Below are 56,445 nucleotides of genomic sequence, written 5' to 3' on the forward strand. Positions count from 1 at the left end.
TGAGCATGTGATCCGTCGCATGAAGATCTTCCGCGTGCTGAAGGGCGTGTACCGACATCGACGGCGTCGGTTTGCGCTCCGGGTTCAGCTCATCGCCGCGCTGTGCAACCTCACCCAAGCCTGCCCACCATGACTTTCGCAAGAGGTCTACTGATGCCCCGGTAGAGCTCAGGAGTTGCACCTCGCATAGTGGAGTGAATAGCCGTGCTGGGCGAGGAAATCTACGTTTTTGCCGAAGGTCTTGAGCAAACGGTTTAAGTAGACAAGCGGCATCACCATGATCACGGCCAGCGCAGCGCATGCTTCCAGGGTCATGCCGGCCTCTCGGTGGAGGATGGCCAGCGTCCAGGCCAGAAACACCAGCAACACCCAACGGTCCAGTCCCACTTCAGTTCGCAACGCGAACTGCGCCAACCCAAACTGGTGTTTGCCCTCCTTGAAAAAGGATTCCTCATTCCAGCGCGCCTTGCCTTCTGCAACGACCTCATCACCTTCCATCAGCTCCGAAGAGATGGCATGAAACGTCCGGTCCCCACGCTGGATGCGACCCAGGACCACCATGTCGTAGGGCCAGTTTTTCAGCTCGAGATAGCCCCCATGTGGACAGTCCGCCACGGTGACTTCACCGGGATGCATCGTCCGCCGGGTTGAGCGCACCCCCACCACGAATTCAAAGCCAAGTTGCCGGACCTCATCCAGAAAGACCGCGGCTTCAAATCCGCTGTCCGCGAGGACACGGATGCGGAATCGACGCCGGGTCGCCTTGGGGACTGTCTGGAGCAGGTGTCGTGCCAGGGTCACGGGCGTCGCCGTCCCTTTTCCCTTGTACACCCGGTAACCGACCGGGAACTTCACGGCGCCGTATTCGGCAAACAACACCACCAGGTGAATGCCGTGAACGTCGTTGTACACTCGGACAAAGGGCAGCGTGCTGCCCTTCTTTTCGATGCTGGTCAGATCGACACTCAGTCGCAAAAGTGGCCGATGTTTGCCCTTGGCGGCCAGGTGCAGCGCGTCCCACTGGGCTTGCTGCAGAATGGTCCAGGCCTGGCTGGTATCCCAGGTGTATTCGTTCAGCAGTCGGCTCAGCGCACTCTTGCTGACCAGCTCAGCCCGGTGCAACGCAGTTTTGGTCGCGGTGTCCAGAAACATGAACAGCGCAGCCTCCAGGCTGCGCTGTTGGTAAGACGTGCGGGGAACGGCCAGGAACTCGTCTGCCAGAATGCGGACGCGCTCTCTCAGAAGCTGTGACGTAGACACTCACAGATTTTCTCCGCTGGGAGCGCTTCGCCGTCCTTATACAGGTGCAACTCCTGAGTAGAAGTGCCAATTCAAACCCTGGCAGAAAGTAATGAAATTGAAAAGTTCGTAGCCTTATGATCTGTTCCAGATTGACATTCGTTCAACCAAGAACATCATAAGAGGGTCGGACATGAAACTATTCAACCAAGGAATTCTGTCTCTTGTTGCCATTGGTTCTCTCGCGGGCAGTTCCTCGGCACAGGACTTCTGGTCTCTCTATATCCAGACAGGTGCCGACGCTCTCCAGAAACAACTGGCACAGCCGCAGAGCCTGCCGAGACCAACTCAGTGGAGCGACCTGGGACTGGGGCGAGGGACGCTATCTGCCCCAATGGTGCTGTACTCCAAAAATCCAGACGTGCTCTATATCCGCGCCCCTGCTCCACTTGAGGTGACTTACACCACGCCGTTGCTCTGGCATGATCAAAAGGTTGCTGCCGTGGCTTTCGCGGGCGTTTTTCAGCATCGTCCAAAAGGAGATTTTTCTCCAGAAGCCAACCCATTCATCCTCTGTCCGGATGTCGTGGTGAATACCCAAACCGTCTACATGTCGCTGGATGTCTGGCTGAAGGCTGCTCAAGCGTTTGATCCCACTGTTCGGTATGAATTGAAGTCTGATCCTATGAGGCTTCGTATTTACTATACAGAGGATGGGGCATCGTATTTTCGAGATCTCAGTAGCAGCAGCGAACTAGGCTACGTCAGGCAGAATCCGGTCGAAGATTGTTACGCCAGCACAAGTGTGCAGGCCAATCGCGGAAGAGGAAGTTTCTCCCGGTCATCAAGCTTGCGGCAAACCGCAAAGCAGATCCTGGGGAGAACTCGAGAGCCTCTAGACGCAAACGATACGATTGCCGTGGATGGTTCACTTTTTATTCGCTATAACCCTGAAGGTTATTCAAATGACGAAAAATCCTTAAGGAAGACCCTCGAATTATTGGGCGATGAGCTCCCTCACGAGACGTACCAGATAGCTGGACAACGTGCAGTCAAGTGGGTCATCCAAGGCAACAAAATATATCTTAATATGATTTGGGCGGGGCAAGTACCTGTAAGTCCAGAAGTAAAGTTTATTGACGGCGCTTTCTACTATGAAGATGCACTAACGGACTTACCGAAAGACTGGAAAAGCGCTGGGTATGTCCTCCCAACTCCAGATCCAGACGACTCATTTCGGCTTTCGGATCTCGCCGCCCAGTGGGCATCTCGCGAAGATGCGTATACGAAGAACCTATGGCAGGAAGCGTTAAATGGCGCCATCATTGTGGACAGTGCGCTCTACTTCAGCGCCGAGGTCACAGTTCCGACCCTCCAGCTACGCTTTGAAGGGGAACAACTTGTTCTGAACGGGAAACCCATTGTCACTCGACCTCCTGAAATGCGAGTGATTGACGGTGCGCGCTACCTCTCCGCCAGCCTGCTGAATCGACTTGGCGGAGGCCTTGCCTACGATGAAGGCTCAACCACGCTCACCCTGAATCATTCTTCCGGAAGAGTGGTCGTTCGTCTGTCTGTGTCGGGCATGAAGCGGTATACAGCCGCCGCACTGGCGCAACGCGATCAGACTGCACAAGAGGCGGCTCAATTGGTCAAAAACCAAGCAGAAGTCAAAGCCAAACTTCTGGAGTACCTGACCACCATCAGCAACCGGCGGATGGACGGACAGGAACCGGCCGTCCTCGTTGACGGCAACCTGTACATCCTTGCTCCTCGCGCTTGGCCTTCCTCAACACGCTCCATCACCCCATTCACACCAGTACAAGGCGCCACGACGCAGCCGGTCAGTTGGAGAAACCAGACGTACATCAGTCTGGAACTTCTCAAGGCATACGGCCTCGAAGGAAAACTGGATGGCAGCACTTTGACTTTGTCACACCCAGCGACCCGGACCAGCATAGAAATCAAATTCGACAAACGCGGCCTCAGACCCCTGAGCTTGGCGCTGTTGCAGAAGCTCTGGCAAGCAGAAAGAAGCGCACCGATTGTCTTCGGTGTTGTTCCTAAGTACCTGCGCGACTTCTATTCCGCACTGCTGCTTGACCAAGTGGGTGTCAACACCTACACCATCCGCTCGCCCGGGGCCCCTGCGCGCGTCCTGGTCATGACCTCAAGCAGTGAAGACCGAAAGACACGAAAGTTCTGTTCTCTCAATGGGACCGGAAGCGCGGTGGTCAACGTGACCCGAACCAACTCGGGCCAGTATCTGAGGGTTGAAGGGGCGTCCAATACAGGTCCGTTCTATCTTCCGGTCAGTGACGTTCAGGGAGAGTGGAACCAAGCTATTCCCGATTGCCTTTCGAGCACATTTTGAACAGGAGGTCTCGCGGAATGACCAGGACGCGAGCCGACCGATCACTCGTCAAACGAGATGACTGACTTACCTGCTCGAACCACCCAGCGGTCCCGGCTCACCCTGGTGTTGGCGGAGCGGCTGCGCCGCGAGCGTGAACGGCAGGACGCAGCGTCTCAGCAGGCGCTCCACGAACAGGCACAGCGCAAACGACAGCGTGAGGCAGAGGAACGCGCCGGTGCCGTCGCACGCCGGGTGGCGGAGGTTCGCGGCGCACCCCGCGCGGCGGACGTGCTCTGGGCCCGGACGGACCCCTCGCCACATGTGCGCGCGGCGTTGGCCCAGCGGCCCGATGTGCCGCTCGCCGTTCTTGATCACTTTGCAACGCAGCGAAGTGACGTGGTGGTGCAAGCGGTCGCGGGTCATCCACACGTCCCGGCGTTGACACTGCGGAAGATCGTGGTGGGTTCCAGGGGTCTTCTGGCCTTGGCGAACCCGACGCTCAGCCGAGACCTGTTACTCATGCTGGAAGAGCGGTACGTCACTGCGCACGCTGCTGTGATCAGCCATCCCAGCCATCCCTGCCAGAGCGCCAATCCTGCAGAGCAATTCGAGGTGTTTACGCGCGACAACCGGGCGGCGTGGGCGCATCTCCTCGAACGACAACCGCCTGATTTGGCCACTCACCTGCAGGCACTTGCAACCGACAGGTATGAGCTGCGTCTCCTGCTGGCCAGGGTCAGCCCATTCGAAACCGTTCAACGCAAACTGGCGTCCCACCACCAAGCCTTTGACCTGGCTTTGGCCACCAACCCCAGGCTGGCCGACGGCATGTGGACGCGGCTGGCCGCCCGAGGTGCCGATGTCCAGTGCATCCTGGCGGAGCATCCCCGGCTGCCCGACTGGCTGGCCCTGTCCTTCGCCTATGACCCGGTGGTTCGGGTGCGTCTGCGCGTGGCCGCTCGGGCACATCTGCCACCCGACGTGAGCGAGGTGCTGATGCGTGACAGCCGGTTGTCGGTGCGTGTGACCTTGGCTCGATCCACGACTTCGCCGGCGGTGATTGACGACTTGACCCGCACGAGCACGACAGTCCGGGAAGCCTTAACGGACCGTGCCACGGTCACACAGGAGGTCATGGGTCACCTGGCCCGGCATGACCTGGATCTCCGCCGCCTCTATCCAAAGGTGATTGGCGAGGGCCCGTGGATTGACATCTGGTTGGACCGTCACCTCTCACCCGACGGCGCCGCGCTCACCAAAGAAAGCGCCCGTCTGCTGTGGGCGCTCCTGACGTACGCGCCCCTCACACCCAGGCAACTTCACCGCTGTGTGGCATCGTTCGTCGCCTGGCGCGGCCGCCATCCCATCTCGCCGTGGCCGACAGGCGCGCTGCCAAACGGCTACGACGGCCTGCGCAACCGTCCGCAGTGGTGGACCGCTGTCGACGACGGCCCACTGCGGTTGAAAGCCATGTTTCTGATGGGACTGGAGGATCACCTTCCAGACGAAGAAAGGGCCTTTTGCCAGAAGGTTCGTTTCCTCGGTCAGCGTGGGCATGCCTCCGTTCCCCTGTCCGTCTTCGGCGCAGATTTCATTGAGGACACTCAGCGGGCCATCGCCCGGGATGATGCCTGGACCGCCGGCTGGCTGGGCTGCCTGAACGACGAGGCTGCCGACCTGGTTCGCGGCCGAATGGATGACACTTGGGCCGATGCACTGGTTACGTTGTCCCCTTGGCCCATTGAGCAGGTCCCCGCAACGATTCAGACCCCGCTGTGCCAAGGTCACCGGGTCGCTGCCGCAGCGAATATGGAGACGATTCAAGCGATTCTCTCGGCGTACACAGTGCGGCGCGACATTCCGGAAGAAGTCGTCCTGGCCATCGGTGAGCGGGATGATCTGCCAGATCTGTTCCGGTGGCCATTCCGAGACGTCTGGTGGTTCGATTCGGTGGACGATATCGGCCGTCGCCTCAAAGCCCGTGCGCCAGAGGCGCTGATGACGGACATGGTCGCCTGGGGATATGACGGTCAGGCCATCGCTCAGACGCTGGCGGATCTCGCCGCATGGCCCGAGAAAACACCCTGACGGCGTGCGTAACGTGACCCCAGGGCGGCGCCTCATGCCTCCAGCCACACGTGCCGGCGACGAACGCGGCACAGGCGCGCTGCGTCTGCCTCCTCGCGCTGGTCTCGATTGCGCGCGGATCGTCGCACCTTATTCCTGACGAACGTCTGTCAAGCGCCCGTCGGAGGCCGGACGGCCACAGACCTGTGCTGATGGGGCAGCGCCAAGTCGGTAGACTCGCCGCATTGGTGTATCAACACGCTGACCTGATGGCCTCAGCGCCAGCTCGCCCACGCCGTGACACAGCCGACAGGTCCATGCGCCCGTCCTCAGGAGGTTTCCTTTGCGCGTCCTCACCTACCGTCACCTGGACGCCACCGGCGTCGAACCGTCATTCGAGAAAGTGCACGCCGCGCTGAGCCGCGGTGATTTCGCCAGTGCCGACGTCAAGAAGCTCGTCGGCGCGCCGTACTACCGCGCGAAACTGAACGACACGCACCGGCTTTTGCTGACCTTCGCGCAGGTTGAGGGTGAGACCGTCTGCCTGCTGCTCGAAGTGATTCCCTTCCACCGCTACGAGAAGTCCCGGTTTCTGCGCGGCGCCCGGTGGCACGAAGACGGCATCGTGGTCACCCCCCAGACGGCCGCCCCTGCGCAGACGCTGCGGTACGTGCACCCGACCCGCCCCGCCTTCCATGTGCTGGACAAACCGCTGTCGTTTGATGACGCGCAGGAGACCATCTATCGCGCGCCGCTGCCACTGATGCTGCTGGGCGCGGCGGGCAGCGGCAAGACCGCCCTCGCGCTGGAAAAAGTGCGCGTTCTGCCTGGCCGTGTCCTGTATGTCACCCTCAGCGCCCACCTGGCCCGTCAGGCCGAAGCGCTCTTTGCCCAGGGCGGCCCGGCAGCGGACCAGGACGTGACCTTCCACGCCCTGTCAGAGGTGCTGGACATCCTGCGCGTTCAGGAGGGCAGCCCCTTGACGTTCGCGGCGTTCCAGACGTGGTTCGCGCGGCTCAGGCCCCGCCCGGAGTTCACGGACGCCCACGCGCTGTACGAAGAGATTCGCGGGGTGATCACCAGCCGACCGGAAGGCCCATTGACGCTGGACGCGTACCGTGCACTGGGGGTTCGCCAGTCGCTCTATGCGCCGGACACCCGTGACGCAGCGTACGCGCTGTACGAGCGAGCGGCGGCCTGGATGGCAGCGCACAACCTGATGGACCCGAACCGCGCGGCGCAGGCCCGCTTGGCCCTGGCCGAGCCGACGTACGACGCGCTGGTGGTGGATGAAGTGCAGGACATGACGCCTGTTCAGCTTGAGCTGCTGCTGCGCCTGGTCAAGCATCCGGATGCGTTTTTGCTGTGCGGCGACGCGCACCAGGTGGTGCACCCGAATTTCTTCTCCTGGGCCGGTGTGCGGGAGTTGTTCTGGACGCGTGGCCTGCAGCACGTGACCCTGAACGTCCTGGACAGCAACTTTCGCAACGCGCGGGACATCACCCGCGTGGCCAACCGGATCCTCAGCCTGAAGCACGTCCGGTTCGGGAGTGTCGACCGGGAAAGCACGGCGCTGATCACTGCCGCCTCGACCACCGACGGTCAGGTTCGCGTGGTCCCGCACACGCCCCATGAGTTGCACTCCTTGAACGAGGCGGTGCGCCGCAACGCCCGGTTCGCTGTGATCGTGCTGCGCGACGAGGACAAAGCGGCCGCCCGGTGTCACCTGCACACCCCGCTGGTGTTCAGCGTGCAGGAGGTCAAAGGCCTGGAGTACGACGGCGTCATCCTGTACAACCTGATCGGCTCGCACCGCCGGCTGTACACCGACCTTGCCGGTGACGTGCGCCCGGCGGACCTTGAGCTGGACGCCTTGCCGTACCGCCGCGCGGGGGACAAGGGGGACAAGTCGCTGGATCAGGCGAAGTTCTACGTGAACGCGCTGTACGTGGCCTTGACCCGCGCGGTGCAGCAGGTGGTGCTGGTGGAGGACGATCCGGCGCACCCGTTGCTGCGCCTGCTGGACGTTCAGGCTGGGGCGGTTGAGGTGGAGACGCGGGTGTCCAGTGCGCAGGAGTGGGTGGCTGAGGCGCAGCGCCTGCAGGCGCAGGGGAAGGCGGAGCAGGCGCAGGCGATCTTGCAGGACGTGCTGCAGTACAAGCCCGTTCCGTGGAAGGTGATCACAGCCGCAACGCTGGATCATCTGGCGGCCTCGGTGCTGTACGACGAGCCTTCCACCCAACAGCAGCAACGCACCCTCTTCGAGGGGGCGCTCTGGCAGCACCACACCGGCGACGTCAAGCGGCTGTACAGCGCCGTGGCGTATGGTCCGGCGAAGAAGCCCGCGCAATCGGCGGACGGGCGCGTGAAGGCGTGGCTGGATCTGCTGGACCGGGAGACGGCCGAGCACCGCCGGAAGAACACGAAATGGGTGCACCACGCCTGCGACACGTATGGCCTGGAGCACCCGAACCGGTTTGGCGCGACGCCGCTGATGCTGGCCGGCCTGGCTGGCAACATCAGCCTGGTGCGGGAGCTGCTGGAGCGCGGGGCGGACCCGGCGGCCACGGATGACTGCGGGTTGACGCCGGTGATGCACGTGCTGCGCCGCGCGGCGCTGGACGGCACGTACCGCCGGGGCGCGTTCGCCGCGGTGTTCGACCTGCTCGCGCCGGCACACCTGGACGTGCAGGTGGAGGGGCGACTGCTGCGCCTCAGCCGGGCGCAGGGGGAGTATCACGTGCTGCTGCGCATGCTGTCGCGCGTGCGCAACTTGAATTTTGGGCGGGAGGACGAGGCGGAGGGATTCACAGCGGCGGACTTGATCTTCACGGATGTCCCGGATCATGCGGCGCAACTGGGGCAGACGCAGACGTATGTGTCCGGCGTGCTTGCACGGGCGGAGGTGGACAGCACGTACCGGCCAGCGCGGCGGTTGTGGCAGCGCATGATGCACGGCGCGTACCTGCCCAACCCGGAGTTGTTCCTGCGCACCCCATCGCCCAGCGGGCCGGTGTGGCGCTCCCTGTTTGACACGATGGGGTTGATTTACGCGGACCTCCCTGATGAGTACAGCGACGAGGTCCGCCTGCCGCAGGTGCGTGAACTGGCGGCCGCGCGCCCTCCCGGCGCACCCCTCATTCGGATTCAGCCGGAACCGGGCGACGAACAGACGAAAATGCCCAACGGTCTGATGGACCGGTACTACGTGGGCGGCACAGGCACCTGGGTCATGGCGACGCTGTTCCAGCAATTGGATGGCCTTGATCCGGCAGTGCTGCGCGAATCGTGGCGAAGGGGGGACGATGGCTTGTCCTTGCCCCGCATTCTGCGCCGCCTCGTCATGACGCGCCTGATCGTGCAGGATGACACGGGACGCCTGCATGCGCTGATGGATGAAGGCGCCTTCGTCTTCGTTTCGGGGGCGCTGCGGGTCCTGAGCGACGCGGCGCTGGACGTTCTGTTCGCGTGGCAGAACTGGCGGGTCGTGGACGCGCCGGAGGCCGCCCTCCAGGAGTTGAGGGATGCCGGGTTTGCCGCTGTGGTCGCGGAGGCGCGGCGCGGTGACCCACTCCCGGATTACCTGCGTGGTCCAGTCTTGTCGTATCGGCACCGGCGGAACATAGTGACTGGACCAGGCCGGGAGCGCGTCAGGGCGGATGTGCTGCGGGCGCTGCAGGACGCAGAAACAGTGGAGCCGTACGGTCAACCGGTCGTGGTGGCGTTTGAAGATGGAATCTTCTTCCAGTTCGCGCCAGGCGACGAGGCGGGCCTGCTTCTGGGTGAAATCGTTGGGGTGCACGCGCTGGGCGACGGGGGCGTGCCGAGTGAGGCGTATCAGCAGCGGCTGGCGGCGGCCAGCTGGACGGCCGAGTGGGACCGTGACGAGATGAATCACGCGCGGACATGGGCGCTGGCCGACGTGTCGCTGGAGGCCATCGTGGATGAGACCATGGAATTGGTCTTTGACTTGTATGGGTTCGGGGAGCAGATGGCGACCATTACCGTTGTGCCGTAACGCTGGAGCAACCAGTCTAGGGCCGCGACAACTGCAAAATACAAAAGTCGCGTTAGTAAGTAAAGTCACATTCCAGATTTAATTTACATGGGTTTTGTCTTAAATTTTAGTGAAGCCGTTGAGCGGCAGTTGAGGCCACATTCTGGGGGCAGGGAACTTAGGCTGTCTTCGAGTCACCTCCGACTCCTCGTCGTCCTCTTGCTTTAGGAGTGTGAAGATGAAACGTCTTGCTGGAACCGCATTCGCAAGTGTCAGCCTGGTGGCCTGCGGCCACCAGGCTTCAATGCCAGAAACGGCTGCCCCTACCTTCCAGTCCCCTCAAGTGCAGGCCCAATTGGCTCAAGCACAATCTGCTTTGGAACAAGCGCCGCATGTTCAGCAGATGCTGATGAAGCTCGGCGTTTCATCCCTCAGCGAGTTGGAAGACAATGTCATGTACTTCCCTACGCCTCAAGGCATGAAAACCCTTCGCTTGAATCCTGTTGATGATCAATTGACGCCTCAGCAACTGAGTGGCGGGATCGGACAGTCAACCGTTCAGGAAACGGTCAACGGCGTGGTTGGCAGCCGATTTGATGCCTACTCCAAATCTACTCTTTCATGTAACAGTTTCTTTCCTCTGCCCACAGGCGTTACCGCAACTGTGCTGCATTCGGTCGCAATGGTCTCGCCGAACAATAGAACCTTCGGACCGTTCACAAGTGGCACAGGTCGCTCGCGCTCAGGATATGCCGTCTCCCCACAAGTGTTTATGGGCGGCAACACCTCAGCCACTGGGACCTACGTCTTCTCTTATAGCATTGAAGGTTCCTGTGATGGCTACAGTGGATATGGCAAAACGGGAAGTGCCTGGTACTACAATGGCCGTACTGTCGAACGCATTAATACACCTGTTGTCTCGCCTCAATAACGCTCCAGTCCGACGCTAGAACAACCACTCGGATTGAAGTGCATCGGGATCGCGCAGGGGCCGTAAGGCCCCTGCTGCAATGTCGTCGGCCATCTCGAAGTGATAGCGCCCCAGCATATTAATATGTGCGTATTTCAGTGGCGATAGCCGTGCGACATCTTGTGGGTACACATCCTCCCCAATGGCTTCCAGCCACCCCAGCGCTGCGGTCAGATACCGGGTATTCCAGAAGGTCACCGCATTCACCACCAACCCGAGTGCCCCGAGTTGGTCCTCCATGCCTTCTCGGTAGCGTTGACGGAGTTCTCCCTTCTCGCCGTGGAAAATCTTGCGGGCCAACGTCCACACCGCTTCGCCCCGATTCAGCTGGGTTTGAATCCGCCGGCGGTACGGCTCACTCTGCACGTAGTTCAGCAGGTACAGGGTCTTGGCAATGCGCCCCAGTTCGGCGACAGCTTTGCCCAGCCCCGACAAGCTTCCCCCTTTGCCCAGCACCCGCATGATGTCTGGGGCCGGCACGGTCCCCTGTTTCAGAGACCCAGCCACCCGCAGCAGGTCGTCCCAGTGCGCGGCAATCAGGCCCGTGTTGATGTACGAGCGGGCGACCTCATTGAGGTCGCCATAGTCCGCCTGCCGGTTCAGCCGCCAGTAGCGGGTTTCTCCAATGTCGGTCAGGCGCGGGCTGAACTGATACCCCAGGAGATGGAACAGCCCAAAGACGACATCGCTGTATCCTGCCGTGTCGCTCATCACTTCAGTCGGTTTCAAATGGGTTTGCTGCTCCAGCAACCCGCCCAAAATGTACAAGCTATCGCGCAGAGTCCCCGGAATGACCCGGCCATGTAGGCCGGTGTACTGGTCGGAATTCAACACGTAGAAGGTGACGCCGCGTCCAGCACCGAAATATTTCCGGTTGGGGGCCGCCACCGTGTTGCGTAGAGGCGTGCTGAACCGCAGTCCATCCGCACTCGCGGTGTCGCCTGTCCCCCACACCTGAGCAAGCGGCATGGCCGCTTGCGCTGCCACCAAGCAGGCATTGGCACGCGTGAGCGTGTCAGCCCGCAGATACTGCTGCTTGACCCAATTCAATCGGGCGAGGGTCAGGGCCGGATGGGTGGGCTGCGCCACCGATTTCAGGTCAATGTTGCACGCCCCCGCCACGAGGACCGCACAGAGACTCACCGCAAAATCACTCATCCTGGCGGGGTTTTCTCCCGCATGGTCAAACTCGAACGCGAAACCTGTGCAGGCGTGGACTTCCAGGAGGAGTTCTGACAAATCGATATCGGGGAGCCGGGCATCCACCTGGGTCTGGAGGGTCAGCAGGCTTTCCGGGATGGGCACCGCGTCCAGCGGGGCCACGACGAGCGTGGCCCCCTTGTCACGTTTTTCCAGGCGAACCGCTGGATTGTCGGGCAGCCTTGCCGCTGCGCGGTGATACGCCTGGTCGAGTTGTTCGGTCAGGGCTGCGAGTTCCACCGCTGGGTCAGTGGACCAGCCGAGACTCCGCACAATCTCTGGCCGGAACTGTTCCCACACCTCGCCCTGAAGCAGCTGGGTGCGGGGGTCGCCGTACCGCAGACTCACGCGGACAAAGATTTCGCGGCGTTTGAGCAGCGTGTGGAGCAGATAAGCGGCGCACACCCGGTAAGCCTGGGGGTCAACGTCGCGGCCAGGCCGAACGACCCCTTCCCAGGATTTGGGAATAAACGCGGTGGGGGCCTGTTTCCAACTGCGCCGCTTGCCTGATTCCCCTTTCAAAAAGTTCAGGGCGGCCAGCGTGGGGGCCGCGACGGTGGTGCCTTCAAAGTGGAGACTGCCCAGCAGGCTGGGCAGAAAGCGGCTGATGGTGGCGGTGGTTTCCACCCAGGCTTCCGCGACGGTGTCGTCCTGTCCACTGGCGAGGTCGGAGACGGCCTGCACCGCACCGCTGAGCGGTGCGGTGCCCAGACGCGCGAAAATGACATCTCGGACGGTGGCGGCTGGAACTTCCGGGTCAAGCAGCACCTGCACCGCGTCTCGGAGGAGCAGGGCAGCGGCATCCAGGTCCTTGAGGCTCCGCAGACGGGTCTTTCGCCGCAGCCGTTCTCCGCTGAGAGACAGTTCCATCATGACGGCATCAAAGATGTCCAGCACATCATCGGTGGCGCTGCGTTCCAGGTGAAGCACCACCGCCAGGAGCGTGGCCTGGCGGCGGGACGCCGCCATCTGACTGAGGTGCCCAGTCCAGGCCGTGAGGCCATGTCGACTGAGCGCTTTGAGTCGTGCCCCTGGCACGAATGGCAGTGCCACGTCACTCACCCCAATCGCCCGGAGCTGGTCCAAACGGTGTAACGACTGGAGCAAGCCCACCGAGGTTTGCCGCGTCGGTGGGGTTCTCAGCACGTCCAGAGGACTGCGACGCTGTTTGGGGGGCACAATCAGCAGGGCGTCCAGAGCGTCAACCTGGGCGTCGGTCAGACAGCCGGCCAACTGGCGATGGAGATGGGTGGCGACCCGTTCCCGCACGCGGATGACGATACGGCCCAACACCGTTGGGCCGGGCAGCACCACTTTGCGTTCGACGAGGCGCTGGGTCAACCGATCAAACAGTTCGATGGGGCGTTCATCCGCCACCAAAAGGTGTCGGTACAGAAAGCGCATCAGATGAAGGACTTCGACCAGGTCGAAGTCCTTGTAGCCGAGCATTTGCCGGATGGTGACTTGATGGGTAAACCGGGTCGCGCGCCGTTCAAGATACCGGGGCAGGTCCACCGTTTTAGGGAGCTCCAGCTGAATGGCGAGGGTGCGAACAACGCTGTCAGGCACATTCAGCGGGTCAGTCAGAAAAGTCCCTAAAAACTGAACGGTGCAGAGCTGGATGGCAAAACCCAGTTTGGTGTGGGGAAAACGCAGCGTCGCAATGTGCTGAAGTTGCGCGGGGGTGAGTAGAAAATAGTCCTGAAGCTGCTGAACGGTCGGGTCGCCTTTGTACTGACCGTACTGGGCCAAGTGGTCATCCGTCAGGAAGTCAAAGGGCATTCCCTAGATTGTAACCTATCTTCCTAACGCGACTTTTGTATTTTGCAGTTGTCACGGCCCGCTATAAACCCCTCTATCGGGAAACCCGACAAGAGACCGAGGCCAAGCGCATATTCCCCTATGACACTGTGGACGCACTTCGACTGCGGGTGCTTCAGACCTGCCGGGATGTGGACCTTGACTTCATCCCGCCGGGCCTGATCAAACGCTGCGCGCTGCGCGACCATGCCCGCAGCGCCGCCCACCTGGGCTACCGGCTGGAAGGGCACTACCAGAAGGTCGTGGCCCTGGCGCAGGGCATGGTAGACGAGCACTGACCGGCCTGTTCGTCTTTAAACCCATCAGCGGGCGCTCAGGTCCTGCCTTTACGGTGAGGCATGGCCCTGCTCTCTCTCCTCGCCGTGTTGGCCACTGCGTCGCCCGCCCCGGTCACGCCACGGCCTCAAGTGATGTGCCCCGGCGTGCTGCGTCCAGCCCTGGACGTGATCGTCAAAAACGAACGGGGTCAGGTGCTCAGCCAGTTCGGCTGGCCCGTCACGGACGCCGGGTGGCTGCAGGTGAAGAAGACCGGTGAGCGCTACACCGTGACGATCAACCGCCGCTGGTATCAGCCGCAGACCATCCCGAACATCAAGGTGGTGCAAGACGACTGCGGGCCGGCGAAGCCCACGCGGGTCGTCGCGCGCCTTCAACCGGTGCCTGGCGCGCCCGTCATTCGGGAGTTCCGCATCGTCAACGTGAATTCGGACAACCTGATGGTCGTGGGGTATTGGCCATACTTCCAGCGGTACACGACCTTCCTGGACGCCCCGGGCAGCGTGAACCGCGAGGTGGTGTGGACGAGCAGCCGACCTGACGTCGCCACCATTGACCAGATCGGCCTGCTGCGCTCCGTCTGCAACCGTGAACCGGAGCGCACGACGATCACGGCCACACTCAAAGCGGACCCGACTCAGGTCTCCAGCACTGTCTTTGGCCGAGGTGGTGGGGGGATGGTATGCCCACGAGGTGCGGTTGATCGCTAAGCGTCCCAACTGATTTCCAGCGGTGTCAGATTATGACGTGCCTGGGGTCCCGCCCATCTGGTCTGAACCAGGGCGGCGCTACCCTGGAGCCGTGTCCATCGTCCTGCTGATCATCGGTGTCCTGGTGTTTTCCGTCCTGGTGGGCTGGCTGTCCGCCCAGGGGAAGTCATCTGGAGGCCGTGCCCGGTCCGTCCCAACCAGTCTGCCTGTCCAGGCCAAGCGTTACTTCTTCGCCCGCAGTGAACGGGCCCTGTACGACCTCCTGATCCAGACGCTTGCTGGCTCGCCCTATCAGGTCTTTCCCAACGTGCGCCTGAACGACCTCTTCCTGATCAAGGAAAAGGGCACAGCCCACCAGGCCACGCTGGGCCGGCTGCGGGACAAGCACGTGGATTTCGTGATCGTGGACGCTGGGCAGGATTTCCGCCCCATTGTGGCCATCGAACTGGATGGAGCCAGCCACGAAGCCGCCGCACAGAAGTACCGCGACCAGGTCAAGGACGTCATCTTCCGCAGCGGCGGCCTGCCTTTGCTGCGCCTCAAAACCAGCGATACACACTCAGTGGCCAGTTTGAAGGTGCTGCTTGCGCCCTACGTAGGGCAGCAAAGGCCCGCTCGAGCACGCTGACCAACCCCAGCCGAGCATGCGTGTAAGGACAGCTCAAGCCAGCACCGCGTCCGTCAGGCTGGATACTGGGCGGGACCAACTCTATTCGGTCCATTGGCCTGCGCCCGGCCACGCTCAAGGCCTATGCATCCTGCAGAGATTCAAGCCAGAAGGCAAGAGCGAGTGGGATGTAGGTCAGGGCCGTCTGACCAAACATCATCCGGCTCGCGGGGAACAGGTAAAGATCAGGTGCGATGGTGGGGCACAGGTCATGTACGTCACAGAGGGTGGGTTTCCGTCTTGCCCGTGCCCGGAATGCCTCCAGTGCCGCCGGAGGCAGCACCGACCGGCGGCTGTGTGGACTTCAGGCACAGTGCCAGCGAAAAGCCATATACATAGGCATGAATCCCGCACACGGCACTGCCGGTACGTTAGAACCTAGGAACGATCAACGACGACCTGCTCAACAGCCGATGTCTGAATGTTGGCTTTGATTTCTAACGCCGGAATGCACAATCCCATTTTAGTTGAGGTTAAAAATGGAAACTTACAAAGAATTAACATTGACTGACATCTTGCAGTTTGGGGAAAGCACGTCTGGCACAGCACTTTGGCCTCAAAATGAGGTGTGAACCCAAAGAATGCACGTGCCAGACGACTCTATTCTGACATTCTCTCCTGCTTCACGCGCAGACAGCATCGGGAGTCGTTTGAGGTCTTCCTTGACCTCCTCCTTGACGGTTCTGGCCGACCACTCCCCGCACGCGCGACGGTCAAGTCTCCCGCAGCCATCAGCCGTTTTCTCAATCACGCCCACTGGGATCTTCGATCACTCTGTCGGTTTATGCGCCAGGCCGCGCTTGAGCTCTTCAATGACACCTGGAAGCACGCCCCGCACCATCGTCCTCGGGTTGAATTCCTGGTCGACCTCACCAGTCTCGAAAAAGCAGGGAAGTTCACCGACCTCTCCGACTGGATGCACGTTCTGAACGCCGTTCACGGCGTTCACTTGGTCGTCCTGTACATCTGCTGTGGAGATCTGAAGCTTCCCTGGGCTTTTCAGATTTGGCGAGGGAAGGGGACGCCCTCTGCGGCCTCACTGGCGCTCAAACTGCTCCGGACGATTCCCCCCGTCATGCTGCAGGGCAAGCGCCGCCCCCGTCTGCATGCAGACGGGGGCTTTGAAAGCGCAGCGTTCATCGAAGGGGTCCTAAAACGACAAATAGACATTGTGATCGGTGTGCGCTGCACGAGAAAGCTGGTGGATGGCACGTCCATCCACCAGCTGATGACACGCGGATGCAAGGCACAGCTCAAGGATCTGGTGCCCACCATGTACATCTCGTGGGTCTGGTTGTATCGCAACAAGGAACCAGAGCAGCGCTTTGTGATGTCTAACGTCGATCTGGGCGGCACGTACCTGGCCAGAGTGGGAAAACGACGCTGGCGTATCGAGGCCTTCTTCAAAACGATCAAGGGGCGATTCGGATTGGCGCGGTTCGCCCAGCACAGCAAAACCGGCGTGATGAGGTGGTGGTGCCTCTCAGGCCTGGCTTACCTGTTGTGCCACCTTGCAGATCAGGAGGTGCCATCCAGGCCACCGGAAACATGGCCGGATTGGGGAGAGTTGGCGAGAACCATTCGGTTCTCGTTCGTCCCCGAAGTGCGTCGCAGAGCGCTTCAATTGGAACTCGATGCGCTTGATGCCTTCCAGCACGCACTTTCTGCCACATCCCCCTGAACTGCAAGATGTCAGTCAAGCCCAAGTTGAGCCCATCGGCCAGGATGACAGTGAGTAGATGGTCGTGATGCTCCACTTCTTTGCCGGTGTGCAGGTTCAGGAAGGCGCCCGTGAAGCGGGTCCAGGCATTCACCTCCAGCAGCAGATCGGTAATCTTCACGCGCGGGAGCCGCGCACTCAACTGCCTCTCCAGCGGCTCCACCTCGTCGGGCACGGCTTTGGCGACCTTCCCAATTCTGAGCTTGCCGCGCTGTAAGGCGGCGGACGACAACGCGCCTTCGGCAAGCAGATCCTCAACCTCACGCGACTGTCCGGTCAACCTCGATTCGGTCTCGGCCCAGAAGGCGTCAAAGCTCTCGGGGAGGTTCGGCGACAGCTCAGGGAGGCGCTTTTGCCAGGTGCCCTGTGGCAGGAGGTAGTCATTGAGGTCCTTGTACTTGCGGCTGCCCACCGCCCACACGTCCCCGGCTCGCAGCGCGAGCCGCAACTCGTCCAGCACACACAACTCGTAGGCCCGGCGGTCAATGGTGCCGTCTCGGAACACCTGTCCGGCCCACTTCTGCCGCACGAAACTGATGGGAACATGTTCGGGCAGTGTGCGCCTGTTCGCCGCGTACATCTCGCACAGAAGTCTCAGTGCCTCGACCAGTGGAGCGGCTTTACCCTCCGCCTGGAAGGTGAACGCCGCGAGCAACCGGGGGCGTAGCTTCGCACCTTCGCGTAGCCCTTCACGGCGTGGTGCAGGGGGTCAAGCTGTTCAGGGCGGAACGTTTCCTTCTCCCGCACCGTCTGGACGAGCTGTTGCCAATTCACGACCGCCTCGATGGCCTGGTAGGGGTTGGTGCCCTGCTCCCGCGCGGCGATCACCGCCGCGCAGACCGACTTAAAGGTCCCTAACCGCTCGACCAGTGGGGGCCCTTTCTGCCCGAACGCCTTGGCGGCTTCCCGCTCGCCTTCCCTGACCAGCGCCACCATCACGCGGTCGTGCATGTCGAGCACCGCATCGGTCAAGGTCTCGGACAGGTCGAAGAGGTAGGCCATCAAGGTTGCGCGGCGCCGTCCCGGCTCAAAATCTGCTAGGTGCGAGGCGCTAAGCCGCCTCGCCTCCTCTGCCAAGTGTTCCAGGCGGCTCTGGGGCAGAAAGGCGCGCAAGTTGCTCTGCACGGGGAAGGTCCCCACGAAGGCCAACCGGTCAAGCAGGGCTAGAACGTGCTTGGCTTTCGGAGCGCCAATGGGTCGCCCTAGCCAGGCGAAACGCGAAATGGACTCATCCCCCTGCGGGGAGAGCAAGGCATCCACCTTCACGGCGAAATCGCCTTTCAGCGGCAGGTTCAGGAGGCCGTAGGCGTGCTGGTCGGCACGGAGCCGTGCGGAGTGGACCAAGCGTTCGAGGACTGTGAAGCGCGGCACCAGAATACGCCGCCGCCGCAACTCGTCCATCAGGGCGCTCATCAGCCCGAAGGGCGGGTCGGTCACGACCGCCAGTGGTATCAGCCAGTCCCGCACCTCGTGGTTCAGGTGCCGCGACAGCTCGACGTACCCGAGCCGCTGGCAAAGGTCGGAGAAGTGCTCAAAGCGTGTCGGCTCACGAACAGCGTACTGTGCATAGCACGCAGGGTCCACCCGCAGTTGCTCGGCGAGGGAAGCCAGAACCTCTTCCGGTGGCGTCTCTCCCGGGCGCAAGGCGCGCCCGAGGTGCCGCAGCACGGTGAGCTGGACCGCGTACCCCAGCTTGTTGAAGTCCCGTCTCCGCCCCCGTACCAGGCGCAGGTCCTCTTCATTCAGCAGGTAGTACCGGGAGAGCATCCGCTCGTCAAGGAGGGGAAAACGGGTGAACTGCTCACGCTGGGCCTGGGTCAGCAAAGGTGAGAAAGGAGGGCCCATCGTGGCTCAGGCCCTTCAATACACGCCGGGGAGAAATCGGCGAACGCGCTGCCGGTAGGCCGGATACTCCGGGAAGTGCCGCGTCAGGCGGCGTTCCTCGTCCAGGGCCTTAAGGTCAAACAGGAACGCGAGCCCGCCGCTCAGCCCCAACGCGCCCCGGTGCCCGTGAGCGAGCGCCCAACCCAGCGAGGCCAGGAGCAGGCCGCTGTAGATCGGGTGGCGGACCAAGGTGTAGGGGCCAGTCTGCACGAGTTGCCCATCCACCTGTGGTTCAGGGAGGGGCGTGAGATTGGGGCCCAGGCGCAACCCACTCCAGCCCGTCAGGGTGCCTCCGGCCAGTATCAGGGCGGTGCCTGCGACCCGCAGCCCTCGTGGTGTTCCCTGGCGAGGCCGCAGCAGCGGCAGAACCAAGATTCCGGCGAGCACGAGCACCTGTGCCGCCACGTACCCTTCTCCACGCGCGTTCCAGCGGTGTTCGGATGAGGTCATGTGTTCCCTCCTCAGTGCGGGAGCTTGTCTTTCAGGACGCCATACAGATAGGTCCCCAACAACGCGAAGGCCAGCACGACCAGGATGGGCCACACTCCGGCCCCCAACAGGACGAAGATCGGTCCCGGGCACACCCCGGCCAGGCCCCAACCCATCCCAAAGGTGAGGCCCCCGAACACGTACCGCCGCCATCCCTTCTCCTTGTCCGTGACCCGGATGGTCTGGCCATCCCGGCTTTTCAGGCCACTGCGGCGCAGCAGCATGGTGGTGACCATCCCAGTGAAGACCGCCGAACCCATCAGCCCGAACATGTGGAAAGACTCGAAGCGGAACATCTCTTGAATGCGGTACCAGCTGGCCGCTTCCGATTTCACGAGGACGACACCGAAATACAACCCCGCGAGGAGGTAGAGCAGCAGGCCGGTCGCGGCGCGGGTCGTGGAAGAAGGCTCGGTGTGGACGCCTGGAATGGAGGATGTACCTGTCATCGGATGACCGCCATGAAGAGGGGAAGGAGAAGGTTCGCGCTGAGGATGCCACCCACAAAGAACGAGACGGTGGCGATCAAGGAAGGGCCTTGCAGGGTGGAGAGACCAGTGATCGCGTGGCCGGAGGTGCAGCCACCGCCATACCGGGTGCCGAAGCCTACGAGTAGGCCTGAGAAGGCCAGCAGCAGCCACACGCCGGGGTTGGACAGGTCGGTCAGCTCGGCGGGCACCAGGCCGGGACGCACCTGCATACCCAGTTCCTGTACCGACTGGACGCCCGCTGCACTCAGTCGTGCGGGGTCCGGGTTGGCGAAAATCAGACCCGTCAGCAACCCGCCCAACACCAACCCACCAGCGAACATCAGGTTCCAGCGTTCCTTGCGCCAGTCATAGCGGAAAAAGCTGGGCTTGGCGGAATCGGGCAGCAGGATGGCGCACGCGTGCCGCAGATTGGCGGAGATGCCGAAGCCCTTGTTGCCCAGCCAGAGCAGCAGTGGGACGGTCAGGCCGATCAGGGGGCCCCCCACATACCAGGGCCAGGGAGAACGGAGAAGGTCGAGCAGTTCAGTCATAGGAGAAAGACCTCGGAGAAGGAAGAGCCGCGCCGGAAGGTCGCGGCTTGAGCAGGAGGTTTGCCGGGAACCTTCAGTGCTGCACTTGCACTTCGGCGGCGGGCGGTGGGTTCAGCACCTTGGGCACGTTGGTGGCCAGAACGTAGACGCCCATCACGACCAGGAATCCAGCGAAGCCCTTTTTAAGGCTGTCGTTGGAGAGGTTCTTGCCCAGGCGCGCCCCGAGAAAGCTCCCCAGAATGCCGATGACGGTGAACATCAGGATGAGGGTCCAGTTCATCGACACGTTCTGCTCAGCCAGCACGTTCACGTACTTGGCAAAACCCACGAAACTCTTGGCGGCAATGATGAGGAGGCTGGTGCCCACCGCGAGGCCCATGGGCAGGCCGCCCAGCAGCACCAGTGCGGGGATGATCAGGAACCCGCCGCCCACGCCCACCAATCCGGTCAACACGCCGACGCCCAGACCCTCCGCGCCGATCTTGAGGAGCGAGCGGTGGTGGGTCAACTGGCCCTCCGGCTGGGCGTTCGCGGGCCGGAACATCATGATGGCGGCCAGCAGCATCACCACGGCGAAGAGCAGCAGTTGCACCACGCCACTGAGGGAGACGCTCAGCGCCGCGCCCAGAAAGGTGCCCACCACGCCGGGAAGACCAAACCACAGCACCGAGCGCCAGTCGATCTGCCGCTTCAGGGCGTAGGGAATCGCCCCGATCAGGCTGATCCCGCCCACGATGGCGAGCGATTCGGCAATGGCCAGTTTCTCCGGCTCGCCTACAAGGTAGACCAGGACCGGCACGGTCAGGATGGATCCGCCTGAGCCCAACAAGCCGAGGCTCAGCCCAATGAGGGCCGCGCCGATCCAGGCAAAGATCATGGCTGCTCGGCCGGGTTGAGGTCGCGGCCCTCACGCCTCCAGGCCGCCGTGCCGCCCGAGAGGTTCATCAGCCCGGTCTTGCCCAGCGAGGCGAGGTAGGCCGCCGCCTGTGAGGAACGATTCCCGCTGGCGCAGATCAGGATGGTGGTCGGCTCTATCTCGTCCCCACGGCCAATCAGTTCGCTGAGCGGGAGGTTGGTGGCGCCGGGAATGTGTCCGGCCATGTACTCCTCATGCTCGCGCACGTCGACCAGGCGGGCGCCTTCGCGCTTCTTCCTTTGAAGTTTGGTGATAAAGATGTCTTGGTAGGTCATGGAAAGCTCCTTTCAGCCAAAACGGAGGCGGCCCAAGGGGCGCCTCCTCCGCCGGGTGAGGGTCAGGTGTTCTGGCTCTTCGCCCAGGCGTCGTAGCCCCCGGCGAGTTCCAGCACGGCGAAGCCTTCGGTCCGCAGCAGGCTGGCGGCAGCGGCGCTTCTGGCCCCCCCCTGGCAATGCACGACGATCTCGCGGTCACGCGGCAGGGTGTCCAACGTCCAGGGCAGGCGTCCGGCGTGCAGTTGCCGTGCGCCGGGGATATGGCCTTCCTCGTACTCGGCCTTCGCTCGAACGTCCAAAATCAGGGCGTCCGGGTGTTGTGACAGCTCGGTCGCTGGGATGGGTTGTGCAGGTGCTGTGTCCAGTTCCTCTGGGCTGGGGAGGAAGCCGACCACATGGTCCAGACCAACCATCCACAGCTTTCGGCGCAGAGCTTCAGCGCGTTCCCCAGGTGCCAGCAGGATGAATTCGCGGTCCGGCTTCAGCAGCCAGCCCGCCCACGTCTCGAGCGTGCCGCCGTCGGGGATGTTGACGCTGCCTACGGGCGCGGCCGCCTGGTGCTGTTCTTTCTTGCGGGTGTCGATCAATCGGGCACCGGCGGCCAGCTTCGCCTTGACCTCATCCGCGCTCAGCTCTGCGAGCGGCTTCACCTGATCCAGCAGGGCGGGGCCGTCCCGGTTTTCCGTCTTCATACGCCCGTAGTACAGCGGCGCATCGGGCTGGCCCGAGAGCAATTCATGGGTGAACGCGTCCTCGTCCCCCTGCTCCACCAGCTTGCCCCACCAGCTCAGTGCCCGCTCGTAGCCCACCGTGGTTGTCGGGACCGCGCCCAACGCCTTGCCACACGCGCTGCCTGAGCCGTGACCAGGCCAGACCTGCACGTAGTCGGGCAGCGTTAGGAATGTATCGCGTAGTGAGGCGAACATCTGCTTGGCGCCGATAAAGCGGGTGTCCTGCCCGCCCGCCGCCTCGTCGAGCAGGTCCGGGCGTCCCAGGTCGCCGACAAAGACGAAGTCGCCGGTCAGGATCATGCTGGGCGTATCGCCACGAGAGGTATCAGTCACCAGAAAGCTCAAGTGTTCTGGCGTATGGCCAGGCGTGTGGACGGCCTGGATGCGGACGTTACCCACCATGAAGGTGTCACCGTCATGGAGTTTGACCTGGTTGCCGTCGTCGTAGGTGTACTGCCAGCTCTCGCCGCCCTCGTCGGAGAGCAGCAGCTTTGCGCCTGTGGCCTTGGCGAGTTCGCGGCTGCCGGACAGGTAATCGGCGTGGATGTGCGTCTCGGTCACGTGGGTGACGCGTAGCTTTTGGCTCTTCGCCTCGTCGACGTATTGGGCAATGTCGCGGACTGGGTCCACCACCAAGCATTCGCCGGTCTTCTGGCAGCCGACCATGTAGGACGCCTGGGCCAGGTCCGTATCGTAGAAGCGTTTGAAGTACATGCCCGGAGCGTATACCCCCCCCCCTATTTTGTCAAATAGGGGGGGGGGTATACTTGAGGCATGACTGCAACCGTGCCTGTGAGTGACCGTGAAGCCGAAAAGACCAAGATTCTCAACCGTCTGCGCCGCCTGGAGGGGCAGATTCGAGGACTCCAGAAGATGGTGGAGGAGGAAAAGGGTTGCGTGGAGGTGATGACCCTGTACGCCAGCGTAAAGAGTGCCTTCGAGTCGACTGGGGATGTCATCCTCGAAACCTACGTGGAGCAGTGCCAAGCGCGTGGGGAAAAACCCGCTGACCTGGTGCGGCTGCTCAAGCTCGCCCGGTGAGGGCCACTCTCAGCGTTCCAGAACTTCGTGCTTTGACCATACCCCGAAAAGTTCAGGGGTACGCTGGAGCATGTCACAGCCAGAACGACTGGGAGAAGGGGCCGAACTTCGCGGTCAAATCGTTGAAGCGAACTCCTTGCGCGAGGTCGTGCGGGAGACCGTCAAGCTCTGGCGTAGGCACCACCTGACCTACGACCAGACCAAGCACGTCGTTGAGGACGTGCGGCGAGCCCTTGGGCTCACCGCCCCCAAAGAACGACGGCGCACGGTGGACCGACTCGACCATGAGGAAATCGAGCGGCTGATCGAGGCGGCCTACCGCCGGGCCAGCGGGTACGGGTTGATGGTCAAGACGCTGTTTTACACGGGCGCCCGGGTGTCCGAGTTCGTGAACCTGCGCGTGACGGACCTGCACCTGGCCCTCGACCCGCCCCAGGTCCACATCGTTCACGCCAAGGGTGGGAGCGACGGGTACGTGCCGATCCTGCCCGTCCTGGCTCAGGAGTTGCGGACCCATCTCGCGGGACGACGCACGGGCTACCTGTTCGAAAGCAACCGGCACGATCAGTACTCGGCACGGGCCATCCAGCTCATCGTGAAGGACACCGCGCGCCGGGCGGGCATCGAGAAGACGGTGACGCCGCACCGCCTGCGCGCGAGCGTGGCGACGATCCTGCTGGATGCGGGGATGCCGTTGGATCAGGTGCAGAAGTTCCTGCGCCACAAGCGCATTGCCACCACTCAGATTTACGCCCAGACCAGCGCGCGGGGCATGGGCGAGAGCTATCTCAAGGCCCTAGGGGGACGCCTTTAGCCCCAAAGGGCGGCTGGGCCGCCCTATTGTCCTTAGTGTAGTAGAGTTTTCGGATCTTGTCGTAGCCCCATCGTGGCGGTCCCGGATTTTCTGGCACCGCCACGTTTTCCCGGCCTGATGGTCGTCCCGTTCACGTCCCAGGTGGAGAAATTCAGGGACCTGAGTGAGGCGCTCTATCCAATGTATGCGAGTGGCTCTGGGGGCCTCACACGCGACAGTATCGCCCTGATTGATCAGCTGCGCTACGTGGATCAGGCCCGGATCACTGGACGATTGGGCCGCTTCACGGAAACAGAATATGAACCGGTACGGCGAGCGCTCAAGGTCATGTTCGCGTTCTGATCCAGGGCTGTGATGGCCTGTAGGGCCAAGGTCTAACCCGTTGACAGCAGGTCCAGAGGGAATCCCCCCTGGACCTGCCGCTTTTTATCTGGGTCAAGGCCGCAATCGCTGGCGCCTATCCGTGGGCAGGCGTCGGCGTAACCGACAGGCTGGCCGTCACCGCCAGAATCAGGCTCAGCAGGGCCAGTTCCAACCCCAGCCAGGCGTCCACACGACCCTGACGCGCCAGGCTCCGCCGAAGCAGACCCGCCACCACCAGCGCCGCGCCAACGAACGCCAGTTTGAGCAGAAGGACCCGCCCGTACCGGCTGCCTATGGTCGGCATCCCGCCGGCGTGTTCCCAGGAGGCGACCACCCCCGTCACACCCAGTACCAGGACACAGACGGTCGCCACCGGCCCAAAGCGGGCCAGTGCGGGCAGGCGCTCGTCTGGGCCGCTCACCAGGGTCAGCACGCCGCCCAGCCACACCGCCATCGCGCCGGCGTGGGCGGCGTGCAGGAGCCGGACACTAGGAGCATGGGTGGCCCCATGGCCCAGCCCACCCAGGCCCCAGAGCAACGTTCCAGCCGCCATTAGACAGAGCCAGGTCGGCCAGCGGGCCAGGGCACCGGCCAGCAGCAGGGCGGTGCCCAGCAGCAGGGTCAGCACGGCCCGTCCGGCAGGGTCAGGTACCCCAGGGCGTGCAAGGTCAGCAGCACCTGCGCGGCGCTGCCCACCAGCAACAGGCCCGCGCCTAGGGCCAGCGGACGCATACCGGGCTGGCCGTCGGGCCGCCATGACCGCGCGGCCACGCCGCCCACCGGCAGCGCGGCCCCCAGGTAGATCAGCCATTTGGCCAGGAGCAGAAGAGTCACTGGCTGGCCCTACCGGACCGTGAACGTGCGAAAACCGGTCACTGGATGGCTGTCATCCGACAGGATCTTCCAGGCCACCACGTAGAGGCCCTTGGGCAGGGCCGCTTTCAGAGGCAACTTGATGATGGCTGCAGTGGCAGGAAGGGTGACGGCCCTCGTGGCCAGGGCCGGTGCGTTCGTCTCCAGAGCCAGGGCTTTGTCTGCGGCCTTCTGCGGGGACATCCCGCCTGGCACCTTCATTACGCGGAAGGTCGAAAACCGGGTGGTCAGGGGCTCACTGAACTGTAGGGTGATGGCCGCTGGGGCCGTGACGGTACTGCCGGGGGCCGGGGTGACGCGGGTCAGGTCCGCATGGGCCAGGGCCGCGCCCGGCACCAGCAGGGCCAGGAGTGTTCTTTCTGGGTCTCCCCTGGCAACGGACGCGCGGATCAGCACTGCTGGGCGGTGTTGGGCAGGATGCCCAACGTCTGGTGCAGGGTCACGTCCGCCGTCAGCTTGCCATTCCTGCGCGCATCTGAACATGAGCCAGGAAAAAGAGAACCATCAGGGCTGAACCAAGCCAGAGATGACGATCAAGCACACCACTAGGCCCTCCCGTGAAACTTTAGTGGAAGTCCCCATGATCATTCTCTTCAGGTGATCTGGCCGCTGTCCACCAGTCTTGGTTCACGCCGCCTGAGCCACCAAGCCGCCAAAGCGGTACTCAAAGGCACAGCCAGCAACATGGTGATGAGCGCAATCAAAAGGCCAGCCAGTTCCGAGAACATGGCCTCCCCACTGAGCGTCACCCACAAGGGCGTGGTCTGGTTGGCACGGAGCAGCAGCAGCAGTGGAAGGGCACTGGCCGCGTAGCCGAGGACCAGAACGGTCACCATGCTGCCCACATGATCGCCGCCCACCTGCATGCCCAGGGCGTACAGCCGCCGGAACGGCAACGCAGGCTGGCTGTCTGCCACCGTCTCCACCACCGATGCCTGCGTGACCGTGACGTCATTCATGGCCCCTAAAGCGGACAGCACCACACCCACCACGTACAGGCTCACGGCATCCAGGCCGTACGAATTTTGAGCCACTACCGCCGCCTTATCTGCGCCGCCACTCAACTGCGTCAGGTGCGCGACCCAAAGAGTGATGAAATACCCGGCTGTCGTGGCCATTGTCAGGGCGGCCAGGGCGGCGTGACTTTTCCAATTCCAACCATGAACGAGGTACACGCAGACGGCCAACACCAGGGTCAGTGCCGGAATCGTGAGGAGTGGACTGCGGTCACCCGAGAGCAGCGTTGGGAGAATGAACACCCACAACGCACCCAGCGTCATGGCGCTGCCCAGGATGGCCCGCAGTCCTTTGCCACGAGCCACCGTGACGGCGATCACCATGACGGCCGTGAGTAATCCCGCGAGATACGGAAACCGGACCGGATCGTACAGGACGTAATTCTTCCCAGATTTCCAGACAATGACTGGCTGACCACGCTGGTAAGTAGGGCCGTCCGCGTACGAGACAGCATTGACCAGCTCACCACTGGCCAGCGTGATCATGGCCTGGTCCTCGCTGTAGCGCTGCTCATACGTGCCGCGCAGATAGTCCCCAATGGGTTGTGGAGAGGACGGCCCGGCGGCACATCCCGCCAGCAAAAGGGACAGAGCGACCACAATTGTCAGCCCCCAAGGCGCACGCCACATGGGGAAGAAGGAAACAGGGGACACCACAGTCATGGCGGCGTGCCACCCATCTGTACAGAGAAGAACACACACCGGCGGCCATCACCGTCCACTGGTTTCTCCAGTGCCCTGGGCACTGACCCCTGTGACGAGCGCCTCCCGGATACCCAGCGCAATCCCTAGCGCCACCCGATCGAGGTAGTTCGTGTTCTGAAGATTCAGGCCGTCGACCGGATGACTGGTGAAGCCAATCTCAACCAGGGCGGCTGGAATACGGGAGGCCCGCAGGACGGCCAGGGAGGTGCTGTTCTTCAACCCCCGTGAGTAGGCCCCTGTTATCGCGGTCACGTTCTTCTGAATCAGGCCAGCGAAGGCGCTCGACAACGCATGATTGGGATTCCACCATGTTTCTACTCCGTACCCACGCAGGGCCGTGGCTGGAGACAGAGCATTGACATGAATACTCAGGAACAGCTGTGTCCCGGTCGTTCCCATGGCGGCCCGCATGTTCAAGTCAGCGGCTTTGTTCGGCAACAAGGCCTGGTCGGCCTCTCGCGTCAGAATCACATCCACACCGGCCGGCTGCAAGAGATCACGGACCCGCAAGGCCACGTCCAGTGCCACCTGCTTCTCGGTGACGGCCCCGACGCCGCCTGGATCAGCGCCACCGTGACCGGGATCAAGCACCACCCGGGGTTTAACCAGTGCGGTCCCCAACACCAGCATGGCCGTGCCCTGGGTAACCAGGCGCGGCGGCACCCCGGCCACCACCCGCTCACTCCGTGGCAACGGCGTCAGGTCTGCCAGAGCCGGCGAGAGATCAATGGCCAGCCGCGAACGGTCTGACCCGGGCACGGGCGCGACAAGTTGGGCACGCCAGCCACTGCGGTCCGTCAGGGGAAGGCCCGTGAGCAACGTGACGGTCACGCCGTCCGCAGCTGGCTCATAGCGCCAGGCCCGCAGTTCAGGAGTAAGGTCCTGCGCGTCGAGTGGGAGTGCGCCCACACCCATGAATTCCACTCTCAGTCCAAGACTGGTCGGCACCATGCGGTACCGAGTCCCTGGAGGCAGATCAAGCACCACGCGCGTCAGGCCGGGATTCTTCCCGATCCGCGGCGCCAGCAGAAGGGCACCCGGTTGAACTCGGCCCTGAGCTTGGCCGGTTAGTGAACTGGGGTGCCCAAGCGCCTGACCGGGCAGGGGCGGCGGCGGCGCAGGCGGCGTCACGCCGGAGGCTGCAGACAGCACGTCACTGGGGGTCACGCCAGCACGTGTTCTGGGGACTGAAGGAACGGGCCGGGGCGCTGCCGGCCCGGCAGCGCCCACCGGAGGCGTGCCTAGCAGACTTGTCACCAGCCCGCGCAGACCGGGAACAGCGCCTCCGACCACGCCAACACCGAAATCCAGGATGAGGACGCGGGTCCCGGTGGCCAAGGTTGCTTCACTGGCCTGCCAGTTTGCCGCTGTGGTCAATGCAAACGGCGTGACCAGCCAGACCTGGGCGCCGGACACGCGGTAATCCGTCACGCTGGAGCCCAGTGCTGTTCGTGTGGGCTTTAGCAACGGCGCGCCAGCCACATTGATACGCAGGCCGCCGGCGGTAGGCGTCAGCGCGTAGGTCGTGCCCGGCGGCAGGTCAAACACCACGCGTGTGCGGCCGCCCTCGCTGCTTGATCTGGGGTGACCAAACCCTGGGGTCATGGACGTTGAAACAGGCGTGCCCGGCAGAGCCTGAGCAGGCAGAAGACGAACAGAGCTTTGCGCCGAGGCGTGAGGGACGCCGAGGAAACAGGATAAAACCGCAGTCAGAAGCAACCTGGGAGCGGTAACCACCGGACAGCTCAGAACAGGGATCACAGGCATGGGGAACCTCAATACAGGCCGCCTGCTGACTTCAGCAGGCGGGACAGGGGAATCGGTGAACCGCGGAGAGAACATAAACCTCATGGCGCCTCAGAAAATCGGCGCCCCGCATCCCTTCACGAAAGGACCCAAACGGGGAGAGGCGCAGACATAGGCTCATGGGATATGTTAAGTATACCTGTACAGACTTACAGGTAATGCGGTCCTGAGGGAGAGAGGGATCCCAGGCCTGCGAACGGTCCAGCGGCGCACCCAGAGCCAATCCAGCCTGCTCCAAGGGCGACCAGCCGTTGGTCAGGGTCTGTGCGTGCTGTTTTAGAAGGGGAACCATGAAACGAATGTTGCTTTTGACCACGAGTGTCCTGCTCGCGTCGTGCGCCAACAGAGGCGGTGACATTGACGGCGTGCAGTCGTTCCAACACGAGGGCGGCGATCACCAAGAAGGCCGGATCGCGTACGCAGCCCGTCCCCCAGCGGGCGGCGCACACCATCCCACCTGGCAAAACTGCGGCGTCTATGACCAGCCCATCTATGACGAGTATGCGGTGCACAGTCTGGAGCATGGCGCCGTGTGGGTCTCGTACCAGCGGAATCTCCCCGCCGCGCAGTTGGAGACGCTCAAGCAACTGGTGGACGGCCGCACGTCCACGCTGCTTTCCCCACACGACGCCCAGACCGCTCCAGTCATCATCACGGCGTGGAACAAGCAACTCGCCGTGCAGGATGCGGCTGACCAGCGCCTGAAGCGATTTCTCGAGATGTACGAGCAGAGCAAAGAGGCGCCGGAACGAGGCGCCTCCTGCAGTGGGGCCTACAGCGGCACCGTTTGAACCGAGTGAAGGGGCACCACGACACGCCTTGGCCGCAATGATCATGGGCCGCCGGTGAGTGATGCGGTCGAGCCCCTCCTGCGCGCCGTGATTCACAGTGTGCTCCAGCCATGACAGCCCGTTCGGGTTCACACAGGTTCACGCCGCCTTTCTCCTCCTGGAGGTTGTTCATGACCCCTGACTCCACCCTGGTCCCCGCCCCTCTCTGGAAGCGCCTGCTGCCTCCGGTCCTCGCAGCTGCCCTCGCGCTCGGGCTGGCCGCCGCGCTGCTCAGCCCCTCCCGAAATGCCACCACCGGCGGACCCCTGATTGGACAACCGGCCCCCCCGTTCACGCTGATCAGCCTTGACAACACCCCTCTGAGCCTCACATCGTTAAAGGGCCGTCCAGTCGTGCTGAACTTCTGGGCGTCTTGGTGCGTGCCGTGCCGCGAGGAAGCTCCCCTCTTCCGGGAATTGACCGATCGTCAAACAGGTGCCTCGAGGCTTGCGGTCATCGGCATTCTCTTTCAGGAACCTGTGGAGCAAAACGCCCGTGACTTCATCCGGGAATTCGCGCTGGCGTATCCCAACCTCCGGGACCCTCAGGCTAGAACCGCCATTGATTACGGTGTGGCTGGAATTCCAGAAACGGTCTTTATCGACCGGCAGGGCGTTATTCAGTTCATTGACCGTGGCGGTCTGTCCCGTGAACGTCTGAACAACGGTCTGGAGAAAATCGGAGTGCCCAGGCTGTGACTCAAGGCGCACGTGGGGTAAACGCCCGCCAGATCAGGGAGAAGCCCATGCCATTCAGTCCAGACGGCGGGCACCGATGTGGTGCTTGATGACTCCAGAACGCCGCTAGAGGAACGAGAAACTGTGTTTAACCTGTCCGGGCGTGCCGTCTCTGTGCTGCCAACCACGGGCCAGGCGCGCCTGCCAGCTCATGGGTCACCGAAGGGAAACTCATCAACGGCAGTGACTGGGGATCAGCGCCTGGAGTCCGCCACGCCGCTCAACGCGCCTGAAGAGAGTGGGCCGGGGACGTGGCAGGAGCGTAGCTCCGCCGGGAGGGACAGGTGACCACATTCTGCGGCGTAGGCTTCGCTGCGTGCTCTGACCCTATTGCCTGATCGTCCTGAAGTCCTCTGGGTCTCGCCGGACGGGCCCCCACCGCGGCGCGATCCTGAACGCCTGATCCCCCGAGGCTGGGCGGACCGGTGCCCCAGCCCATCCCCTGCGCCCAGAGCAGGGAACCAGGCCAAGGACAACCTTATGATCCCGACTTTTACGCTCGCCTTTCTTGCCGGACTCCTGTCATGCCTTTCGCCCTGTGTGCTGCCCCTGCTCCCCTCCTATGTGGGGATCCTGGGTGGCTCGCGTTCACCGCTGTGGCGCGCGCTGGGATTCATCACTGGCTTTACCCTGGTATTTCTCGCGCTGGGCGCGTCCGCCAGTTACCTGGGCGCCTGGCTCGCGCCGCACAAAATTCTGCTGGGCCGACTGGGCGGCGTGATGATGGTCATCTTCGGGCTCTTTATGCTCGGTCTGATCCGTCCCCAGTTCCTGATGCGTGATTACCGCCGTGGGCTGGGGCCAGGCCGGGCGTCTGGTCCCCTGGCCCTGGGCGTGGCGTTCGGCTTTGGATGGAGCCCGTGCATTGGGCCCGTTCTTGGGAGTGTGCTGGCACTCGCGGCGAGTAGCACCAGCCTACCCACTGGCGTCGCGCTTCTGGGCGCCTACAGTCTCGGCCTGGCGGTGCCTTTTATGCTGATCGCCCTGTTGTGGCAGCGGGTGAATCTGCGCGCCCTGAATCGTCACAGCGTCGCCATGGAACGCCTCGGCGGCGTGGTGCTGGTGATGATGGGCGTTCTGATGGTGACCGGGCAATTTACCCGCCTGGCCAGTTTTGCTCTTCAAGTGATGCCCACATGGTTGCAAGGTCGCCTCTGAGGTCGATGCCAGACCTGATCCATGCAAGCTCTCGGGCAGAGTGCCGGCACGCCTGAACACGGGGTTGGTGGCGGACGAGGGCGTGCGTAAGGGATCTGGCCATCACCCTCGCCCCTGTGCCCCGCAGCGAATGGACGGTGACCCACGAGATGAAGCCTGCTTACGGATGTTTGTCCTGACCCGACCAATGACCGCCCAGCGCACCAACCACCAGGGAAGCCGCAAAGGTCAACATCAGCGTGCCGGTCAGGACGTCTAGTACCTGCCAAGCGCGAGGCGAGCGGAAGAGCGGCGCGAGTCGGCTACCGCCTAGACCGAGGAGCGCGTACCACATGGTGGACGCCGCGATGGCACCCAGGGCGAAGAACGTTCGGTTTTCGGGCGAAAACGGCGCGGCGACAGCCCCGAACAACACCGCGCTATCCAGGTACGGATGGGGGTTGAACAGGGTCAGGCCCAGGGCGGTCACGACCACCTGCCGTACAGGACGGGCGCCTTGAGGGGAGGTCGAGGCATCGAGCACCTTCGGGTGCCGGGCTTGACACAGCGCCTTCCAACCATGCCAGAAAAGGAAGGCGGCCCCACCCCAGGTCGCCAGCAGCGTCAGCGGGGGGAAAACCGGAAGCAGAGCGCCGAGACCAAGGGTTCCAAGGACGATGAAGAGCACGTCGCTCAAGACACCTACCGACCCTGCAATCAGCGGATGGTGCCGCTGCAAGGCTTGCTGCAGCACAAACACATTCAGCGCGCTTACGCCCATCAGGTGCGCGGCGCTGACCCCAAAGCCTTGCATCAAGGGTGAAAGGAGTTCAATCATGCCCCGGCTCTCTACATTGTTGAGAAAGGACAATCATTTGCAGATCATACCCGTCGGTGCTGGTGGTGGGAGCCGGATCCTCTGCGCAATGCGCAGAATGGTGTCCCTCATCGGTTGCCCGGTCGCTTGCCCTACGGAATGCTCTGGACCAGCACGTACCCGCAGAGCAGGTCAAGGCCCAACGCGTCAATGCTTGAGGGGGAGTGAACTGTTGCCGAGCAGCTTCCCCAACATGATGCAGTGGACCCGACCAAGGAAGACCCTTTGACCGCAACCTTCCTGATCACCTTTCTCGCTTTCCGTGCTGATGCTGCCCGCATCATTTGTGGACATCCGTGACCCGCCGCAGTTCTCTGACATACTGCCCACACGCATGAACACGGTGCTGGTGGTCGACGACGAACCAAGCGTGCGCAAAGTGGCTACCGCGTACCTGGAACGAGAAGGCTTCCAGGTGCAGACCGCTGCAGACGGACTTGACGGCCTACGGCAAGCGGAAGCTGGTGGACTGGCCCTGGTGGTGCTGGACGTGATGCTGCCCCTCATGAATGGCCTGGAAGTCTGCAAGCAAATCCGCGCGTCCTCCAACGTGCCCATCATCTTGCTCACGGCCAGGGGCGAAGAGTTTGACCGGGTCCTCGGTCTGGAACTCGGCGCGGACGATTATGTGGTCAAGCCGTTCAGCCCCCGTGAGCTGGTGGCCAGGGTCAAGGCCATCCTTCGACGAACCTCCGGAGAGGCGGCACCACTCCCAGTGGTGTATCAGGACTTGCGGGTTGATCCAGTGACCCGCACCGTTAGCCTGGCCGGGCAAACCCTGGACATGAGTGCGCTGGAATTTGATCTGCTGCATGAACTCGCCAAATCGCCTGGGCGGGTCTTTACGCGCAACGAGCTGATCACTCGCGTGTGGGGCGAGGATTTCCCTGGCGTGGACCGCGTGGTGGACGTGCACATGGTCAGCCTGCGCCGGCACCTGGGGGAATCTGGGCAATCGCCCCGGTTCATCCAGGCGGTTCGGGGGGTGGGGTACCGTTTTGGTCACGCAGAATAAAGCCGGGCCGGGTGCCCGTTGGGGACTCCGCGCCAAACTGCTGGCGTCCTATCTCGCCGTGATCGCTTTGGCCGCCACCACCATGATCGTCATTGCTGAGTGGACCGCGCCGCTGTTTTACAAAGGACACATTGACGAAATGGTGCAGATGTTTGGCATCACCGATATCCCTGAGATGCGCCGTCAACTCTCCCAGGGCTTTACCGGGGCATTCGGCAGCGCCTTGATCGTCGCGGGCACCGTCACGCTCGTGGTCGCGCTGATCGTCAGTGCCTTCGTGAGCCGGCAGATCCTGCGCTCCGTCCAGCGGGTCAGTCATGCCAGCACCCGGATCGCCGCCGGGCATTACACCGAGCGCCTGCCAGAAATGGGCCGGGATGAATTGGGGGAACTGACCCACAGCTTTAACCGCATGGCGGAAGCGCTCGAAGCCACAGAGGTGCGCCGGCGGGAACTGATCGGTACCGTCGCGCATGAGCTGCGCACGCCGCTCACCGGGATGCGGGGTCTCACCGAAGGCCTGCTGGACGGGGTATTCCGCATTGAGGAGGCCGGACCAGACATCATCCGCGAGATCCGGCGCTTGGAGCGGCTCACGCAGGACCTCTCGCTCGTTACCCAGGCTGAGGCCGGCGTGATTCCCGTGGTGCCGATCCCTCTATCGCTCGCCTCCCAGGCCCGGATTGCCTGCGCTCAGTTTGAGCGGCCATTCGCCAACAAAGGCCTCACGCTCAAGCTGGTTGTGAATCATGACGTCCAGGTGATTGCTGACCCTGACCGATTCACCCAGGTGCTGGTGAATCTCCTCGCTAACGCACTGCGTCACACGCAGAGCGGGGGCGCCACAGTATGGGTCGGCCATCACGGAAAGTGGGGACGGGCCGAGGTGCGGGATACCGGTGACGGAATCGCGTCGGAAGACCTGCCACACGTGTTCGAACGCTTTTACCGCTCTGACCAGTCACGTGCCCGTGACGCCGACGAACGTGTGGGCGCCGGTGTGGGCTTGACAGTGTCCCAGCACCTGATCGAAGCCATGGGCGGCGCCATACACCTGGCCAGTGCTGAGGGGAAAGGCACGGCGGTGAGCATCGATCTCCCGATGGCCCGTCAGAACGAACTGGAAGCGGCCCCGACCCGCCCGGCGTAGTGTCCGCGCTTGCACCACCTCTCAAAACTTGGGGGGCCAGGGCAGCGGTTGGTAGCCCAACGCTTGGACTGCCAATGCAATCTCACCGGCGGTGACCTGCGTCCTGTCGTATTCAACCGTCAGGCGCTGACGCCGGTAATCCGCGGTCGCCCGCCGGACACCAGGCAGGTCATCTTCAAGGGCTTCGAGGGTCATCACGCAGGCGGTACAGCTCATGTCAGGAACAGCGAATTCAATGCGGTCCATGGATGCTCCTTGCTCTACTGGAACTGAATCTGGCCTCTGTACATGCCCATCGAGCAGGCGAAGGATAAGGTGCCAGGGTGCTGAGGAGGCAAGTGCACCACAACGCGCCCTGTTTCTGGCAAAACCTCTCGCACGCCCAGTCGGGGAATAGTGAATGCCCGCGCGCATCCGGAAGGACTCTGGGTCACGAGGGTCAGGGTCACTGGCACGCCTGCTTTGGCGTACAGCACCGTCGGAACATACCCCCGGTCTGCCGCCTGAAGTTCAAGGGTATCTGTGGCCGGCAGAAGGTGAGTCGGAGTTGAAGTCACCGCGCCAGCCTGAAGCGAACCCAGAGTGCCAAGGAGCGCGAGCGCGCCCTTCAGGGCGTACGCACCGAGGACCAGCGACACGCCCGCCACCACTTGCAAGAACAGGCGCTCCAACCCCTGCCCAAGCCGCGTGGCGAGGTAGGCCAGGGTGAAAAACAGAGGCGAAGCCCCAAGCGTAAAGGCAAACATGACGGCCGCGCCGCTCCACGCGTCTCCAGTGGTGATGGCCAGTGCCATCATCGTCTGCGTCACGCCACACGGAATCAGTACTGTGAGCGCCCCGAGAAACGCCGGCGTGACTGCGTCTCCTCGCCGCTTCGAGCGCTGACGAATGAAGCGCGTCACTGCTTTGGGAGGCTCCACCGCGAAGACCCGGAAAACAGGGTGGACGTCCAGCAGCCGCAGGGCGTTGCCGATCATGAACACGCCCACCGCAAGTTGCAGGGCGCCCTGCATCGTGGGCGTCAGCGCCAGAAACGAAGCCAGGGCGCCCAGCAAGGCGCCGAGCAGCGTGTAAGCAACCAGTTTGGCCAGCAGGAACAACACGATAGGTTCGGCCGTTACCCCGCGGCGGGTTGACTCCCGCTGGTCCTGCTCTACACGCTGCGCCATGGACGTGGTGAGCAGGCCACCCTGCACGGCCAGACAACTCAGGCCACCAGCAGTGAGTCCTGTGATGAAAGGCACAACGACATCAATCACTTGAACTCCTGAATACGAATGAAGCGGAAGGGCAGCGGCCGAACAGCCAGACACAGGCGGCAGGAACGGCCATCACGATTACTGGGGGTAGAGCAACGCAGGCTGGCTCTCTGTTCCGCATCAGTCACCTTATGGGGCTGGCACGGCGAACAGGGAGGTGTGCCGTCACCTGGGTGCAACTTTCTGTTCGCCATCGCCTGTCATGGTGATGAGTTCAGCGGCGTGCTCATGGGAGAGGGGCGGGCCGGTCGGCTGTGGGCTGAGGCTCACTCCCGGCCGCGACCGGTTGAGGAGTCAGCCAGAGGGCTAGAGGGAGAGCAGTGACCATGCCCAGCAGCATGCCGATCTGCATCTGCGCGGTGAACACGACGTCCGTGATGGGCTGCATCAGGCTGTTGCCATGCAGGTACAGCATCCATCCCACCATGCCAACATCAAAGGCCAGCACCGTGAAGAAAGCCCCCAGGAACAACTTCACGAGCCCATGTGCACGCTCGCCCGAGGCTGCAGCCACCTCAAACATGAAGAGCATCAGTGTTGCGAGCACCAGAATGAACAGTGCCACTGCCCAGAGTGTTTCGCCGGCAATCGTCCAGCCGGCACCGAAGACAACCGGCACGCCGATCAGGTGCGCGACTGTTGAGGCAGCGGCTCCGGGCAAGAGGGCCAACAGGAGCCAGGTCACTCTGTTTCGTTGGGAACTGCCACCCTGAGCGCGCACGCGGCCCCAGCGGGCGTACAACACCAGCGCGAGCGGCCCCAGGAAGAGTGCGCTGACAGGCCACACTGGCTTGAGTGCACGCACTTGCTGGGGGTGGCGCCGGCCATAGATCCCGTAGGCAAGAAGTCCCGCAGAGATCAAGCTGGTAACCAGGTACATCCAGGCTGCAGGAGTCCACCACGCCGGCATCATGCTCATCATGTCCATATCCATGTTGTGTTCCTCACCTTTCGTTTCTGAGTTGGCGTCAGTGCCGTTGACTGACGGGGAGACACGCCTAAGGTGTGCCTACCCGGGAAGACACTCACCTTGATGAGTCGCCACGCGCTTCTTGAAATGAACAGTACTGGCCACGTGTTCAACTTCGATAAAGGCAGCAGACTGCCCGTCGATGCTGTGGTGTACACGGGTCCTGCCCAGTGTGCGCCGCCAGGGTGGGCGCCTGTACACCTTGAGTCCGGCCGGACTCAAGGCAGAATCAGGTCGCTTCCGATGACCCAGTGAAGAGCCAAGTCTGGCCAACCCGAATTGAATTCGCTCGGGGATACTGTGAGGCATGAATGCTCTGCTCCCCCCATGTCCTCTCAATGGAAAGTCGGGGAAGGTCGTCAAACTGATTACCCTTAAAGCACTGCTGACGCCGCAGGCCCTGACCCGACTCACGCCAGTGGAGACGTACCACTTTTGCTCAGATCCAGAATGCCCGGTGGTCTATTACAGCGTGTTGCACAGCTTTCGCATAGATGACATCAAAGTGCCGGTTTTCCAAAAAGACTCGGATTCTGAGGTGCCTGTTTGCTATTGTTTTGCGTATTCGCGCCGCGCCTTGGCGAGCAGTGTCAAGGAAGATGCAGGGCAGATTCCCAACGTGATCCGTGAACATATTCAGGCGAATCGGTGTGGCTGTGAGGTCAATAATCCACAAGGTTCTTGCTGCTTGGGCAACGTGACACGATTGATCAACGCTGCTTGCGAAGTACAACACACGTGAGTTCTGCTTTTTCTCCTGCAACGTCACCTTCATGATCAAAACCTGCGAACGCCTGCCGCGAAGATCGTTGACCCCACAGGCAAGCTGGCCAAATACAGGCCCTTCCCAAGGGAAGCCCTGGTGAGCCAGAGCAGCGGAACACGGGAGATGGGTCCACTCCCTCCAAAGACAGCGTGACCCCTCAAGAGCGGAAAGGAGCGGCAACTCGTGATCGAATCACGAGTTGCCGCTTCTTGGGCCCACTGCGAATTAAGGAATGACGGGGAGAGACCGGTGGGCGGACGACCTTTCATGGTGCAGATGCTGCCGGTCTTCCCGCTGATCCCAGACGGTGACACCAGCCAGAATCAAGAGGGCTGTCATGAGCCCAAGGATGGCCCGTTGGTCGCGGGACTGGGTGTCGTGGCGCATGTGAGTCGGCGGCCCGCCACGCCAGACCCTGGTTTCACGCCGAATTGGCATTTGACCGTTCACCTGCCTCCGCCGCTTCCGCCAGGATTTCGCGGCCACCGTTGGCTGCAATGCCCGCCACGATGACGCCCAGAATCAAGTCCGGCAGATTCGAGTCCAGCCACAGCACCAGTGCGCCGGACAACACAATCGCCAGATTCACGATGGAGTCATTGTTGGTAAAGATCGCTGACGCCTTGAAATTAACATCCTCGCCCTGGTGCCGCTTCAGCAGGTGCAGACAGACCAGATTGAGCGCCGCGTTCACCGCTGCCATCGCCATCATCGCGGGGCCAATCGCGGCCTCACCCCCAAAGAACCGCCGCAGCACTTCGACAAGCAGAAGAACCGATAGACCAATCAGCAACCATCCGGACAACCGGGCTGCACGCACCTTGATGGCCGGAGTCCGGCCCACGGCGTACAAGCTGACGCCGTACACCGACGCGTCGGCCAGATTATCGAGGGCCGCCCCAATCACGGCGGTGGATGACGCCCAGACGCCCACCGTCACGCCCGCCAAGGACTGTCCAAGATTGATCAACAGCACCAGCCACAGGATCCGGCGGTCTGCGGCCTGACTCGCGTCGAGGTTGTGGCCTTCATCGTCTCGGTCTTCACTCATGCGTGGTCACCTCGTTCTGAAGCCGAGGCTGATGGGCTGCGCTTGGTCCGGAAGCTCAGCAACACGATCAGCAATACCCCCGACACCACCCACACGTCCGCGAGGTTGAAGATCGGGAAGTTGCCCTGTCCCATCAGGCGCGTGACGAACGAGAAGGTGTGGGACGACAGGGTGTCCACCACTTTTCCCAGACGCCAGCCGTCTAGGGCGTTGCTCAGGGCGCCGCTGGCCACGAGCGTCAGAGCCACGCCCATGAGTGGAGGCACGGGACGGCGCACGAGATACACGAGCAGCCCGGCCCCCACCACGAGGCGCAAGGCGGCCAGTGGCAGGGCCGCGCCAGAGAATAGGCTCCACGCAGCGCCCGTGTTGTACACCAGGCCCAGGCTCAGCACCCCTGGAATGAAATTCCGGAACTCACCCTCTGCAAAGGTCTGCACGGTCCAGAGCTTCAGTGCCTGATCCAGCAGGATGCACACCACTGCCCCGATCAGATACGCGGGCCAGTACGACCGGCGACCAACTAACCTTACCGCCACAGCGCCCACCCCAGAATGGCGGTCCCCGCCAAAATGCGGTACACCGCAAAGCCCCGGAAGTCATGGCGCGAGACATAGCGCAGCAGCCAGCCGATGGCCAGCAGCGCTGTCACAAACGACACCCCCAGTCCCACCAGCAGCGGAGCCACTTGTGTGCCGCCGAACGCGTCCCGTCCTTTCATCAGGGCGTACAGAGTCGCCAGGCCGAGTGTCGGAATCGAGAGATAGAAGGAAAAGGCGGTCGCCGTGGGCCGGTCAAGTCCAGTCAGCAGACCGCCGATGATGCTCGATGCACTCCGGGACACGCCCGGCACCAGCGCGAGGCACTGAGCGCATCCCACCAGCAGCGCCTGACGGGGGCTCACCTGCGTCAAGGCGGTGGTCTGGGCGGGAAAGGTCCGGCCCTCTATCACCCACAGGACGGCGCCGCCCACGATCAGCGAGATGGCCACTGTGATGGGAGAGAACAGATACCGCGTGATCACGTCACTGAACAGAAAGCCCAGCAGGGCCGCAGGGAGAAAAGCCAGGGCAATCCCCAACCAGAGCCGGCGCACGTCGGGACGCTGCGGCAACGCTCTCGCCTGACCCAGCAGGTCCCGGGCGTAATACACGATCACGGCGAGCACAGCCCCCAGCTGAATGACAATCTCGAAGGTGCCGCCTGTATCACGGACGTTCAGGAGATCAGCGGCGACGATGAGGTGGCCGGTGGAGGACACCGGCAGAAACTCGGTGATGCCCTCGACGAGACCCAGGACAGCAGCATTGACAGTGTTGTTCAAGAGAAAAGGTCCTTAGAGAGGGGGAATGAGGAAGGCGGCGTCACGGGGACTTACATGGCCTGAGCGTGCTCCGTCACGTCCGCGATCAGTCGCGTGACGTGGGGGCTCGCCAGTCGGTAGTAGGCGATGCGGCCCACCTTCTTGAAGGTCACCAGCCTCAAAGCGCGCAGGTGACGCAACTGGTGGCTCATGGTGGATTCGTTGATGTCCGCGATGATCGCCAGATCACACACGCACAACTCCTCCAGCGCGAGGGCCGAGAGGATGCGCAGGCGCGTGGGGTCTGAGATGACCTTCGTCAGGCTCGTGATCCGCTCAATCAGCGCGTCGTTCGGCAGTTGCGCTTCCACCCGCGCCACCGCGTCCGGGTGAACGCAGTGAATTTCGCAGTCGGCGGCGCGGTCGGCTTTCACGTCAGGCGTGGTCGTCATGCGTCATTGTCTCGCAGGGCGGTCTCCAGCAACGGGCGCTGATCGTCAAAGGTACCGAAAAAGGCCTGATCACCGATCAAGGTGACTGGGGCAATACGGACGTTCGCTCTCGCCTGCATCTCCGCGAGGGCCGCCGAATCTTCACGGACGTTTTTCTCGGTATAGGGCACCTGACGTGCCGCCAGAAAGCGTTTAATCGCTTCACAGGACGCACACCCCGGTACCGTGTAGACGGTGACGGTTTTCAGAGAGGTCATGACCTCTCCTTTCTCTCGTGCAGGCGCACGCGCAGGCCCCCCTTGGGGCGCAGGGTCAGGGAGGGGTCCGCCATCACCTGCTGCGGTTCAGACACCTCCACGTGAAAGCGCTGGGCGATAGTAGCCATCACCAGCGCCGCTTCCATCAGGGCGAAGTTGTTCCCAATGCACAGGCGCGGCCCGCCACCAAACGGGAAGTACGCATACCGGGGGAGCTGCGCCTCGAATTCAGGCGTCCAGCGCTCAGGCTGGAAGGCCAGCGGCTCCGGGTAGAACCCCGCATCTCGGTGCATGACCCACGGGCTGATCCCGACTTCTGCTCCCGCCGGGACCAGGACGTCATCGCAGCGCCAGTCAGCCTGCGGCTCGCGGGACAGCCACCAGACTGGTGGGTAAAGCCGCAGCACTTCTTTGACGATCTGGCCCGTGTAGGGGAGGCGCGGCAGGTCCTGGACCGTGGGGAGTCGGTTGCCCAGCACGCCGCGCACTTCCGCGTGCAACTTCGCTTCCACCTCAGGGTGCTGACTCAGGAGAAAGAAGCTCCAGGTGAGCGCATTGGCTGTGGTTTCATGGCCCGCCAGGAACAGCGTGACCAGTTCGTCGCGCAGTTGCGCGTCGGTCATCCCGGAGCCATCCTCGTCGCGGGCGTCCAGGAACATCGAGAGCAGATCACCGTGATCGCGACCTTCAGCGCGCCGCTCGGCCACCAGCGCGAGGATGAGTGTGTCGAGTTCCTGCACAGCCTTGCGCAGGCGCCCCTCACCCGGCACAGGCAGGTGAATGGGCAAGCGCTCCATGAGGGCCCGTACGGCACTCGTCATCTGATGGGAGTATTCGTCGAGCACCGTGTTCACCGCTCGGCTGACGTTCTGCGCGCGCGGATCACCATGCAGATCGACATCAAACACCGTCTGCGTGATGATCTCCATGGTGAGGTGCATCATCGCCTCACTCAGGTTCAGATCCTGTCCGTCCTGCCAGCCCTGCAACTGACGGTCGGCGAAGCGCACCATGGTCTCGCCGTACGACGCGATGCGGGCACGGTGAAAAGCCGGCTGGGCCAGCCGGCGCTGACGCAACCAGAACTCCCCTTCACTTGTCACCAGCCCATTCCCCAGGACCAGGCGCATGAGGGGGTGGCGCTGGTACCCCTTTTGGAAGGTGCGACCCGTGTTCACCAGTACCTCCTCGACCTGGGCCGGATCGGTGACGATATAGGTGTCACGTGCCGACTCGATACGGATTTTCACGCCGCAGCCGTACTGCTGAGTGACGCGGTCGAGGAAACCCAGGGGATCACGGCCGAAGTCGAGGAGGTTGCCGAGCACAGGCAAGGGCGGAGGACCGGCAAGTGTGGGCATAGGATCTCCTTTCAGCTGGGACGGAAGCGCAGCAGGCGCAGGGCGTTGGCAGTCACGAGGACGGTTGCACCGGTGTCGCTGAGGATGGCGGGCCACAGTCCCGTGATGCCGAGCAGGGTGGTCACCAAGAAGATGGCCTTGAGGCCTAAGGCGAACGTGACGTTCTGGCGGATGTTGGTCATGACCGCACGGGAGAGCTGCACGAGGTCACTCACGCCCATGACACTGTGGCGCAGCAGGGCAGCATCCGCTGTTTCTAGTGCCACGTCGGTTCCGCCGCCCATGGCGATGCCCACATCGCTCTGAGCGAGGGCAGGTGCGTCGTTGATGCCGTCCCCGACCATGGCGACCTTGCCGCTTCTCTTGAGTTCCGCGATGCGCCGGAGTTTGTCTTCCGGCATCAGTTCTGCTTCGACGTCCAGTCCAAGGTCACCCGCGATCGCGTGGCCCGTGCGGGCGTTGTCGCCGGTCAGCATGACCGAGCGCACGCCCAGAGCGGTGAGTTTCGCGATGGCGGCCTTGGCATGCGCACGGGGCTCGTCACGAATCGCCAGGAGACCCAGGGGCGCCGCACCGTCGAGCAGCACCACGACCGTTTTGCCCTGATGTTCCAACACTTCGATGCGCCCGAGCACGTCCGGCGCCACCGGCGCCAACTCCTGCGCGTACCGGGGAGAGCCGACGGCCAGCGTGCGGCCACCCACCGTCGCCGTCACGGCTTTGCCGGGAATGGCGCGGGCATTCTCGGCGGTGAGGATGGTCTGCCCTTTTGCCCGGTCCAGGATGGCTTTGGCCAGGGGGTGGGCGCTGCCGGTTTCCACGGCGGCGGCCAGGGTGACCACGTCCTGTTCTGAAGCACTCAGGGGAATGACGTCCGTGACCTGAGGCTTGTTCTCGGTGAGGGTGCCAGTCTTATCAAACGCAATGGTGTTCACGCTGCCGATGGTTTCGAGCGCGGCGCCGCCCTTGATCAGTAGGCCCTGCCGGGCGCCGGCACTGATGCCGCTCGTGACGGCGGCGGGCACGCTGAGCACCAGGGCGCAGGGGCAGGCGATCAGGAGAAGTGCCACACCTTTGTAGATCCATTCATTCCAGTCCTGTCCGAACAACAGGGGCGGAATGACAGCGAACAGGAAGGCCACGGCCATGGCTGCCGGGGTGTACCAGCGGGAAAAGCGGTCGAGGAAGCGGGCGGTGGGTGCTTTGCTGCTTTCAGCTTCCTCGACCAGATGGATGATGCGGGCGATCGTGTTGTCCGACGCGCCCCTGTCCACCCGCACGGTGAGCACCCCGTCCGTGTTGATGCTGCCGGCGTAGACCTGGTCTCCCGTGCTCTTGTGGACGGGGACGCTTTCACCAGTCACAGGGCTGTCGTCCAGGTTGGAGTTGCCTTCCGTGATGGTGCCGTCAGCGGGGACGCGGCCCCCGGGCTGCACCCGGACGAGTTGACCCACCTGCAGTGATTCGACGGGGACTTCCTGGGTCTGGGTGCCGCTCAGAAGCAGGGCGGTTTTGGGGGCCAGCGCGGCCAGGGCCTGAATGCCGGCCCGGGCGCGGCCGGCGGCGACGTTCTCCAGCAGTTCGCCAATCGCGAACAGGAAGACCACGAGCGCGCCTTCAGCGGCTTCCCCAATGGCGACGGCACCGATGGCGGCCACGCTGATCAGGGTATTGATGGTGAAGGGCTCGCCGAGACGGGTACTGGCGACGGCTTTGAGCAGCAGGGGCCAGACGCCGATCAGGGTGGCGGCCGCGTACGCGTAGAAAGCAAAGGATGGCGCGACCAGACTCAGCACGAAGGCCAGGGCGAAGAGGGCGCCCGTGAGCAGGACATTGCGGCCCTTGCTCGTCTGGTGCCAGGGGAGTTCGACGCGGGCGGGTCGGGGAGCGGAGGGCGTGCCAGGGGTGGCCTGAGCATCCTCCTGGAGGTCTGGTGGGTACCCGATGGAGCGTAGGGTCTGTTCGAGTTGGGCGCGGGACGTCTTGGTCTCGTCGAGCGTGAGACTCAGCGTCTGCGTGGTGAAACTGACTTTGGGCTCTCCGGCACCGGGCAGGCGGCTAACCACGCCCTGCACTTTGTTGGCGCAGTCGGCACAGTCCATGTTATTGACGAAGTAACGAAGCGTCTGGGCAGCGGGAGCTGCGGGAGCGTTCTCCAGGACGGGTGGGTAGCCCAGGGACCGGAGGGTGTGCTCCAGTTTCTCGCGGGGCAGTTGCGTTTCGTCCAGAGTCAGGCTCAGGGTCTGGGTGGTGAAGTTGACACGGGGGTCACCGACGCCGGGCAGACGCGTGAGGGCACTTTGCACAGTGCGGGCGCAGTCGGCGCAGTCCATGCGCTCCACGAAGTAGCGCAGTGGCGTGCCTGGGGTGGAGGGGGAGGCGGTCATGCCTTACGATATCTGTATGAGTGTACAGATATCAAGTGCAGCGAAGATGCTGCACTTTGGAAGAGGCGTCGGGGCGGGTGACGCCAGCTCGTCCTGGACCCTGGTGGTCTCCGTCGTTCTGGGCGTCCTGCTGGCCTTGACGGCCGTGCCATTTGCGTGGAGCGCACTCACGCCTCTGGCTCTCGCGGCGCTGCTGCTGTGGGTGTGCACGCCGGCCAATCCCACGGCTGTTGCCGCCCGGCTCTTCTGGAGCATGACGGCTTTTTTCAGCCTCCACCTGCTGTTCTTACCTCTCAGTTTTGCACCGCTGTTCGGCGCGTTGAGCGTGCTGCTGTTCCCGCTCCTGTTCGCTGTCGAGGGCGGCTTCTATGCCCTTATGGGATATTTGGTGGCCCTGCTGGCCCCGACGTTTCTTGGCCGCGTGTGGGGTGTGGCCTTCGGGTGGGTCATTCTGGAATGGCTCCGTCACCTGGGTCCGTTTGCTTTTCCTTGGGGCACGCTGGGGTACGCGCTTCTGCCCACGCCACTGATTCAGGTGGCTGACCTGGGTGGGGTGCTGCTCGCCAGTTTGCTCATCACGACTCTTGCGGCGGCCCTCGCCAGCCTGGCCGTACGGGAAGTTCGGCCGCTCGCGCTTACTTTTCCCGTCTGGGGTCTGGCGCTCGGGTATGGCCTCACCCGCCCCGAGGTGGCGCCGCCCACGCACCGCGCCCTGCTGGTGCAGGGCAATTTGAATCCGCTCGATAAAGTGCAGGGCACCGCCCAGCCGCTCCCCATCTATGCCCGTCTCAGCGCAGCCAACACTTCTGGGGCCGTGATCTGGCCCGAAACTGCCGTCACAGAGAAGGACGTGCCGAACCTTCCCGGTCTGCCCCTCCTGATCGGTGTGGCCCGCACAGGGCAGAACCGGATTGAGGCGTGGGATGGGGGGTTCCGGGGGGCTTACGACAAGCATCAGCTCGTTCCTTTCGGGGAGTATTTTCCCCTGCGTGAACCACTGGCTCCGCTGTATGAAGGGGTATTCAGCGCGCTGGGCCTGCCAAGCCTGACCGGACTCCAGGCCGGGCAACTCGGCCAGCCACTGACCTTGCGTGGCGTCTCGTACGGCGCGTACGTGTGTTACGAGAGTGTGTTTCCGACTGTTGCCCGGCAACTGGTGCAGGGCGGAGCGGGGGTGCTGGTGAACGCTTCGAATGACGGCTGGTTTCATGCAGGAAACGGCGTGGAGCAGCACTTTGCCATGGGACGGGTTCGGGCCATTGAAACCCGGCGGTACGTATTGCGCGCCGGCAATATTGGGGTTACGGCGGTGGTTGATCCGCAGGGTTGGGTCACGCAGGCCCTGCCAACCCGCCGCGCTGGGGCCTTGGCGGCCCGTTACGCCGTGCAAGAGGGAACGACTTGGTATGTCCGTCTGGGTGACTGGCCTGTGGGGGTTGCGATTCTTGGACTCACTGGCCTGCTGGCTCAGGGCATAGTCAGACGCGCAGGATCCCGTTTGGTTTTCAATGCGCCTGAACAACATGCTGACGCCACGTAACGGCAGGTGCACTGGACGCCAGAACCAGTTGCGTCCTGTGCAGGTTCGGCGCTCGGAAGAACGCGTTCAGGCCGGAGAACACAAAGCCGCGCTGGTCCGCAAACTGGGCATCGGTCCTCAAGCCCCCTCCAATCCTCTCAGGTCCAGCGAATGCTGAACCGCTGCACCTGCCATACCCGTTGAATTCCTGAGCGATGAGCAGGCGGCGCGGTACGGTCGGTATGACGGTGACCCTGCGCCTGTACAACTCACCCAGTATTTCCTGCTCACCGACGCTGATCTTGCCTTGTTGGAGGATCGCCGGCGCAAGCACAACAAGTTGGGGATGGCGGTGCAACTCTGCAGCCTCCGTTTCCTGGGCACATTCCCTCCACCCGCAGAGCAGGTGCCTGCCAGAGTCGTTGACCACGTGGCCCAGCAACTCGGCCTCTCGCCTGATGTCCTGCACAAGTACGGCCAGCGGGAGGCTACTCGATCAAAACACCGTGCGCTCCTGCTGACCCATCTGGGCTATCAGGAGTTTGGCGTTTGGGTCGCCATTCGGCTGATTCGGTGGTTGTACGCGCAGCTGTCACTGAGTGATCAGCGGCCTAGCCTCCTGTTTGATCTGGCCACCGCGCATCTGGTGGGGCAGAAGATCGTATTGCCGGGAGTCACGGTATTGGCCCCCGGCTGATCGTGCGTGTTCGCGACCGCTTCGCGACGCGGCTGTTCGGAGGCCTGAGTGTTCGGCTCTCTGCCGACCAGCAGCAGGCGCTCCAGAGTCTCCTGGTGCTGAGAGAAGATCAGTGGAGGACACCCCTGGACGTTCTGCGTACGCCGCCCACACGAATCTCAGCGTCAGCGCTTGTTCAGGCCCTCCACCGGATTGAACAGATTCGTGCCGTCGGGGTTCACGGTGTTGACCTGGGGGACCTATCGGAGTCCCGCCGATTGACTTTGGTCCGGCATGCCCGGGTGGTCCGAGTGCAACTGCTGGCCCGTCTGAGCGAGGACCGCCGCCTGGCGACCCTACTGGTGTTTCTGCAGCATCTGGAGCGTTCGGCCACGGATGATGCGCTGGATGTTTTTGATGCCTTCATGAGCAAGCTGACCTTGACGGGGTTGGGCCGCCGTAAGAAAGAGCGCCTGCGGACCCTGAAAGATCTTGACCAGGCTGCACTTCGACTCCGAACCGTAGCTCGTGTTCTGCTGGACTCGGGTGTCTCACCGGCCGGTATCCGTGAGGCGGACTTCGCGCTGGTCGATGCCAGAACGCTGGAAGTAGCCATTGACACGGTTGAAGCGCTGGCCAATGAAGATGACGACCCAGCAGTGGAGGTGCTGGTGGGCGCGTATGCCACTGTGCGCCGGTTTCTGCCAGCCATGCTGGCCGGCATCGCTTTGGAGGGCACACCGGGCGCTCAACCTCTTCTCGATGCTTGGCAGTTTCTGGGCCGTCTGGAGGCAGGCGGTCGTGGAAAGCCGAGGTGGGCGGATGCACCCGGACGGTCGTACCCAGAGGGTGGGTGCGGCGGGTCTTCCCCAGGCCCGGGGAAGTGGATCTTCAGGCATACACCCTGTGTGTCCTGGACCGTTTGCAGCACGCACTGAAACGTCGGGAGGTGTTTGCTCCTCAGAGCGAACGCTACGCCGACCCACGTGCCGGACTCCTTCAGGGTGAGTCCTGGATTGCCGCTCGGTCAGACGTATTGCGTGTGCTCGACCGTTCGCTTGATCCACGGCCCGCAGTTGAGGCACTCAACGTCGCACTGGGTGAGGCTTACCAAAAGGTAGAGACCCACCTTGCCAAGAATCAAGCTTTGATGTTGACCGTGGACAATGGCCACACGCGGGTCTCGCTTAGCCTACTGGTGGCCACCCCAGAGTCGACGTCCCTGAGCACCCTGAAGGCTCAGGTAGCCGCGCGCTTGCCCACCGTTGATCTGGCTGAACTCCTGATGGAGGTGCATGAGATTACGGGGATGGCCGCTGCCTTTACGCACGTTTCAGAGGGGAAATCATACGCTCGCGACTTGCCGCTTAGCATCTGTGGGGTCTTGCTGGCCCAAGCCTGCAATATCGGACTGAAGGCGGTCTCCAGGGTGGATGTTGCGGCACTGACCCTTCCCCGGCTGTCTTGGGTGCAGCAGAATTATGTGCGCGCAGAGACCTTGATTCAAGCGAATGCCTGTCTGGTGGAGGCACAATTTGACCTGCCGCGGGCACAGGTCTGGGGTGGCGGGGAAGTCGCGTCTGCTGACGGACTCCGCTTTGTCGTTCCCGTCCGTACGGTACATGCCGGCTGGAACGGCAAATACTTTGGCGCGGCGCGTGGAGTCACGTACTACAACTTCACCAGCGACCAATTCACGGGTTTCCACGGCATCGTGATTCCAGGAACGCTGCGAGACTCGCTCGATATCCTGTCCGGCCTGCTGGAGCAGCAGACCCACCTTGACCCCCGCGAAATCATGACCGACACGCACGGCTCCAGTGACGTCGTATTTGTGTTGTTTGCCTTATTGGGCTATCAGTTCAGTCCCCGTTTAGCGGACCTGCCTGACCAGCGGTTCTGGCGACTGGACCGGGACGCCGATTATTGGCAGGTTCACTGAAGTTGGGGAAAGTCAGGGCAACCAGTGTCATGCGGACATTGCAGCGTGGGGGCAGTCTGTCCGCCTTGGGCGCACAATAGCCGAGCTGGGGCGCGTAGAGAAAACCCTGTATTTGCTCAGGTATGTGCAGGATGAGGGATATCGGCACCGGATTCAGAGACAAGTGAACCGAGGAGGGTTGCGGCACAGCGTGGCCCGGGCCGTCTTCCACGGGGGCAAGGGGGAGCTGGGGCAAAAATACCGGGAAGGAATGGAGGACCAATTGGAAGCTCTGGGACTGGTGGTCAATGCCATGGTGCTGTGGAACACCCGGTATTTGGCCCTGGCAGTAGAGGACATCCGGCAAGCGGGTCAGTTATGCGATGAGGCCGAGGTCGCCCGGCTCTCGCCGCTGCTGTCCGAGCATGGCAACATCCTTGGAAAATACGATTTTCGCTCCCAGCTGAAGTCGCTAGAGGCCAACTGCGCAAGCTCCGCGACCCGACATCGCTGGACGCTTACTTGTACTTGGCCCAAATTCCTTAGGGGAAGTTTCTGTTCCCAGTCTCACGCGAGGCCTACACGCAGTGGGCGCCGTGGCCCTCAGAAGACTCTGAGTGACCCGTCTGCGGGGTGTGGCCGTGGTGGGCGGGCAGGGCTGGAGCAGGCGGCGCCTGATCACGGGCCAGGTACATGAAGGCGCCGAGCAGTGCCAGCAGACTCAGCACCCAAGGGCGCAGGCGGCGGATCAGTCTCGGCCCAGTGGACCAGGGGGAGGAGCCTGCCCCTGGCTTTTTCTTCAACGCGCCGCCCCGCTGATGGTGATCAGGGTCTGGTCTCCCTGCTTGACGGCGGTGTAATGCAGCTCGGCCGGCAGCGCCTTGCCCAGAAAGGCAGAGTAGTGGTCCGGCGCCATCAGTTCGTCATCAAGCAGCACGTAGCCCCTGGCCCGGAGCACCCGGGCGGCGGCCAGCGGTTGCCAGCCTGCCGCGAGATACTGCTCGACGCGGCTCTCGCCGGCGCGCACCTCCTGGCGGTAGCTCGCGCTGTCGGGGCACGTGGGGCTCAGGCCGGCCGGCACCGGGGCCAGGCCGTTCCACAGCTGGCCCGGCTGTTCAATGCAGTAGAGCGGTGAGCCCCAGCTCAGGTTGTCGGTCAGCCACCACCCCAGGGGCACACTGACCACCGCGCCGCCCAGCAGGGCGGCGGCCAGGGTCAGCCGCTGGCCCTTACTCGGTCGCGTGATCCAGGGCATTGCGAATGGTGGTCGTCACGTGGTGGTCGAGCAGTCGGTAGTAGGCAATGCGGCCTTCCTTCCGGAAGGTGACGATGCGGCCGGTGCGCAGCAGGCGCAGCTGATGACTGACCGCACTCTCGCTGATCCCCACCACCGCCGCCAGGTCACACACGCACAGCTCGGTGGTCTTCAGCGCACTCAGAATCCTGAGCCGGGTGGGATCCGCCATCAACTTCAGGAAGGCGGCGGCGTCCTCGATGCAGAGGTCCTCTGGCTGATGGGTGCGCGCCAGCTGGACCGCCTCCGGATGCAGGCAGGTCACTTCGCACACGTCGTCCTGAGAGGCGGTTCTCATTACGTCAGTGTAGACGCTGGCTGGCTGACCCGCTGTCACCGCATCACCGTCCGCACGTCGGCCGCGATCCGGTCGGTGAGGTTCAGCTGGGTGTAATCCCAGACCACCCGCCGGTTGCCGGCCCGGTCCACCAGGTAAACGCCAGTCGTGTGGTTGACGTCGTAGCGGTCTGGGGCCGTCACATTCGAATACTCGAAGCCGACGCCCCAGGCCGCAGCCGCCTGACGGAGCGGCGTTTTGGGAATCACCAGGCCACGTGCGTCCGGGCTGAAGTAGCGCACGTACGAGCGCAGCTCCGCTGGCGTGTCCCGCCCAGGATCGACCGTGACCAGCAGACTCACAAAGTCCTTCCGCTGCCGCTCTGGGAGCGTCTGGCGCACCCGTTCCAGGGCGGCCAGAGTGGTGGGACAGATGTTCGGGCAGTTCAGGAAGCCGAAAAAGACCGCCACGGTCTGGCCTTTGAAGGCAGACAGGGCCAGCGGCTGGCCATCGTCGCCGGTGCCGGCCAGGGGCGGGGCCACCGTCCCGGGTGGATACGCCGTACCAAGGAGGCCCTGAGGGTTGCGCAGGCGGGTGTAGAGCAGGGCCAGGGACAGCAGGGCCGCCACCGCCAGCAGCGCCAGGGTAAGCGAGCGCTGCCAGGGCCGGCGGAGTCCAGCGGGCAATCCATCAGCCGCTGTCTCCAGCGCCTGTCCGTGCGGGCTAGTCATGATCCATTCCGTCCATGTCGTGGCGAGGTGCGGGGTCAGGCGTCACCGAACGCGCTCTCAGGAGAGCTTCGAGGCCCTGAATTTCCGAGCGCTGCGCCGTCACGACCCGCTGCGCGAACCGCCGCACTTCCGGGCGGCGCGCCACGTTCAGGGCCGAGGTGGCCATGGCGACGCCCCCCTGGTGGTGCCGGCGCATCAGAAGCAGGAAGCGGGTTTCGGCAGCGGCAACGGTGAGCGTCTCCAGCGCCGCCTCATCGGTGGCGGACGCCATGCCCATGGCCGCGCGGTCCATGCCGCTCATGGGGGCCTCGCGCCCGGCCAGTGGCCGGCCCCAGGCCATCAGCCAGCCCTGCATCTGGCCAATCTGCGCCTGCTGGGTCAACAGGATGTCCTGCGCCAGCAGCCGGATCTCAGGGTCGGCGGCGCGTTTGACCAGGGTGACACTCATGTTCACGGCCTGGGCGTGGTGCGCCGCCATATCCCGCGCAAAAGTCACGTCGGCACTGGTCTCACCCGGCGCCGCTGGCCAGGCCAGGGCCAGCCCTGCGCCCAGGGCGGCCACCCCCAGAGCGGCGCCCCACGGAATCAAACGGTGTCGTCGTACGCGCCGCTGCACGAGGCTCCAATTTCGGGTGCTTCACCGCCCTGCTCATAGGCCTGAATGAACTTCGCGATGCGCTCGTCAGCGGGGTCCTGCACTTCCAGCTGCTTGTTCCAGGCGGTCAGGACGATGGGGGCCGTCTGGGTTTCATGGGGCGAAAGCAGGATGTAGGTGCGGCCGGCCACCCGCTCTTTGAGCTGCAGCACCTGACTGGTGCTCAGGCCGGGCTTGTACGACACCCACACGGCGCCGTGCTCCAGGCTGTGCACGGCGTACTCGTCGTAGATGGGCCGGTCATAGATCCCGCAGTTCTGCCACGAACCGTTGTGCGGGCCGCCCGCTGGGGGCCGCTGCGCGTACGTCAGGCGGCCGGGCTTGTGGTCACCGCCTTCGTTTTTGAAGCTTTTCACACCTTCGATCTCGGCCCCACCTTGGTTGCAGGCGGCGAGAAGCACGGTCAGGGACAGCAGCATCAGTCGTTTCATAGGTTCTCCTGAGAAGAGGGGTTACGGGGTCTGTGAGGGAAAGGGCCTGGCGGTCACACGCCGTTCGCGCCACCAGTTCGCCAGCAGGAGCGCCGCCACGCCAGTGCACACCAGCACGTCAGACAGGTTAAAAATCGGGAATGGGCGGCCGCTGAGCAGCTCAGAGACCCGGTCCAGCAGCGGGGAAGTGAGGTAATCCACCACCGCGCCGCGCGCCAGGCCGTCCAGGGCGTTGCCCAGCGCGCCGGCCGCGATCAAGGCCAAGGGCCAGGTCAGGGGCGGCGGCACCCGCCGCAGGGCGAGGGCGCCCACCAGGCCCAGGCCGACGAGCAGCCGCAAGGCGGCCAGTGCCCCTGTGAAGCCCCCCAGCAGGCCCCAGGCCATGCCGGTGTTGAGGGTAAAGCCCAGGTGCAAGACGCCAGGGACGAGGGGGCGGTTGACTCCGGGGCTGAGCTGTTCCACCGCCCAGGCCTTGAGCAGTCCTTCGAGCACCAGCAGCAGCGCGGTCACCAGCACAGGGGCCCAGCCGACGGTCCGCCGGCCTCTCAGCGTGGTCATGCGCCCGCCTGCAAAGCCGCCAGCAGCCCGGGACGCTGCTGATCAACTGGCCCAGCGAACACCTGGGTGCCGATCACGGTCACCGGAGTGATCCGGGTCTCGGTGAGGTTCCGCAATTCGGCCAGTGCGCCGGCATCTTCCTGAAGGTTCCGGATCCGGAAGGGCGCGCCGCAGCGGCCCAGCAGGCGCTGAACAGCCCGGCTCTCCGCGCAGTCCGCCGTGGTGTAAAGGGTGATCTCAGGCATGGCGGGGGGTGGCCTCCGGGGCCGGGGTCAGGCGGGGGGCTTTCCAGCCCAACAGCCGCAGGGCGTTGGCGGTCACCAGCGCGGTGGCGCCCGTGTCGGCCAGAATCGCCATCCAGAGGTTTGTGTACCCCAGCAGGGTGGTGACCAGGAAGACAGCTTTCAGCCCCAGCGCGAAGGCGATGTTGACCTTGATGTTGCCCATGGTGGCCCGAGAGAGGTTCACGAGGTCCGCCACGCCGGACACCCGTTCATGCAGCAGCGCAGCGTCGGCGGTTTCCAGTGCCACGTCGGTGCCGCCCCCCATGGCGATGCCCACGTCCGAGGCCGCCAGCGCCGGGGCGTCGTTGATGCCGTCTCCGACCATGGCCACGCCCCCCTGCGCTTTATACCCGGCGATCAGGCGCAGTTTGTCTTCGGGCAGCAGTTCGGCCTGGACGTTCAGGCCCAGGTCCTGGGCAATGGCCCGGCCCGTGCGGGCGTTGTCCCCCGTGAGCATCACGGTCTGCACCCCCAGGCGGCGCAGCTCGGCAATGGCGGCGCGGGCGTCTGGACGCGGCTCGTCGCGGATGGCCAGCACGCCGAGGGGCGCGGCCCCGTCGAGCAGGAGGACGGCGGTGCGGCCCTGCTCCTCGAGGCGGGTGACGGTGGCCGCGAGTTCGGCGCTCAGGGGCGCCAGCTCGGCCGCGTGACGGGGGGACATGACGCCCAGGGCCCGCCCTTCCACGGTGGCTGTCGCCCCCTTCCCTGGGAGGGCCTGCGCGTCCTGAGCGGCGGGAATGGTGACCTTCTCCAGCTGGGCCGCCCCTGTGATGGCCTTGGCCAGCGGATGGCTGCTGCCCGACTCCACGGCGGCCGCCAGGCGCAGGACCTCGCCACGCTCTGCCCCCACGCCCACAATGTCGGTGACCCGGGGCTTCCCGGCGGTCAGGGTCCCGGTCTTGTCAAAGGCCACGGTCTTCACGCCGCCGATGGTCTCCAGTGCGCCCCCACCCTTGATCAGCAGGCCGCGCCGGGTGCCGGCGCTGATGGCACTTGTGATGGAGGCGGGCACGCTGAGGACCAGGGCGCAGGGGCACCCGATCAGGAGCAGGCTGATGCCCTTGTAGAGCCAGTCATGCCACACGCCACCCAGGAAAAGGGGCGGCACCAGCGCCACCAGGGCCGAGACCAGCACGACCCCAGGCGTGTAATACCGGCTGAAACGGTCGATGAACCGCGCAGTGGGGGCTTTGCTGCCTTCGGCCTCCTCGACCATGTGAATAATGCGCGCGATGGTGTTGTCAGCGGCGGCCCGGTCCACCCGGAGGGTCAGGGTGCCGTCGGTGTTGATGCTGCCTGCAAAGACCGTATCCCCCGGACCCTTGACCACTGGAACGCTTTCCCCAGTGACCGGACTGTCGTCGAGGCTGGAGGTGCCCGTCAGAATGCTGCCGTCGGCCGGAACGCGCGCGCCGGGGTTGACCTGAACCGTCTGGCCCACCTGCAACGAGTCGGCTGGCACCTCGCGGGGTTGACCGCCCTCCAGCAGCAGAGCAGTCTTGGGGGCCAGGGCGGCCAGCGCCTGAATGCCGGCGCGGGCGCGGCCGGCGGCCACGCCCTCTAACAGTTCGCCCACGGCGAAGAAGAACACCACCACCGCGCCCTCGGCCGCCTCGCCAATGGCCACGGCGCCGATGGCGGCCAGGCTGACGAGCATGTTGATGCTGAAGGGATCACCCAGGCGGGCGCTGGCGAGTGCTTTTTTCGCCAGCGGCCAGACGCCCAGCAGAGTGGCGGCGATGAAGGCCACGTCAGCGAGCGTCGGCGCCAGGAAACTGAGGAGCCACGCGACGCCCAGCAGCACCCCGGACGTGACGACCAGCTTGCCCTGACCCGTGCGGTACCAGGGCGTGCCGGCGGGCGCGACCTCGTGCGTGTGGCCGGCGTGATCGTCGGCGCCGTGGCCATGGCCCTGCGGACCGGCTGCGGCAGCTGATCCCATCAGAGATGGGGCGTAGCCCAGTGATTTGAGATTCTTTTCCAGGGTGGCCCGTGGGGTCTGCCCCTCGTCCAGATGCAGCGTCAGGGTCTGCTTGGAAAAACTGGTCTTGACGCCGTCTGTTCCGGGCAGCGTGGCCACCATACGCTCGACCGTCTGCACGCAGCTGGCGCAGTCCATGCCCTCGACAAAATAGGTCAGGGCGTCGGGGTCGGCACCTGAAGTGGGGGGCCGCGCAGGAGACTGGGTCATGTGCCGACAATACCTGAGTAGACATTCAGATGTAAAGGAGGATGAGGGGCCAGGGTCAGTTGCGGGAGCGGCACTTCATAGGAGCGCGCGCCCTCTGGACATAGGCTTTGGCCCAGAGTCATCCGTAGAGACGGACCCTGCCGCTCTGTGGCCGCGCTCCACCAGCGCCTCCTTAACCTCTTTACATATGAGCAGATGTTCATACATACTGAGGGCATGGATGCTTTGGTCTTTTCTCTCCAGACGGCATGGGTCCAGCGGCTCTCAGCGCAGCGCGGCGCGCCGGAGGTCTGATGTTGGATGTGGCGGTGATTGGTGGAGGCCAGGCCGGCTTGGCTGCGGGATACTTTCTGGGACGCAGCGGGCTGAACTTCCGCATCTTTGACGGGGGCCTGCGCCCCGGGGCCAGCTGGCGCGACCGCTACGACTCTCTTGTGCTGTTCACCCCAGCCAAACGCAGCGGCTTGCCTGGGCTCCCGTTTCCGGGTGATCCGGCGCACTACCCCACCAAAGATGAGGTCGCGGCGTATCTGGAGGCGTACGCCCAGACCTTTGAGCTGCCCACCGAATACGGCGCGCCCGTGCGCCGGGTGCGCCAGGGACCTGACGGCTTTGAGCTCACCACGCCCCGCGGCGAGTGGGCCGCCCGGGCGGTGCTCGTGGCGACCGGGCCGTTTCAGACGCCGTTCGTACCAGCCTGGGCCCAACATGTGGCCCCGGAGGTTACGCAGCTGCACAGCAGTGCCTACCGCCGGCCTTCCGCCCTGCCCGCCGGCCGGGTGCTGGTGGTGGGCGCCGGGAACTCAGGAGCCCAGATCGCCGAGGAACTGACGCGCACCCATTCGGTCACGGTAGCCCAGGGTCGCCCACAACCGGTCCTGCCGCAACGGGTGGGGGGCCGGGACATCTTCGATGTGCTGGGGGCCCTGCGGCTGCTGGACGTGCCGGTGGGCTCACTGCTTGGCTGGCTGCTGCGGCGCCGTGATCCGGTGATTGGCACGGATCTGCGCCGCCTGAACCGCCGGGGCCAGCTGCAGCTGGCCCCCCGGGTGGTGAACGCGGATGGCCGCCGCCTGGTCTGTGTAGACGGGACCCGGCTGGAGGCCGAAACGGTGGTCTGGGCCACTGGTTTCCGGCCGGCCTATCCCTGGCTGGATCTGGAGGGGGTGCTGGATGACCGGGGCTGGCCTCTTCACCACGGCGGCGTCACGGGCATTCCGGGGCTCTCGTTTCTGGGCCTGCCCTGGCAGCGCACAAGGGGCTCTGCACTGCTCGGCGGGGTGGGGCGGGACGCTCAGGTGCTGGTCGAGCGGGAGATGAGGCGCCTGAAGGGACAGGGACCGTCGTGAGCGGCCGGAGCCCCGGCGCCCAGGGAGGGCCCTTGGTGCTGGACGCCGAC

57 protein-coding genes are annotated in these 56,445 nt (G+C 63.5%); 24 read left to right on the forward strand and 33 right to left on the reverse strand.

Going from position 1 to position 56,445, the window contains the following annotated elements:
• Positions 1-168: 168 nt before the first annotated feature.
• Positions 169-1,260 carry a transposase gene (locus C8263_RS16055; RefSeq protein WP_107139154.1) on the reverse strand — a complete coding sequence of 364 codons (1,092 nt, stop codon included), beginning with the start codon at positions 1,258-1,260 and terminating at the stop codon, positions 169-171.
• Between the two features lie 172 nt (positions 1,261-1,432).
• On the opposite strand from C8263_RS16055, the gene C8263_RS19045 reads away from it, so the two are divergent.
• From C8263_RS19045 to C8263_RS19050, 4 genes are all read left to right on the forward strand, one after another.
• The gene (locus tag C8263_RS19045) at positions 1,433-3,613 is read left to right on the forward strand and encodes a hypothetical protein (protein WP_146160728.1); all 2,181 of its coding nucleotides are present in this window, start codon (positions 1,433-1,435) and stop codon (positions 3,611-3,613) included.
• A gap of 57 nt (positions 3,614-3,670) precedes the next feature.
• Positions 3,671-5,683, forward strand: coding sequence for a hypothetical protein (locus C8263_RS16060; protein WP_107139155.1), 2,013 nt, complete (start codon positions 3,671-3,673; stop codon positions 5,681-5,683).
• Between the two features lie 322 nt (positions 5,684-6,005).
• Complete coding sequence (locus tag C8263_RS16065; protein WP_107139156.1) at positions 6,006-9,680, forward strand: AAA family ATPase; 3,675 nt, start codon at positions 6,006-6,008, stop codon at positions 9,678-9,680.
• Positions 9,681-9,897: 217 nt separating this feature from the next.
• Positions 9,898-10,590: a hypothetical protein gene (locus C8263_RS19050; RefSeq protein WP_146160729.1), complete on the forward strand. Its 693-nt coding sequence runs from the start codon at positions 9,898-9,900 to the stop codon at positions 10,588-10,590.
• Positions 10,591-10,605: 15 nt separating this feature from the next.
• Here C8263_RS19050 and C8263_RS16070 read toward each other — a convergent pair whose 3' ends face one another.
• The gene (locus tag C8263_RS16070; protein WP_107139157.1) at positions 10,606-13,611 is read right to left on the reverse strand and encodes a Tn3 family transposase; all 3,006 of its coding nucleotides are present in this window, start codon (positions 13,609-13,611) and stop codon (positions 10,606-10,608) included.
• A 128-nt stretch (positions 13,612-13,739) separates the two neighbouring features.
• Between C8263_RS16070 and C8263_RS19055 the strand changes: the two genes are divergently transcribed.
• From C8263_RS19055 to C8263_RS19510, 5 genes are all read left to right on the forward strand, one after another.
• Positions 13,740-13,928, forward strand: a complete 189-nt coding sequence (locus C8263_RS19055) for a hypothetical protein (RefSeq protein WP_146160730.1) — start codon at positions 13,740-13,742, stop codon at positions 13,926-13,928.
• 60 nt (positions 13,929-13,988) lie between these two features.
• Positions 13,989-14,636, forward strand: coding sequence for an Ig-like domain-containing protein (locus tag C8263_RS16075; RefSeq protein ID WP_107139158.1), 648 nt, complete (start codon positions 13,989-13,991; stop codon positions 14,634-14,636).
• A 91-nt stretch (positions 14,637-14,727) separates the two neighbouring features.
• Positions 14,728-15,264 carry a DUF2726 domain-containing protein gene (locus C8263_RS16080; RefSeq protein WP_233218861.1) on the forward strand — a complete coding sequence of 179 codons (537 nt, stop codon included), beginning with the start codon at positions 14,728-14,730 and terminating at the stop codon, positions 15,262-15,264.
• A gap of 607 nt (positions 15,265-15,871) precedes the next feature.
• The gene (locus C8263_RS16085) at positions 15,872-16,984 is read left to right on the forward strand and encodes a transposase (RefSeq protein ID WP_107139159.1); all 1,113 of its coding nucleotides are present in this window, start codon (positions 15,872-15,874) and stop codon (positions 16,982-16,984) included.
• Between the two features lie 58 nt (positions 16,985-17,042).
• Positions 17,043-17,240 (forward strand): hypothetical protein, encoded by a 198-nt coding sequence (locus tag C8263_RS19510; protein WP_199188434.1) that lies wholly within the window; start codon positions 17,043-17,045, stop codon positions 17,238-17,240.
• 377 nt (positions 17,241-17,617) lie between these two features.
• On the opposite strand, the gene C8263_RS16095 is transcribed toward C8263_RS19510, so the two are convergent.
• The 7 genes from C8263_RS16095 to C8263_RS16125 form a co-directional block, all read right to left on the reverse strand.
• Positions 17,618-18,847: a DUF4158 domain-containing protein gene (locus tag C8263_RS16095; RefSeq protein ID WP_158263832.1), complete on the reverse strand. Its 1,230-nt coding sequence runs from the start codon at positions 18,845-18,847 to the stop codon at positions 17,618-17,620.
• A gap of 36 nt (positions 18,848-18,883) precedes the next feature.
• Complete coding sequence (locus C8263_RS16100; protein ID WP_107139162.1) at positions 18,884-19,357, reverse strand: methyltransferase family protein; 474 nt, start codon at positions 19,355-19,357, stop codon at positions 18,884-18,886.
• An 11-nt stretch (positions 19,358-19,368) separates the two neighbouring features.
• The gene (locus tag C8263_RS16105; protein ID WP_107139163.1) at positions 19,369-19,845 is read right to left on the reverse strand and encodes a DUF6691 family protein; all 477 of its coding nucleotides are present in this window, start codon (positions 19,843-19,845) and stop codon (positions 19,369-19,371) included.
• Positions 19,842-20,417 (reverse strand): YeeE/YedE family protein, encoded by a 576-nt coding sequence (locus C8263_RS16110; RefSeq protein WP_107139164.1) that lies wholly within the window; start codon positions 20,415-20,417, stop codon positions 19,842-19,844. The genes C8263_RS16105 and C8263_RS16110 overlap by 4 nt, the downstream gene beginning before the upstream one ends.
• 73 nt (positions 20,418-20,490) lie before the next feature.
• Positions 20,491-21,294, reverse strand: a complete 804-nt coding sequence (locus C8263_RS16115; RefSeq protein ID WP_107139165.1) for a sulfite exporter TauE/SafE family protein — start codon at positions 21,292-21,294, stop codon at positions 20,491-20,493.
• Positions 21,291-21,608, reverse strand: coding sequence for a rhodanese-like domain-containing protein (locus tag C8263_RS16120; RefSeq protein ID WP_107139166.1), 318 nt, complete (start codon positions 21,606-21,608; stop codon positions 21,291-21,293). Before C8263_RS16120 ends, C8263_RS16115 begins: the two co-directional genes overlap by 4 nt.
• A gap of 62 nt (positions 21,609-21,670) precedes the next feature.
• Complete coding sequence (locus C8263_RS16125; RefSeq protein ID WP_107139167.1) at positions 21,671-23,053, reverse strand: MBL fold metallo-hydrolase; 1,383 nt, start codon at positions 23,051-23,053, stop codon at positions 21,671-21,673.
• Between the two features lie 60 nt (positions 23,054-23,113).
• Here C8263_RS16125 and C8263_RS16130 point away from each other — a divergent pair, with 60 nt between their 5' ends.
• The 3 genes from C8263_RS16130 (at position 23,114) to C8263_RS16140 (ending at position 24,536) form a co-directional block, all read left to right on the forward strand.
• Complete coding sequence (locus tag C8263_RS16130) at positions 23,114-23,380, forward strand: metal-sensitive transcriptional regulator (protein WP_107139168.1); 267 nt, start codon at positions 23,114-23,116, stop codon at positions 23,378-23,380.
• Positions 23,381-23,450: 70 nt separating this feature from the next.
• Positions 23,451-24,194 carry a tyrosine-type recombinase/integrase gene (locus C8263_RS16135; RefSeq protein WP_107139169.1) on the forward strand — a complete coding sequence of 248 codons (744 nt, stop codon included), beginning with the start codon at positions 23,451-23,453 and terminating at the stop codon, positions 24,192-24,194.
• A gap of 72 nt (positions 24,195-24,266) precedes the next feature.
• Positions 24,267-24,536, forward strand: coding sequence for a type II toxin-antitoxin system PemK/MazF family toxin (locus C8263_RS16140; RefSeq protein WP_146160732.1), 270 nt, complete (start codon positions 24,267-24,269; stop codon positions 24,534-24,536).
• A gap of 115 nt (positions 24,537-24,651) precedes the next feature.
• On the opposite strand, the gene C8263_RS16145 is transcribed toward C8263_RS16140, so the two are convergent.
• The 5 genes from C8263_RS16145 to C8263_RS16160 form a co-directional block, all read right to left on the reverse strand.
• Complete coding sequence (locus C8263_RS16145) at positions 24,652-25,185, reverse strand: CopD family protein (RefSeq protein ID WP_158263833.1); 534 nt, start codon at positions 25,183-25,185, stop codon at positions 24,652-24,654.
• Positions 25,179-25,391, reverse strand: coding sequence for a hypothetical protein (locus C8263_RS19370; protein ID WP_158263834.1), 213 nt, complete (start codon positions 25,389-25,391; stop codon positions 25,179-25,181). Before C8263_RS19370 ends, C8263_RS16145 begins: the two co-directional genes overlap by 7 nt.
• A 9-nt stretch (positions 25,392-25,400) precedes the next feature.
• On the reverse strand, positions 25,401-25,766 hold the full coding sequence (locus tag C8263_RS16150) for a copper resistance protein CopC (protein WP_233218862.1): 366 nt from the start codon (positions 25,764-25,766) through the stop codon (positions 25,401-25,403).
• Positions 25,767-26,023: 257 nt separating this feature from the next.
• Positions 26,024-27,109 (reverse strand): YibE/F family protein, encoded by a 1,086-nt coding sequence (locus tag C8263_RS16155; protein ID WP_233218863.1) that lies wholly within the window; start codon positions 27,107-27,109, stop codon positions 26,024-26,026.
• A 48-nt stretch (positions 27,110-27,157) separates the two neighbouring features.
• Positions 27,158-28,702, reverse strand: coding sequence for an N-acetylmuramoyl-L-alanine amidase family protein (locus tag C8263_RS16160; RefSeq protein WP_332888956.1), 1,545 nt, complete (start codon positions 28,700-28,702; stop codon positions 27,158-27,160).
• 545 nt (positions 28,703-29,247) lie between these two features.
• On the opposite strand from C8263_RS16160, the gene C8263_RS16165 reads away from it, so the two are divergent.
• The 3 genes from C8263_RS16165 to C8263_RS16175 all read left to right on the forward strand — a co-directional run bounded on the left by C8263_RS16165 (position 29,248) and on the right by C8263_RS16175 (position 31,682).
• Positions 29,248-29,748 carry a thioredoxin-like domain-containing protein gene (locus tag C8263_RS16165; protein WP_107139174.1) on the forward strand — a complete coding sequence of 167 codons (501 nt, stop codon included), beginning with the start codon at positions 29,248-29,250 and terminating at the stop codon, positions 29,746-29,748.
• Between the two features lie 170 nt (positions 29,749-29,918).
• Positions 29,919-30,485 (forward strand): TlpA family protein disulfide reductase, encoded by a 567-nt coding sequence (locus C8263_RS16170; RefSeq protein WP_107139175.1) that lies wholly within the window; start codon positions 29,919-29,921, stop codon positions 30,483-30,485.
• A gap of 519 nt (positions 30,486-31,004) precedes the next feature.
• On the forward strand, positions 31,005-31,682 hold the full coding sequence (locus C8263_RS16175) for a cytochrome c biogenesis CcdA family protein (RefSeq protein WP_107139176.1): 678 nt from the start codon (positions 31,005-31,007) through the stop codon (positions 31,680-31,682).
• 160 nt (positions 31,683-31,842) lie between these two features.
• Here C8263_RS16175 and C8263_RS16180 read toward each other — a convergent pair whose 3' ends face one another.
• Positions 31,843-32,499 (reverse strand): LysE/ArgO family amino acid transporter, encoded by a 657-nt coding sequence (locus C8263_RS16180; protein WP_146160733.1) that lies wholly within the window; start codon positions 32,497-32,499, stop codon positions 31,843-31,845.
• A 373-nt stretch (positions 32,500-32,872) separates the two neighbouring features.
• Here C8263_RS16180 and C8263_RS16185 point away from each other — a divergent pair, with 373 nt between their 5' ends.
• Positions 32,873-33,553 carry a response regulator transcription factor gene (locus C8263_RS16185; RefSeq protein WP_107139200.1) on the forward strand — a complete coding sequence of 227 codons (681 nt, stop codon included), beginning with the start codon at positions 32,873-32,875 and terminating at the stop codon, positions 33,551-33,553.
• Complete coding sequence (locus tag C8263_RS16190) at positions 33,537-34,703, forward strand: sensor histidine kinase (RefSeq protein ID WP_233218864.1); 1,167 nt, start codon at positions 33,537-33,539, stop codon at positions 34,701-34,703. The genes C8263_RS16185 and C8263_RS16190 overlap by 17 nt, the downstream gene beginning before the upstream one ends.
• Before the next feature lie 21 nt (positions 34,704-34,724).
• Here C8263_RS16190 and C8263_RS16195 read toward each other — a convergent pair whose 3' ends face one another.
• The 3 genes from C8263_RS16195 to C8263_RS16205 form a co-directional block, all read right to left on the reverse strand.
• Entirely contained in the window at positions 34,725-34,949 is a 225-nt protein-coding gene (locus tag C8263_RS16195; RefSeq protein ID WP_107139178.1) for a heavy-metal-associated domain-containing protein, read from the reverse strand.
• Between the two features lie 14 nt (positions 34,950-34,963).
• On the reverse strand, positions 34,964-35,962 hold the full coding sequence (locus C8263_RS16200) for a sulfite exporter TauE/SafE family protein (protein WP_146160734.1): 999 nt from the start codon (positions 35,960-35,962) through the stop codon (positions 34,964-34,966).
• Between the two features lie 226 nt (positions 35,963-36,188).
• Entirely contained in the window at positions 36,189-36,896 is a 708-nt protein-coding gene (locus C8263_RS16205; protein WP_107139180.1) for a DUF4396 domain-containing protein, read from the reverse strand.
• A 343-nt stretch (positions 36,897-37,239) separates the two neighbouring features.
• Between C8263_RS16205 and C8263_RS16210 the strand changes: the two genes are divergently transcribed.
• On the forward strand, positions 37,240-37,674 hold the full coding sequence (locus C8263_RS16210) for a putative iron-sulfur cluster-binding metallochaperone (protein ID WP_107139181.1): 435 nt from the start codon (positions 37,240-37,242) through the stop codon (positions 37,672-37,674).
• A 445-nt stretch (positions 37,675-38,119) separates the two neighbouring features.
• On the opposite strand, the gene C8263_RS16215 is transcribed toward C8263_RS16210, so the two are convergent.
• From C8263_RS16215 to C8263_RS16245, 7 genes are read right to left on the reverse strand one after another with little or no spacing between them, the layout of a single operon-like run.
• Complete coding sequence (locus C8263_RS16215) at positions 38,120-38,749, reverse strand: cation efflux transmembrane domain-containing protein (RefSeq protein WP_107139182.1); 630 nt, start codon at positions 38,747-38,749, stop codon at positions 38,120-38,122.
• Positions 38,746-39,288, reverse strand: coding sequence for a signal peptidase II (gene lspA, locus C8263_RS16220; RefSeq protein ID WP_107139183.1), 543 nt, complete (start codon positions 39,286-39,288; stop codon positions 38,746-38,748). The genes C8263_RS16215 and lspA overlap by 4 nt, the downstream gene beginning before the upstream one ends.
• Complete coding sequence (locus tag C8263_RS16225) at positions 39,279-40,073, reverse strand: undecaprenyl-diphosphate phosphatase (protein WP_107139184.1); 795 nt, start codon at positions 40,071-40,073, stop codon at positions 39,279-39,281. The genes lspA and C8263_RS16225 overlap by 10 nt, the downstream gene beginning before the upstream one ends.
• A 50-nt stretch (positions 40,074-40,123) precedes the next feature.
• Positions 40,124-40,504 (reverse strand): ArsR/SmtB family transcription factor, encoded by a 381-nt coding sequence (locus C8263_RS16230; protein ID WP_107139185.1) that lies wholly within the window; start codon positions 40,502-40,504, stop codon positions 40,124-40,126.
• A complete protein-coding gene (locus C8263_RS16235) occupies positions 40,501-40,761 on the reverse strand; it encodes a glutaredoxin family protein (protein ID WP_199188431.1) in 261 nt (86 codons plus the stop codon). The genes C8263_RS16230 and C8263_RS16235 overlap by 4 nt, the downstream gene beginning before the upstream one ends.
• Positions 40,758-42,122: a cytochrome P450 gene (locus C8263_RS16240; RefSeq protein WP_107139186.1), complete on the reverse strand. Its 1,365-nt coding sequence runs from the start codon at positions 42,120-42,122 to the stop codon at positions 40,758-40,760. The genes C8263_RS16235 and C8263_RS16240 overlap by 4 nt, the downstream gene beginning before the upstream one ends.
• Positions 42,123-42,133: 11 nt before the next feature.
• Entirely contained in the window at positions 42,134-44,509 is a 2,376-nt protein-coding gene (locus tag C8263_RS16245) for a heavy metal translocating P-type ATPase (RefSeq protein WP_107139187.1), read from the reverse strand.
• Between C8263_RS16245 and lnt the strand changes: the two genes are divergently transcribed.
• From lnt to C8263_RS19845, 5 genes are all read left to right on the forward strand, one after another.
• Positions 44,508-46,049 carry an apolipoprotein N-acyltransferase gene (gene lnt / locus C8263_RS16250; RefSeq protein ID WP_199188432.1) on the forward strand — a complete coding sequence of 514 codons (1,542 nt, stop codon included), beginning with the start codon at positions 44,508-44,510 and terminating at the stop codon, positions 46,047-46,049. The genes C8263_RS16245 and lnt overlap by 2 nt on opposite strands.
• Positions 46,050-46,236: 187 nt before the next feature.
• Complete coding sequence (locus C8263_RS19700) at positions 46,237-46,725, forward strand: DUF4158 domain-containing protein (protein ID WP_233218871.1); 489 nt, start codon at positions 46,237-46,239, stop codon at positions 46,723-46,725.
• 290 nt (positions 46,726-47,015) lie between these two features.
• Positions 47,016-47,642 carry a hypothetical protein gene (locus C8263_RS19705; protein WP_233218865.1) on the forward strand — a complete coding sequence of 209 codons (627 nt, stop codon included), beginning with the start codon at positions 47,016-47,018 and terminating at the stop codon, positions 47,640-47,642.
• Positions 47,627-48,646, forward strand: coding sequence for a Tn3 family transposase (locus tag C8263_RS19840; protein ID WP_269845144.1), 1,020 nt, complete (start codon positions 47,627-47,629; stop codon positions 48,644-48,646). The genes C8263_RS19705 and C8263_RS19840 overlap by 16 nt, the downstream gene beginning before the upstream one ends.
• Before the next feature lie 112 nt (positions 48,647-48,758).
• Complete coding sequence (locus C8263_RS19845) at positions 48,759-49,322, forward strand: Tn3 family transposase (protein WP_269845145.1); 564 nt, start codon at positions 48,759-48,761, stop codon at positions 49,320-49,322.
• Between the two features lie 102 nt (positions 49,323-49,424).
• On the opposite strand, the gene C8263_RS16260 is transcribed toward C8263_RS19845, so the two are convergent.
• The 8 genes from C8263_RS16260 to C8263_RS16295 are packed head-to-tail and all read right to left on the reverse strand — an operon-like array spanning position 49,425 to position 55,046.
• Positions 49,425-49,880 (reverse strand): hypothetical protein, encoded by a 456-nt coding sequence (locus C8263_RS16260; protein WP_233218867.1) that lies wholly within the window; start codon positions 49,878-49,880, stop codon positions 49,425-49,427.
• The gene (locus C8263_RS16265) at positions 49,855-50,217 is read right to left on the reverse strand and encodes an ArsR/SmtB family transcription factor (protein WP_055362639.1); all 363 of its coding nucleotides are present in this window, start codon (positions 50,215-50,217) and stop codon (positions 49,855-49,857) included. Before C8263_RS16265 ends, C8263_RS16260 begins: the two co-directional genes overlap by 26 nt.
• Before the next feature lie 35 nt (positions 50,218-50,252).
• Complete coding sequence (locus C8263_RS16270; RefSeq protein ID WP_107139188.1) at positions 50,253-50,927, reverse strand: SCO family protein; 675 nt, start codon at positions 50,925-50,927, stop codon at positions 50,253-50,255.
• Positions 50,920-51,516, reverse strand: a complete 597-nt coding sequence (locus C8263_RS16275; RefSeq protein WP_233218868.1) for a DUF305 domain-containing protein — start codon at positions 51,514-51,516, stop codon at positions 50,920-50,922. Before C8263_RS16275 ends, C8263_RS16270 begins: the two co-directional genes overlap by 8 nt.
• Positions 51,513-52,013 (reverse strand): thioredoxin-like domain-containing protein, encoded by a 501-nt coding sequence (locus tag C8263_RS16280; RefSeq protein WP_107139189.1) that lies wholly within the window; start codon positions 52,011-52,013, stop codon positions 51,513-51,515. The genes C8263_RS16275 and C8263_RS16280 overlap by 4 nt, the downstream gene beginning before the upstream one ends.
• A 21-nt stretch (positions 52,014-52,034) precedes the next feature.
• Positions 52,035-52,571, reverse strand: a complete 537-nt coding sequence (locus C8263_RS16285; RefSeq protein WP_107139190.1) for a signal peptidase II — start codon at positions 52,569-52,571, stop codon at positions 52,035-52,037.
• Complete coding sequence (locus C8263_RS16290) at positions 52,568-52,816, reverse strand: glutaredoxin family protein (RefSeq protein WP_107139191.1); 249 nt, start codon at positions 52,814-52,816, stop codon at positions 52,568-52,570. The genes C8263_RS16285 and C8263_RS16290 overlap by 4 nt, the downstream gene beginning before the upstream one ends.
• On the reverse strand, positions 52,809-55,046 hold the full coding sequence (locus C8263_RS16295) for a heavy metal translocating P-type ATPase (RefSeq protein WP_107139192.1): 2,238 nt from the start codon (positions 55,044-55,046) through the stop codon (positions 52,809-52,811). Before C8263_RS16295 ends, C8263_RS16290 begins: the two co-directional genes overlap by 8 nt.
• A gap of 293 nt (positions 55,047-55,339) precedes the next feature.
• Here C8263_RS16295 and C8263_RS16300 point away from each other — a divergent pair, with 293 nt between their 5' ends.
• Positions 55,340-56,395: a flavin-containing monooxygenase gene (locus tag C8263_RS16300; RefSeq protein ID WP_107139193.1), complete on the forward strand. Its 1,056-nt coding sequence runs from the start codon at positions 55,340-55,342 to the stop codon at positions 56,393-56,395.
• Positions 56,396-56,445 lie beyond the last annotated feature (50 nt).

The sequence above is a fragment of the Deinococcus arcticus genome (assembly GCF_003028415.1).
Lineage (GTDB): Bacteria > Deinococcota > Deinococci > Deinococcales > Deinococcaceae > Deinococcus > Deinococcus arcticus.

Coding starts and splice junctions, on each gene's coding strand:
- C8263_RS19045 (WP_146160728.1), top strand. CDS start 1,433: ATGAAACTATTCAACCAAGGAATTCTGTCTCTTGTTGCCATTGGTTCT.
- C8263_RS16060 (WP_107139155.1), top strand. CDS start 3,671: ATGACTGACTTACCTGCTCGAACCACCCAGCGGTCCCGGCTCACCCTG.
- C8263_RS19050 (WP_146160729.1), top strand. CDS start 9,898: ATGAAACGTCTTGCTGGAACCGCATTCGCAAGTGTCAGCCTGGTGGCC.
- C8263_RS16070 (WP_107139157.1), bottom strand. CDS start 13,611: ATGCCCTTTGACTTCCTGACGGATGACCACTTGGCCCAGTACGGTCAG.
- C8263_RS16075 (WP_107139158.1), top strand. CDS start 13,989: ATGGCCCTGCTCTCTCTCCTCGCCGTGTTGGCCACTGCGTCGCCCGCC.
- C8263_RS19510 (WP_199188434.1), top strand. CDS start 17,043: ATGGTCGTGATGCTCCACTTCTTTGCCGGTGTGCAGGTTCAGGAAGGC.
- C8263_RS16100 (WP_107139162.1), bottom strand. CDS start 19,357: ATGACCTCATCCGAACACCGCTGGAACGCGCGTGGAGAAGGGTACGTG.
- C8263_RS16105 (WP_107139163.1), bottom strand. CDS start 19,845: ATGACAGGTACATCCTCCATTCCAGGCGTCCACACCGAGCCTTCTTCC.
- C8263_RS16110 (WP_107139164.1), bottom strand. CDS start 20,417: ATGACTGAACTGCTCGACCTTCTCCGTTCTCCCTGGCCCTGGTATGTG.
- C8263_RS16115 (WP_107139165.1), bottom strand. CDS start 21,294: ATGATCTTTGCCTGGATCGGCGCGGCCCTCATTGGGCTGAGCCTCGGC.
- C8263_RS16120 (WP_107139166.1), bottom strand. CDS start 21,608: ATGACCTACCAAGACATCTTTATCACCAAACTTCAAAGGAAGAAGCGC.
- C8263_RS16125 (WP_107139167.1), bottom strand. CDS start 23,053: ATGTACTTCAAACGCTTCTACGATACGGACCTGGCCCAGGCGTCCTAC.
- C8263_RS16130 (WP_107139168.1), top strand. CDS start 23,114: ATGACTGCAACCGTGCCTGTGAGTGACCGTGAAGCCGAAAAGACCAAG.
- C8263_RS16135 (WP_107139169.1), top strand. CDS start 23,451: ATGTCACAGCCAGAACGACTGGGAGAAGGGGCCGAACTTCGCGGTCAA.
- C8263_RS16155 (WP_233218863.1), bottom strand. CDS start 27,109: ATGACTGTGGTGTCCCCTGTTTCCTTCTTCCCCATGTGGCGTGCGCCT.
- C8263_RS16165 (WP_107139174.1), top strand. CDS start 29,248: ATGAAACGAATGTTGCTTTTGACCACGAGTGTCCTGCTCGCGTCGTGC.
- C8263_RS16170 (WP_107139175.1), top strand. CDS start 29,919: ATGACCCCTGACTCCACCCTGGTCCCCGCCCCTCTCTGGAAGCGCCTG.
- C8263_RS16175 (WP_107139176.1), top strand. CDS start 31,005: ATGATCCCGACTTTTACGCTCGCCTTTCTTGCCGGACTCCTGTCATGC.
- C8263_RS16180 (WP_146160733.1), bottom strand. CDS start 32,499: ATGATTGAACTCCTTTCACCCTTGATGCAAGGCTTTGGGGTCAGCGCC.
- C8263_RS16185 (WP_107139200.1), top strand. CDS start 32,873: ATGAACACGGTGCTGGTGGTCGACGACGAACCAAGCGTGCGCAAAGTG.
- C8263_RS16195 (WP_107139178.1), bottom strand. CDS start 34,949: ATGGACCGCATTGAATTCGCTGTTCCTGACATGAGCTGTACCGCCTGC.
- C8263_RS16205 (WP_107139180.1), bottom strand. CDS start 36,896: ATGGATATGGACATGATGAGCATGATGCCGGCGTGGTGGACTCCTGCA.
- C8263_RS16210 (WP_107139181.1), top strand. CDS start 37,240: ATGAATGCTCTGCTCCCCCCATGTCCTCTCAATGGAAAGTCGGGGAAG.
- C8263_RS16215 (WP_107139182.1), bottom strand. CDS start 38,749: ATGAGTGAAGACCGAGACGATGAAGGCCACAACCTCGACGCGAGTCAG.
- C8263_RS16230 (WP_107139185.1), bottom strand. CDS start 40,504: ATGACGACCACGCCTGACGTGAAAGCCGACCGCGCCGCCGACTGCGAA.
- C8263_RS16235 (WP_199188431.1), bottom strand. CDS start 40,761: ATGACCTCTCTGAAAACCGTCACCGTCTACACGGTACCGGGGTGTGCG.
- C8263_RS16240 (WP_107139186.1), bottom strand. CDS start 42,122: ATGCCCACACTTGCCGGTCCTCCGCCCTTGCCTGTGCTCGGCAACCTC.
- lnt (WP_199188432.1), top strand. CDS start 44,508: ATGCCTTACGATATCTGTATGAGTGTACAGATATCAAGTGCAGCGAAG.
- C8263_RS16245 (WP_107139187.1), bottom strand. CDS start 44,509: ATGACCGCCTCCCCCTCCACCCCAGGCACGCCACTGCGCTACTTCGTG.
- C8263_RS16260 (WP_233218867.1), bottom strand. CDS start 49,880: ATGCCCTGGATCACGCGACCGAGTAAGGGCCAGCGGCTGACCCTGGCC.
- C8263_RS16265 (WP_055362639.1), bottom strand. CDS start 50,217: ATGAGAACCGCCTCTCAGGACGACGTGTGCGAAGTGACCTGCCTGCAT.
- C8263_RS16270 (WP_107139188.1), bottom strand. CDS start 50,927: ATGACTAGCCCGCACGGACAGGCGCTGGAGACAGCGGCTGATGGATTG.
- C8263_RS16280 (WP_107139189.1), bottom strand. CDS start 52,013: ATGAAACGACTGATGCTGCTGTCCCTGACCGTGCTTCTCGCCGCCTGC.
- C8263_RS16285 (WP_107139190.1), bottom strand. CDS start 52,571: ATGACCACGCTGAGAGGCCGGCGGACCGTCGGCTGGGCCCCTGTGCTG.
- C8263_RS16290 (WP_107139191.1), bottom strand. CDS start 52,816: ATGCCTGAGATCACCCTTTACACCACGGCGGACTGCGCGGAGAGCCGG.
- C8263_RS16295 (WP_107139192.1), bottom strand. CDS start 55,046: ATGACCCAGTCTCCTGCGCGGCCCCCCACTTCAGGTGCCGACCCCGAC.
- C8263_RS16300 (WP_107139193.1), top strand. CDS start 55,340: ATGTTGGATGTGGCGGTGATTGGTGGAGGCCAGGCCGGCTTGGCTGCG.